The organism is Streptomyces sp. NPDC001700 (genome assembly GCF_053596435.1).
The window spans coordinates 170,492-228,162 of sequence record NZ_JBSFGE010000010.1; the positions used below are offsets into that span (position 1 = coordinate 170,492).

The 57,671-nt window shown below is 70.2% G+C and carries 22 protein-coding genes and 2 pseudogenes (2 of these 24 running past the window's edge); 14 read left to right on the forward strand and 10 right to left on the reverse strand.

What is annotated here, in order from left to right:
- On the forward strand, window positions 1–2,093 hold the 3' portion of the coding sequence (locus ACWC5C_RS20780; RefSeq protein WP_450877244.1) for an MMPL family transporter. The gene continues 58 nt to the left of window position 1, outside the view; 2,093 of the gene's 2,151 nt are visible here — the last part of the coding sequence; the start codon falls outside the window, past its left edge; it ends in the stop codon at window positions 2,091–2,093.
- 108 nt (window positions 2,094–2,201) lie between these two features.
- Here ACWC5C_RS20780 and ACWC5C_RS20785 read toward each other — a convergent pair whose 3' ends face one another.
- From ACWC5C_RS20785 to ACWC5C_RS20815, 7 genes and pseudogenes are all read right to left on the reverse strand, one after another.
- Window positions 2,202–3,653 (reverse strand): ATP-binding protein, encoded by a 1,452-nt coding sequence (locus tag ACWC5C_RS20785; RefSeq protein WP_450877246.1) that lies wholly within the window; start codon window positions 3,651–3,653, stop codon window positions 2,202–2,204.
- Window positions 3,650–4,342, reverse strand: coding sequence for a response regulator transcription factor (locus ACWC5C_RS20790; RefSeq protein WP_385441194.1), 693 nt, complete (start codon window positions 4,340–4,342; stop codon window positions 3,650–3,652). The genes ACWC5C_RS20785 and ACWC5C_RS20790 overlap by 4 nt, the downstream gene beginning before the upstream one ends.
- A gap of 127 nt (window positions 4,343–4,469) precedes the next feature.
- Window positions 4,470–4,706, reverse strand: a pseudogene (locus ACWC5C_RS20795) (IS630 family transposase); the annotation flags it as partial.
- 209 nt (window positions 4,707–4,915) lie between these two features.
- Entirely contained in the window at window positions 4,916–5,152 is a 237-nt protein-coding gene (locus ACWC5C_RS20800) for a hypothetical protein (protein ID WP_450877248.1), read from the reverse strand.
- Window positions 5,073–5,633 carry a hypothetical protein gene (locus ACWC5C_RS20805; RefSeq protein WP_450877382.1) on the reverse strand — a complete coding sequence of 187 codons (561 nt, stop codon included), beginning with the start codon at window positions 5,631–5,633 and terminating at the stop codon, window positions 5,073–5,075. Before ACWC5C_RS20805 ends, ACWC5C_RS20800 begins: the two co-directional genes overlap by 80 nt.
- 97 nt (window positions 5,634–5,730) lie before the next feature.
- Window positions 5,731–5,844 (reverse strand): annotated as a pseudogene (locus ACWC5C_RS20810) (sulfite oxidase-like oxidoreductase); the annotation flags it as partial.
- Window positions 5,845–6,480: 636 nt separating this feature from the next.
- The gene (locus ACWC5C_RS20815; protein ID WP_450877250.1) at window positions 6,481–6,588 is read right to left on the reverse strand and encodes a DUF6924 domain-containing protein; all 108 of its coding nucleotides are present in this window, start codon (window positions 6,586–6,588) and stop codon (window positions 6,481–6,483) included.
- A gap of 576 nt (window positions 6,589–7,164) precedes the next feature.
- Between ACWC5C_RS20815 and ACWC5C_RS20820 the strand changes: the two genes are divergently transcribed.
- On the forward strand, window positions 7,165–7,398 hold the full coding sequence (locus ACWC5C_RS20820; protein ID WP_450877252.1) for a hypothetical protein: 234 nt from the start codon (window positions 7,165–7,167) through the stop codon (window positions 7,396–7,398).
- Between the two features lie 191 nt (window positions 7,399–7,589).
- Here the strand turns inward: ACWC5C_RS20820 and ACWC5C_RS20825 are convergent, their stop codons facing one another.
- Entirely contained in the window at window positions 7,590–8,444 is an 855-nt protein-coding gene (locus ACWC5C_RS20825) for a transposase family protein (RefSeq protein ID WP_450877254.1), read from the reverse strand.
- A 690-nt stretch (window positions 8,445–9,134) separates the two neighbouring features.
- On the opposite strand from ACWC5C_RS20825, the gene ACWC5C_RS20830 reads away from it, so the two are divergent.
- A complete protein-coding gene (locus ACWC5C_RS20830; protein WP_450877256.1) occupies window positions 9,135–9,497 on the forward strand; it encodes a hypothetical protein in 363 nt (120 codons plus the stop codon).
- 259 nt (window positions 9,498–9,756) lie between these two features.
- Entirely contained in the window at window positions 9,757–10,530 is a 774-nt protein-coding gene (locus ACWC5C_RS20835; protein ID WP_450877258.1) for a YkgJ family cysteine cluster protein, read from the forward strand.
- Between the two features lie 12 nt (window positions 10,531–10,542).
- Here the strand turns inward: ACWC5C_RS20835 and ACWC5C_RS20840 are convergent, their stop codons facing one another.
- On the reverse strand, window positions 10,543–13,854 hold the full coding sequence (locus ACWC5C_RS20840; RefSeq protein WP_450877260.1) for a right-handed parallel beta-helix repeat-containing protein: 3,312 nt from the start codon (window positions 13,852–13,854) through the stop codon (window positions 10,543–10,545).
- 245 nt (window positions 13,855–14,099) lie between these two features.
- Here ACWC5C_RS20840 and ACWC5C_RS20845 point away from each other — a divergent pair, with 245 nt between their 5' ends.
- Window positions 14,100–15,308 (forward strand): S8 family serine peptidase, encoded by a 1,209-nt coding sequence (locus ACWC5C_RS20845; protein WP_450877262.1) that lies wholly within the window; start codon window positions 14,100–14,102, stop codon window positions 15,306–15,308.
- Window positions 15,309–15,530: 222 nt separating this feature from the next.
- Here the strand turns inward: ACWC5C_RS20845 and eccCa are convergent, their stop codons facing one another.
- Window positions 15,531–19,517 carry a type VII secretion protein EccCa gene (gene eccCa, locus ACWC5C_RS20850; RefSeq protein ID WP_450877372.1) on the reverse strand — a complete coding sequence of 1,329 codons (3,987 nt, stop codon included), beginning with the start codon at window positions 19,515–19,517 and terminating at the stop codon, window positions 15,531–15,533.
- A gap of 219 nt (window positions 19,518–19,736) precedes the next feature.
- Between eccCa and eccD the strand changes: the two genes are divergently transcribed.
- From eccD to ACWC5C_RS20895, 9 genes are all read left to right on the forward strand, one after another.
- Complete coding sequence (eccD, locus tag ACWC5C_RS20855) at window positions 19,737–21,137, forward strand: type VII secretion integral membrane protein EccD (RefSeq protein WP_450877264.1); 1,401 nt, start codon at window positions 19,737–19,739, stop codon at window positions 21,135–21,137.
- A 25-nt stretch (window positions 21,138–21,162) separates the two neighbouring features.
- Entirely contained in the window at window positions 21,163–22,632 is a 1,470-nt protein-coding gene (gene eccB / locus ACWC5C_RS20860; protein ID WP_450877266.1) for a type VII secretion protein EccB, read from the forward strand.
- 271 nt (window positions 22,633–22,903) lie between these two features.
- Window positions 22,904–23,275, forward strand: coding sequence for a hypothetical protein (locus ACWC5C_RS20865; RefSeq protein WP_450877268.1), 372 nt, complete (start codon window positions 22,904–22,906; stop codon window positions 23,273–23,275).
- Window positions 23,276–23,376: 101 nt separating this feature from the next.
- Complete coding sequence (locus ACWC5C_RS20870; RefSeq protein ID WP_450877270.1) at window positions 23,377–23,697, forward strand: WXG100 family type VII secretion target; 321 nt, start codon at window positions 23,377–23,379, stop codon at window positions 23,695–23,697.
- 98 nt (window positions 23,698–23,795) lie between these two features.
- On the forward strand, window positions 23,796–24,287 hold the full coding sequence (locus ACWC5C_RS20875) for a type VII secretion system-associated protein (RefSeq protein WP_450877272.1): 492 nt from the start codon (window positions 23,796–23,798) through the stop codon (window positions 24,285–24,287).
- 58 nt (window positions 24,288–24,345) lie between these two features.
- Window positions 24,346–27,675: an AAWKG family protein gene (locus ACWC5C_RS20880; protein ID WP_450877274.1), complete on the forward strand. Its 3,330-nt coding sequence runs from the start codon at window positions 24,346–24,348 to the stop codon at window positions 27,673–27,675.
- A gap of 72 nt (window positions 27,676–27,747) precedes the next feature.
- Window positions 27,748–28,191: a YbaB/EbfC family nucleoid-associated protein gene (locus tag ACWC5C_RS20885; protein ID WP_450877276.1), complete on the forward strand. Its 444-nt coding sequence runs from the start codon at window positions 27,748–27,750 to the stop codon at window positions 28,189–28,191.
- Window positions 28,192–28,212: 21 nt separating this feature from the next.
- On the forward strand, window positions 28,213–28,587 hold the full coding sequence (locus ACWC5C_RS20890; protein WP_450877278.1) for a hypothetical protein: 375 nt from the start codon (window positions 28,213–28,215) through the stop codon (window positions 28,585–28,587).
- Window positions 28,588–57,671, forward strand: partial view of a lonely Cys domain-containing protein gene (locus ACWC5C_RS20895; RefSeq protein WP_450877280.1) — the beginning only. It continues 47,152 nt past the right edge of the window; only the first 29,084 of its 76,236 coding nucleotides appear in the window; the start codon lies at window positions 28,588–28,590; its stop codon lies off the right edge, out of view.

The window sequence follows — 57,671 nt, forward strand, 5'->3', positions numbered from 1 at the left end:
GGGTGCCGTGGTTAGTGATTGGCTTATGGCTGGTGCTGGCGGCGGGCATGGTGCCGCTGAGCGGAAAGTTGAGCTCGGTCACCACCGACAGCGCCGTAGACACCCTGCCGGCCAGTGCCGAGTCCACCAAGGTGGCGGTGCTGGACGACAGTCTCCCCGGCGGTGAGAACAACACGTTCGTCTTCGTGTACCACCGCGCCGGCGGCATGACCGACGCCGACCGAGCGACGGTCGAGCGCCACTACAACACCCTTGCCAAGCGGTACCCGCCGAAGGCGACGGCGGCGGCCGGCGAGGACGACGAGGGCTCACCGACGAGCCCCTCCACCGACCGCGAGGCGATGATGTTCACCCTTGAGGTGAGCACGGCCTACGGCGCACCGGAGGACATCGTCGGCCCGTTGCGTGACGCCGCGAAGGACCGCCCCTCCGGCCTGGAACTCGACGTGACCGGCCCGGGCGCGATCGACGGCGACATGGACGCCGTCTTCGACGGCATCGACGTGCAGGTCCTCCTCACCACCATCGTCGTTGTCACGCTCCTGCTCATCCTCACCTACCGCAGCCCGGTGTTGTGGATCATCCCGCTGGTGGCCGTTGGCGCGGCCGCACTGACCTCGATGGGGACCGTCTACCTGCTCGTCAAGGGCTTCGGCATCGTGGTCAACGACCAGAACTCGGCGCTGCTGACGATCCTGGTATTCGGCGTCGGCACGGACTACGCGCTGTTGCTCATCGCTCGATATCGGGAGGCACTGCACCACCATGAGAACGTCCGGGTCGCGATGGTCCACGCGCTCCGTGGCGCGGCGCCGGCCATCGTCGCGTCCGCGGCCACCGTGGTCGCCGGCCTGCTCTGCCTGCTCGTCGCGGACCTGAACAGCACCAGCGGGTTGGGCCCGATCGGTGCGGCCGGCATCCTGTGCGCGCTGGTGGCCATGCTGACGCTGTTCCCGGCGGTGCTCGTGGTGCTCGGCAGGCGGATCTTCTGGCCGGCCATTCCGCGGTTCAGCACGGCCGTGGAGGAGAAGCCGGGGCTGTGGGGACGGCTCGGCACCGCCATCAGCCGCCGCCGGTGGGTGGCGACGCTCGGCTCGCTCGGAGTCCTCGGCGTGCTCGCCCTCGGGCTGGCGGGCAACACCGGCGCCCTGCGGGAGCAGGACCAGTTCCTGTCCGCGCCGGAGTCGGTCACCGGCTTCACCGTTCTCCGCCAGCACTTCCCGGAGCTCGGCGGCCAGCCGATGACGATCTTCACGCGGCCGGCGCACCAAGAGCGGGTGCTCGACATCGTCAAGGACACCCGCGGTGTGGCCCTGGCCATCCCGGAGCAGACCAGCGGTGGCTGGGCCAACATCTCCGTGTTCCCGAAGGATGCGCCGGACACCGTCGCAGAGTACGACACGATCAAGCGGGTGCGCACCGCCGTGCACGCGGTGAGCGGGGCGGAGGCGATCGTCGGCGGGCCGAGTGCGGAGAACCTCGACACCGAGGTGACCACCAGCCGCGACGAGAAGCTGGTGATCCCGCTGGTGCTCGCCGTCGTCCTGATCGTCCTCGGGCTGCTGCTGCGCGCGATCCTGGCCCCGCTGGTCCTGATGGCCACCGTGATCGTCTCATTCGCCGCAGCCTTCGGCGGCAGCGTGTTCGTCTTCGACACGATCCTCGGGTTCAAGGGTGTCGACTATTCGGTGCCGCTGCTGGCATTCCTGTTCCTGGTGGCGCTCGGCGTCGACTACAACATCTTCCTGGCCAGCCGGGCCCGGGAGGAGACCGTGCGTCTCGGCACCAGAGAGGGCATGCTCAAAGCCCTCTCGGCCACCGGTGGCGTCATCACCTCGGCAGGCCTGGTCCTGGCGGCCACGTTCGCGGTCCTCGCCACACTTCCGCTGGTGATGCTGATCGAGGTCGGGTTCCTGGTGGCCTTCGGCGTGCTGCTCGACGCCCTGCTGGTGCGGTCGGTCCTGGTGCCCGCCCTCACCTTGCTGATCGGCCGGCGGATGTGGTGGCCGAGCCGGCTGTCCCGTCCAGCGGCGGAGCTGCCGGACGGTCAACAGTCGCTCGCCGACGACGAGGAGCCCGCGCTGCAACGGTGAGCGCGACGGCACGGACGAGATCCGGGACAGGACCCCAGGCCCGTCCCGGATTTTTCATGGGCCCGACGGTCGCCGCCCTTTGGTCCTGCGCCGCGCCGCCGGGGCGGGTCAGCGCATCGCGGTGTCCTCCCCGGCGGTGAGCCGCGCGATCGGGGCGGGCGGGGCCGCGGCCGGAAGGTCGACCCGAAGCAGCGCGCCACCGCGTGCGGAGCGGGCGACGGTGGCCCGGCCGCCGTGGGCGTCGACGACCCGCTGCACGATCGACAGCCCCAGACCGGATCCCGGCAACGCCCGGGCGCTGTCGGCACGGTAGAACCGGTCGAACACCCGCGGTACGTCGGCGGCGTCGATGCCCGGCCCGGCGTCGTCGACCTCGAGCACCGCCGACGCGCCCTCGGCACGGAGCCGGACCTGGACCGGCTGGTCCGCGGGGGACCACTTGCTGGCGTTGTCGATGAGGTTGAGCACCGCCCGCTCGAGCGCGGCGGGACGCCCGCTCACCCACACGGAGGTCACGTCGAGTGCGACCTCGATGTCGGGCACGCGGGAACGCGCCCGGGTCGCGGCGGCCACCACCACGTCGGCGAGGTCGAGCAGCTCGGTGCTCTCGTCGCTGATGTCACCGCGCGCCAGGTCGGTCAGCTCGGCGACAAGGGTGCTCAACTCGGCCACCTGGGCGCCGAGATCGTTGAGCAGCCGGGTCCGGCTCTCCGACGGCAGTGCGCTGTCCAGGGTGCCGCGCTGATCGAGCCGGATCAGCAGCTCGACGTTGAGGCGCAGGCTGGTGAGCGGGGTCTTGAGCTCGTGGGCGGCGTCCTCGGCGAGCAGCCGCTGGGCCCGCCGGGAGTCCCGGAGCGCGGCGAGCATGTCGTTGATCGACTGGATCAGCCGCCGGATCTCCCCACCGCCCTCATCCGGGATGCCGGCGTCGAGATCCCGGGTGTGCGCGACACGTACCGCGGCGGCGGTCAGCCGGTCGATCGGTGCCAGCCCGGTCCGCGCCACGGTCCGTCCGACAAGGGCGCCGCCGACCACGCAGAGCAGCCCGATCAGCAGCATGCCCAACCCGAACTGGTTGATCGGGCTGTCGTCGGCGACGTGGGCCACCTGGACCGCGCCGTCGCCCGCCCGCAGCGTGTAGATGAGGTAGCCGTCCTCGTCGCTGTCGTTCGACTCCATCAGGTCGGCCGACGCGCCCTGCGCCACGCGCCCGGCGTGCTCGCTGACCGGGGGCAGCGCGGGTTGGCCGGCCGGCGTCCGGGTCGAGCCGTCGGGCAGGATGACCCGCACCAGCCGACCGGATCCGGGATACGGCGGTAGCTGGACCTGCGCCAGACCGGCGCGCTCCGCGTTCGTCGCCAGGACGCGGGAGTCGGCGCGCAGCTGATTCTCGGCGGTGTCCCGCAGCTCCCAGCCCAGTAGCTCACTGGCCACCTGGAAGGCCACGAACACGCTGACCGCGATGGCCGTCGCCGCGATCACCGTCAGCCTGGTCCGCAGGGACCGCCGGCGCCACCATCGGGTCAGCCGGCGCGGTTCCCGGCCGGCGGGCCCGCTCACAGAGGAGTCTCCCGCAACGTGTATCCCAGGCCGCGCAGCGTGTAGATCAATCGCGGCTCACCCTCGGCCTCCATCTTGCGGCGCAGGTAGCTCACGTATACCTGGAGGTTGTTGGCGGTGGAGCTCATGCCGAAGCCCCAGATCGCCTCGAACAGCGCGTCGCGGGTCAAGACCCGGGTCGCGTTGCACATGAGGACCTGCAGGAGGGAGAACTCGGTCCGGGTCAGGTGCAGCGGCCGCCCGCCCCGCCATGCCTCGAACCTGTCGGGATCGAGCCGGACGTCGGCGAACGACAGGATCTGCGACTCCTCGTCGGTCGGCGTGCGCCGGCGCAGCAGGGCCCGCACCCGGGCCAGTAACTCCTCGGTGGCGAACGGCTTGGGCAGGTAGTCGTCGGCGCCCGCGTCCAGCCCCGTGACCCGGTCGGAGACCTGGTCACGGGCGGTCAGCATCAGCACCGGCAGATCCCGACCCGCGGCCCGCAACCGCCTGCAGGTCTCCAACCCGCCGAGGCGGGGCATCATCACGTCGAGGAGCAGCAGATCCAGCGTGTCACCGCTGGCCCCACCGACCCCGTCGAGCACGGCGAGACCGTTGGCGACCGTGCTGGTGTCGTAACCCTCGACCTGGAGCACCCGCTCCAGCGACTCACGGATGGCCACGTCATCATCCGCGATCATGATCCGCACGCCGGCCCGCCCCCTTCCAGTCGATGTTTTTCCGCTCATTGTCCCCGATCAACCTGAGGCCAGGATTAGAGCGTCGCTGGGGACCGCGCTCTTACGGATACCTACTGACCTTGAATGCGTGGTGTCGTCATGGTGGCTCGCGCTGGAGGCCCGTGCCGGTGAGGCAGCCGTCGAGGACGTCGGGGCGGTACTGGAGGGTGCGTAGTCCACGGCGGACAGCGGTGAGCCAGTCACGGTCGGCGATATACCGGCGCATCCCTGCTGTGAGGTGGGTGTTGAGGTTGTCCCAGACCAGCACGATGGGGCCGCCGAGCTGCTGGTGGGTGGTCTGGATCAGATCGCGGTAGTCCTTCCAGGGGAAGCTCAGGGGGTGCGAGGTGGAGAACTGCGGAATCGGAGCGCTCTCACGGTCCTGGCACAGCACCGGGGTGGCCACCTCGACGAAGCCGACCTCGTGCAGCCATCCGCGCACGGCGCGGAGCAGTCCGGCTTTGGTCAGGAGCAGCTCCCGCTCGGCCGGGTTGTCCTTCAGCAAGGTGCCGTACAGCCGCCGCGCCTCGGGACTGGCGGCCGTCATCGCGCGCCCCCAGGAGGTGTCGCGGTCCATGGCGAGGTGATGGTCAGGCTGTGTTCGGCGCCGGAGTCGAGCCGGGCCTCGGCGCCGATCGGCAGCGTGTACTTCAAGGGGGTGTGACCGAACGGCAGGCCGAAGGCGATGGGGAAGCCGTACTCACCGCACAGGTCCATGACCATCTCGGTCGCCCCGAGGCCGCCCGAGGGTTCGCAGCCGAGCAGCTCGCCGACGACCATTCCGGAGATCTTGTCCAGGACTCCGGTGTCGCGGAAGCTTGGTGATGCGCTCCAGGATCGCCACCCCCTTCAGCGCGGCCACCGGGGCGTCCATCGCCAGGTCTGACAGCTGCTCCTCCACCTGGGTCAGAAGCATTTCCAGCGCTGCCGGCAGGGGCACCGACCGCCCCCGGGCCTCCTCGACGTGCCGCTTCCAGTCATCGCGAGGGCCCGAGACCTCGATGTCGAGCCGGGCATCGACCACCTCGTCCCAGTCGATCGGATACAGGCTCTCGCCACGCCAGCCGCACGCGCACGAGCCGCGCAGATGCGGCGCCTTGGGCGCGCCCAGCGTGCCGTCGTATATCCACCATTCGCTCAGGGGCGGAACGGAACCGGAGCTGCCGACGTCGTAGTACACCGGCTTGGGCTCGCTGCCGTCAGCCAGAACTGCTGAGGGCTTGCCCTCATGAGACGAGCCGAACTCGGTGGTCTGCCACATGGTGCTTCCCTTACCACTACTTGGGAATGAATAGCCTGGGCTAATGCTGCTTTAGGACCGTATTCCGCCTCAGACGAGTATGCCGGACTGCGTTCGGCTAGGAGGTCACCGGTGTCGGCTCGTCGCCCTCCTGCTGACGATGGGAGTAGCGCTGTTCTTTCCAGGGGCCACCGATGTTGTGGTAGCCGCGTTCCTCCCAGAAGCCGCGCCGGAGATCGAACGCCGCCGCACCCACCACTGGCAAGGCCGAGACGAAGACCGTCTACGCGATCACCAGCCTGCCGCCCGAACAGGCCGACCCGGTACAACGGGCCGAACTCATCCAGAATCACTGGTCAGTTGAGGCCCTGCACCACATCCCCGAAGACGTAACCTATGGCGAGGACGCCTCACGCATACGCACCGGCACCGCACCCCGTGCCATGGCAACCCTGCGCAATCTCGCCATCGGACTGATGCGCCAAGCAGGCTGGACCAACATTGCTGCCGCGGCCGATCACGCCATGCTCCGTATCACAGCCTGAGAACGCATCACCCCTGCTCTCCTGCCGGGTCCGCGGTACCAGAACCAGGCCGAGGCCATCCGAGCCGGGGTGAACTCCCGTGTCTCCTGACAACGCCCCCGAAACCACCGAGGTCACGTCCGAGATGGCCCGTCGCTGCCCGGTCTGCGAGACCTGTGGGGCTCGAAAAGTCATCGTTGCTGGTCAAGCGGCATAGCGATACTCGTTGATGACGCCGAAGTCTGCGTGCGTCGTGGAACGCCGCGAACGCGCCCGTATCCGCAGCGAGAAGGGCATTCGCTGGGGAGGACGCCCCGTTGCAGCGGCGTGTGACGGGCCGAGGCTCAAAAGCCTCGGAGAACCCCGTCGTCCTCGACGGCAGAGGCGAACTCCTCGAAGTCCATGTTCGATATCGCCAGGTTGTTCTCGACGCTCCACAGCCACTCCGCCACGCGTCCTCGGGCATCAGGTCCGCGAATCGCCTGTCGTCGACGAGTTCGACGTTCGCTAGGAAGTCGTCCTCGTTCGGGGTGGACAACGCCGTCCGGAGGGCATCCTACGCGGCGTCACTGGAGAAGTCGGTACGTACCACCAGCGCGTTCACGCTGAAAGGAAGCTGAGTCATGCACAGACGGTACCGCTGCTGAGCAGGTGAACCTTCCCGATCAGGGCACTAGCTCAATGCCACCGCGATCCCCTGGTCCGCGCGCAGCACCTGACGGCGCCGAGTGAATTTAGATTGCAAAAAGCCAGAATTTCTTTGCTTTTTTCTTGTTTTTTCGCTGTCAGGCTGGTGTAGGGGGCTGATAAGGGTGGGTGTAATTCGGTCAATAATGCACTCTTCGGGTGCAAAATTCCAGGCCGGTCAATGACTATGCGCTGATACTGTCCTTTGCGTCGCCTCTGTCGCCCAGAATGCAGGCAGCGGAATTCTGCTGCAAAGAGATGAGCGAAGGGCAGCTGCCGTGCGGTCGTCAACGGGGGCGCATTAATGGACCATGCACGACCAAAGTCGACTGGAGAATCTTATGAAGAAGGCCATACGCAGGAAGGTGCTCGCCGTAGCCGCGGTTGCCACGGCCGCCGTTGCTCTGCCCCTCGTGACGGCAGGCCCGGCCTCTGCCGAGACCCATCTCGCCCCGCACGTCACCTACTCCTTCCTGGAATGCCAGACGCTCGGCAACCGGGCGGCGCAGGCGGGTCTCCTGACCGGCTTCAACTGCGTGCAGGAAGGTAACGCAGTCATTATGTACCCCTGGTAATCAGCCCTTCCGGCGGCCCTTTCGGGCCCTGGGCTGAATGCCTCGGCGGAGCATCGCGGTTCCGGGTGCTCCGCCGTTTCCCTTTCCTGGAATGCGCCGGGAAAATTGCCGAGTCCGTCCCGAGAACCGCTCCTAACGAGCTCGTGCACGGTTGGCGGTGAGACGTCGAGAGCTTCGGCGGGGCTCAGTGTTTACGTCCGCCGTGCCGGGATCAGGTCTGCGGTCTGCTGGTGGGACAGCAGAGCGGCGACCGCTTGGACGGTGTCACTCGTGTGCTCGCGGCGGCCGAGGTGGCGGGCGAGGGCCCGCCAGTTCTTCAGGTGGGCGATGCTGTGCTCGACCCGGATACGTCGAGAGGAGTGTGCCTTGCGCTGTCGCTCGTGCATCTCCTCGTACCAGGCGGGTGCGTTCTTCTTGAACTTGCGGTGCGGTGGCGTCACCACCCGTCCGCCGGTCTGCGCGCCCAACCCCTGGTAGCCGGCATCCGCGAGGATTTCGACCACGGGCCTGTCGGCCAGGAGCTTGACCAGCCCCGACTGGCGGGCGTGGGTGATGTCCGCGCAGCTTCCCGGTCGGGTCGGGCTGCAGAACAGGAGGCGGCCGTCCGCGTCGGTGACGACCATGGCCTTGACGGCGTTCTGCTTACTCTTGCCGGAGATGAACGTGTCCCGGTCCTTGCGTCCGGCTGCCGGGCGACGGACCCGGATCTCGGTGCCATCGACGATTCCCGTCTTCCCGCCCGTACCAAGGTGGTCGACGACATCCGCCAGGGTCCGCAGCCGGACGCCGGGGCTGATGGTGCACCCGCGCTCGGCGAGCAGGGGCCGCACCTCACCCACGGCCCGGGTGATGGTGGAACGGTCCACGCCGAACCAGCAGGCCAGCACGTCATGCGTGGCCCCGTGGCGGAGATGAACGAGCGTGACCAGGAGCCGGTCGACGAATACCAGCCGGTGCTTCGCTCCGGCGCCCCCGGCCCGCTTCCGCGGCCTGGACGCCAGCCTGGCCTGGTGCCGTTCATGCCACAACGGGCCTACCTCGGCCACGAGTTCAGTGATCACCTCGGCCGACAGGCCCGTGATCCTTCGGTCATTGATGATCGCTGCACGAATCGCGTTCCCCACCACACGACCGTGATCAACGATCACGAGCCCGACGTCTCACTGCCAACCGTGCACGAGCTCGTTAGGCCTGCAGGCTCCGATGAGGAGAGGGCGGTGGTCGCCCGAGAGTTGCGGGTGGCCGCCATTGTGCAAGTGGCGGTGGCTGACGAGCCCTGGCCAGGGCGACTGTCCACCATCGGTGTTGATCAGGTGGAGGCGGTCGTGGTCGCCACACGCGTAGGAAGCAAGAATCCGCATGTCGTTAAGGACTCGCATGATGTTAAGAAACAGATCGCTGAACACACTGGCCCTCCTCGCTGCGGCCACGCTGGTGGGTATCACGGGTGCCACAGCGAACGCCACGACTTCCGCCGACACCTTCCCCACGCAGGACCCCGCGCAGTGCACGGACTTTGGCACGACTGAGGACGCGAAGAGCGCGGCCGCTCATGGCAAGGGGGTCATCAGCCTGTGGACCAGCCTCTGGAGCATGCCGGAGGCCAAGAAGCTCTACGACGCCTACCTCACCCCGGGCAAGCCATCGCTGACGCGGACTCAGCTCAGCGGCGAGGCGGCTCGCACCACGTTCCGGCGGGCCGGCGAGACGAGCGCTGCTGTTCAAGGGATCGCGGGGTGGAGTTCCCCGACGGGACCTTCGTTCCGGACAGCCGGAAGATCGCCGGGAAGTACTCGCTGACGAAGACCACGTCGGACAGCGACACCAAGGTCGCCCTGAACATGCATGCCCTGAACCTGACCGTGCTCGACTCGATCGACTTTTTCCCTGGCAACCTAGGAACCGGCACGATCCGTGACGTATCGCCCGGCCTGAGCCGTCTCGAACGGACCCCGTACGTCGACGAGAAGACGTGCGTTGCCACCGCGGAATGCACCTACGCACGGCCGGTGCTGTTCCAGGTCGACGTGCCGCTCAACGACGTGTCCGTCGACGTGACGGACCTGTTCTCCGGCACGACTCCTGACGTCACGCCCTGAAGCCCGCGGTTGTACCACAACCGTGAGGTCGGCCCATCACCGGCGACCTTGCCGTCGTCTCTCACAGGCTGCTTTCCTGAACGGCCGCTTTGCTCCTGCTTCCTGCCGCACAACCGTGATCCGGTCTGCCGTCGGCGTGGGATCGGGTTCGTGGCCGAGGAATCAGCCGTCAGGTATGCCTAGAGCGCGGCCGGGTCGATTCCGCCGACTGTTGTCCCACCGCCCCCGGCGATCCTGCTCGGGTGGCTATCCGGTGTGTATGTCCGGCCCGACGGCCAGGAAGTGCGCGACCGCGCAGGAGCTGAACGCCAACGCGGGCGCGCGGGCCGGATACCGGCTCGACGAGGAGGAGCTGGCGGAGGCGGAGCGTCAGTGGACCGCGGACCGGGACCACTGGTTCGAGCTGGTGGCCCGCTGGAACACACTGGCCGGGGAGGCCGAAACCCCGACCTGGCGGGCTGCGCCGACTGCGGGGGCAGGTGCCTGCCGGGAGTACAACGTCCACGTGACCATCGCGGACGTCCGCAGGCTGGCGTCCGGAATGGCCGTCCACCCCAGGGAGTTCGTCTACCTCAAGGAGGGCAAGGAGGAGGACAGCAGCGACTTCCGCTTCCGGCCCGGCGGTCCGCTGTACGACCTCCACCTCCTGCACCGGCCGGATACGAAGGGGTGCGTGTTCCTGATGGAGATCGCCCCCGGCAAGGCCCGTTGCGGCGCGTACGTCCACCGCCCGATGGGGTGCGCCACCTTCCCGGCCGCACTCGACCAGGGCTCGGTGGGCATCCGTAGGAACACGCTGTGCGGCGGCCCGGACTCCTGGAACCTCGCCACCATGGACCTGGCCACCTACCGGCGCGACATCATGCGCAACCGAGCGGCCTGGCGCGAGCACCTGGACCTGGTGGAGCAGTGGAACGCCAGGATCGACGCCGCTGCCCGGGGGATGACGCACGAGGACCTGTACGAGTTCATCCTGGCCACTGACCTCGTGCGGGACACGGAGGCCGTCTCCGCGGAGACGGCCTCCCCGTAGCGGCGGCGCCGATCAGCCGGCGGGTTGCGCGGAGCCCACCGGCAGATCGTCGGGCAGCAGCAGCCGCAGATCCTCCAGACCGGGCGCCGCCATGGCGCCGATGCGCCGGGCCTGCCGTGTCATCATCGCCTCCAGCAGCTGGCGGGCGGTGCGCGCGTTGCCGAAGGAACGGTCGCGCGGGATGAGGTCCACGTATGCGCGCAGCGCCGTCAGAGTCTCCTCGGAACAGTCGTAGCCGGAGTTGGCCGCGTAGCTGCTCATGATGGTGACCAGCTCCTCCGAGTTGTAGTGCTCGAACTCGACGGTGCGGCTGAAGCGCGAGGCCAGACCGGGGTTGGAGGCCAGGAAGCGGCGCATCTCCTCGGTGTATCCGGCGGCGATGACCACGACCTCGTCACGGTGGTCCTCCATGAGCTTCAGCAGGGTGTCGACGGCTTCCTGGCCGAAGTCGGAACCCGCGCCCTCGGGGGTGAGGGTGTACGCCTCGTCGATGAACAGCACCCCGCCGAAGGCGCGCTCGAACACCTCCTTGGTGAGCTGCGCGGTGTGTCCCACGTAGCGGCCGACCAGATCGGCGCGGGCCACCTCCACCAGCTGACCGGTGTTCAGCACGCCGAGGGAGTGCAGCAGGTCCGCGTAGAGCCGGGCCACGGTGGTCTTACCGGTGCCGGGCGGGCCGGAGAAGATCAGGTGGTGGCTGATCTTCGGGGTGGGCAGGCCCGCGGCCTGTCGCTGCCGGGTGGCCTGCAACAGGTTGACCAGGTCGGTCACCTCGTGCTTGACCGCGCCCAGGCCGACCATCGCGTCCAGCTCGGCCAGCAGGTCCTTGGAGTTGCGGGGGCCGTCCGCGCCGCTGACGGCCGCGTCGTCGGCGACGTCGTCGGGCAGCAGCAGCGTGAGGTCCGCCTCGGCCGGGTTGGCCATCGACCCGAGGCGGAACGCCTGCCGGTCCACCATCTCCTCGAACACCCGGCGCGCCGCACGGCCGTTGCCGAACGTGGAGTCGCGCGGCATCCGCTCGTAGAGGCGGCCGAGGGCGTCCAGGGTGCTCGGGTCGAGTTCGTACCGGTGGCTCCCGCACATGGACTCGGTGATGGTGACCAGCTCGTCCACCGAGTAGTTGGCGAACTCGATGGTGCGGGTGAACCGGGAGGCCAGACCGGGGTTGGAGCCGAGGAAGCCGGCCATCTGGTCGGTGTATCCGGCGGCGATGACGACCACGTCGTCGCGGTGGTCCTCCATGAGCTTCAGCAGGGTGTCGATGGCCTCCTGGCCGAAGTCGGCACCGGAGCCCTTGCCGTCGGAGAGCAGGGTGTACGCCTCGTCGATGAACAGCACACCGCCCAGCGCCTCGTTGAACGCCTCGGTGGTCTTGATGGCCGTACCGCCGATGATCTGGGCGACGAGGTCGGCCCGGGAGACCTCCACCAGATGGCCGGAGCGCAGGACGCCGAGGTCGGCGAGGATGCCGCCGTAGAGCCGGGCGACGGTGGTCTTGCCGGTGCCGGGCGGGCCGGAGAACACCAGGTGGCGGCTCATCGGCGGGGCGGGCATGCCGAGGCTGGCGCGGCGCTGGGCGAGCTGGTTGAGGTTGATCAGGGTGCGGACCTGGTGTTTGACGTCGGCCAGGCCGATGAGCGACTCCAGCTCCTCCAGCGGGCCCTCCGGCTTCTTCGCCCCGCCGCCGGGGGCCGTCTCGGCGCCGGTTCCGCCGACGCTCTCGCCCCAGGCGTCCTCGGCGGCGTTGCCGCTGCTGTCCAGCCCCTCGACGGTGAGACGGTCGCTGGCGCGGGACTGCTTGAGTCCCGCGCCGCGGTTGTCCCGGGTGGTACAGCCGGTGACCGCGACCTTCTCGGCGCTGTCGACCCGGATGCCGTCGCCGGTGCTGCCGGTGACCTGGCAGGCCTCCAGCGTGGCCCGGGCGCCCTCGGCGATCAGGACGCCGTGCGCGCCCGACTCGGCCAGGTGGAGGCGGTGCGCGGTCAACTCGCCGCCGCCCTCGACGTGGAGGGCCGAGGTGGCGCTGGAGCGGACCTCGCAGTCGCTGATGGTACCGCGGCCCCCGGAGCCGACCGCGATCCCGGCCTGGGTCGTGCGGCGCACCGCGCAGTCGCGGATGTCGGGGGCGCCGCCGTCGGATATGCGGATGCCGGCGCCCTCCGCGTTCTCGACGGTGCACACCTCCAGCCGCCCGCGGCCGTCCTCGGCCACCTCCAGGCCGTGGCCGCGGGCGTCGGCCACCCGCGCCCGGCTCAGCAGCGGATTGGCGTTGGTGCGGATGGAGATGCCGACCCCGGCGGCGTCGGCCACCTCCAGCCGGTCGAACTCCGCCGAGGATCCCTCGGCCAGCAGCACGGACGCGGTCTTGTCGGCGCAGTCCCGCACGGTGGTCCCGGTGAGCAGCGGCGCGCTGGAGCCGATGACCCGGATCGCGGGGGCGGTCGCGGAGTCGAACTCACAGTCCTGGAACGTGCCCCGGGAGCGCTCGGTGACGGCGAGTCCGTTGCCCTTGGTGCGGGAGGTGATACAGCGCAGCAGCTCCGGATCGGCACCGGAGGAGAGGACGATGCCGGGGCCGGTGGTGTCGGTGACCGTGACCTCTTCGAGGGTGGGCCGGGAGCTGCTGGTGACGTAGACGCCGACCGAGGTGTCGTGCACACGGGCGCGCAGCACATGGGTGGAGCACTTGCCTTCGAGGGCGATGGAGGGCTTCTCGGTGCCGGACACGTCGCAGTCCTCCACCCGGCCCTGCGCCTCGCCGTTGGCGAGGATGCCGTTGCCCTGGGCGTCACGCACCCGGCAGCCGCGGACGGTGGTGCGGGCCTGCTCGCCGAGGACGATGGCGGAGGTGCCGAGGTGCTCGAAGACGGAGTCGGCGACCACGCTGCCGGTGGGCGCGGTGTCCACGACCCCGGCGCCCTCGGGGTTGGAGATCCGGCAGTCCCGGATGGCCACCGAGCCGTTCTCGCGGGCGAGGACGGCCGTCCAGCCCGAACCCACCACGGTGCAGCCGTCCATGGCCACCTGACCCCGGGGCGCGTCCACCACGGGCAGGTCCTCGTTGCCACCACGCAGGGTCAGGTCGGTGAGCATCACCGCGTCCGCGACGAGCACCACGGCGGTGCCACGGGGCGGGCAGATCTCCACGCTGCCGCGCTCCCCGTCACCGGCGATGGTGATGCGCGTGCGGACCGTCAGGTTCTCGCGGTAACGGCCGGGCCGGACGCGTATCACCGCTCCCGCGCGCGCCTTCTCCAGGGCCTCGCCGATCGTCCGGAAGCCCTCCGGCTGGTCCGGACCGACCGTGAGCAACTGCCGTGACACGCTGGGACCTCCTCGATGTGGTGCCGCCGCCGACCCTCGGTGCCCGAACCCCGGGGCCTGCCGGAAGCTGGGGGAGAGGGTCGAGCACGCGACGGAAAGGCTACGGGAACCGCGACACCCTCATCCAGGTGTCTCCGGCGCCGGTCCGGACGACCGGCCGCGGACCCAAGGTCCGGGGCAAGCACGGCAGTTCCTACCCGAGGCACGTTACCCCGTGGTGATGTCCTGCGCGTATTGTGCGCGCCATGCGACGTGATCGTTCTCATCGCCGTACGGTGGCGCGGGCGGTGGCCGCCGCCCTCATGACCACGGCGCCCGTGGCCGCCCAGGCTCCCCCCGCCGCCGCGGACTCCATCGAACTGCCTGTCATCCCGTCCGTCCTGGCGCCCGACACGCCGTGCACCAAGGCGTCCGGCGAGACGGCCCGTGACGAGCCGTGGACGCGGCAGGCGCTGGGCCTGAGCCGCAGCTGGCGGCTGGCGGACGGCCAGGGCGTGACCGTGGGGGTGGTGGACACCGGTGTCGGTACGGACATCCCCGCCCTGACCGGCCGGGTCACCGCGGTCGGCGGCGCGGGCACCGACTGCGTGGGGCACGGCAGCTTCGCCGCCGGCCTGATCGCCGCAGCGCCCGGCAAGGGCTCGGGCGTGGCGGGCGCGGCGCCCGCGGCTCGGATCCTCGCGGTGCGCGGTACGGACTCCCGCGGCAACCCCGCGGCGGAGCAGCTGGCGAGCGGGATCCGGGCCGCGGTCGACGGCGGCGCGAAGGTCGTCTACGTGGGGCGCGCGGTGCCCACCGGCAAGGACGTGCTGACCGCCGCGGTGGCGTACGCGACGCAGCACGACGCCCTGGTGGTCGCCCCGTTCGCCCCGGACGCGATGCCCGACGACCCGGAGACCAACCAGCCTGCCGAGCCCGCGCCCTGGTACTGGCCCGCGGCCGCGCCCGGGGTGCTGTCGGTCATGGACTACGGCCCGGACGGCACCCGCCCCAAGAACGCGCCGGATAAGCAGGGGGCCGACCTGGCGGCGCCGGGGGACGCGGCGGTCAGCGTCGGTCCGAGCGGCTCCGGCCTCTTCATCGGCTCCGGCTCCTCGCTGGCGGCGGCGAATGTTGCGGGGGCGGCGGCGCTGGTGCGTTCGCGGCACCCGCAAATGAGCGCTGCCCAGGTGTCCCGCCAGCTGGTCGCGGCGGCCTACCCGGCGGTCCCGCCGCGGCTGGACCCGTACGCGGCGCTGACCACCGTTCTCACCGACCGGCAGGGCGCCACACCCCGTCCGGCGCCCGCGAAGATCCCCCCGGCCGCCTCCCCGCAGCCGCTCAACCGTGCGCTGCTGATCGCGGGCGCGGGCGGGGGAGTGGTGCTGCTGGTGGGGGCCGCGGCGGTGGTGATCCCGCAAGGCCGGGCCCGGGGATGGCGCCCGGCGGGCCAGGAGGACCGGCCGGTGGTCTGAGAACACCCGGCCCGCGCACGATCTCCCCCGCGCATTTCTGGGGATTCCCCCAGATATCTTCTGGGGATTTCCCTAGATGTTCGCGGCCGGATATTCCGCCGATTTCCACCGGGCAGCCCGGACCCCGGCCGGCACTCCGACGGATATCCCGGCCGGAATGCCTCGCCGAGAACAGAAACCGCCCCCGGTGCCGTGCACCGGGGGCGGAGTCGTTGACGGGTTTTACTTCCCTTGCCCGGATTCCGTGGTCGACGTGTCCACGAGCGCCGTCTGGACCTGAGTGGTCTTGCGGCGGGCGACCCGGACGGCCCGCCCGGGGTTCAGGTTCCGGCCCTTGACGTTGCCCAGCAGATAGCCCTCCGACGGCGGGCAGGACATCAGCAGGGCGGGCGTGTTGACCTCCAGCAGCCGCCGCATGAGCATCTCGTTCAGCCCGCGCCCGGCGCCGGACGCGGAGCGGGTGACGATGATGTGCAGCCCGACCTCCCAGCCCAGGGCGAGGTGGTTGAGCAGCGGGTCGAACGGCGAGTTGCCGATGCCGGCGCCCAGCATGTCGTAGTCGTCGATCAGGATGAACAGCCGCGGCCCGGGCCACCAGTCGGCCTGCTTCATCCGGCCCGGGGCGATGTCCGGGCCCGGCACCCGGCTCTGTACGGCGCGGGCGGTCCCGTCGATCATGTCCTTCAGCGCGCCCATGGACACCGCGTGGCCCAGCCGGTACTCCTCCGGCACCGCTTCCACCAGGTCACGGCGGTAGTCCACGAGCACGATCTGCGCCTCGGCGGGGGTGTACCGGTCCATGATGGACTTGGCCATCAGCCGCAGCAGGTTGGTCTTGCCGCACTCGGTGTCGCCCACCACGACCATGTGCGGGCTCTCGCTGAAGTCGTGCCAGACGACCGACAGCCGCTCCTCCTCCACGCCGATCGGCACCCGGAAGTCGCCCCCGGCCGGGGGAAGCTGCTTGGCGGGCAGCTCCGTCGGCAGCATCCGCACCCGCGGGGCCGCCGGGCCCGGCCAGCTCTCCTTGATCGCCGACACCAGGCCGGAAACCCCGTCCGACAGGTCCTCGGCCGACTCCATGCCGTCGATGCGGGGGAGCGCGGTGAGGTAGTGCAGCTTGCCCTCCCGGGTGAGCCCGCGGCCCGGGATGCGCGGCACGGTGGCGGCGCGGCGGTTGTCGATCTCGGAGTCCATGGCGTCACCCATCCGCAGCTCCAGATGGGTACCGGCCTGGTCGCGCACCGCCGCGGTGAGCTCCACCCAGCGGGCGGTGGTCACGATGAGGTGGATGCCGTAGTTCAGGCCGCGGGCGGCGATAGATGCGAACGTCTGGATGTTGCGGTCGTAGTCCTGGCGCACCGTGGACCAGCCGTCGATCACCAGGAACACATCGCCGTGCGGCTGGTCCGCGAACTCGCCCGCGGCTCGGCGGCGGCGGTACGTGCCCATCGAGTCGATGCCGTGGGTCAGGAAGAACCGCTCGCGGTCCGCCAGCAGCGAGGTGACCTCGGAGATCGTACGGCCCACCCGCTCGGAGTCCAGCCGCGCCGCGACCCCGGCGGTGTGCGGCAGCTCGGCCAGCGGCGCCAGCGTGCCACCGCCGAAGTCCAGGCAGTAGAACTGCACTTCGCGCGGGGTGTGGGTGAGGGCCAGCGCGGTCAGGATGGTGCGCACCATGGTGCTCTTCCCACTCTGCGGACCGCCCGCGATGGCGAGGTGGCCGCCGACCCCCGACAGGTCGATGGTCAGCAGGTCGCGCAGCTGCTCGAAGGGCTTGTCGATGATGCCGATCGGCACCGTCAGGCGCCCGCGCATCGGCGAGCCGACCGTGGTCAGCCCCAGCTCCGGATCGGGCGTCAGCGGCGGCAGCACCTGGTCCAGCGTCGCGGGCAGGTCCAGCGGCGGCAGCCACACCTGGTGGGCGGGGGGCCCGGCGCCCAGCAGCCGGTCCACGGCGACCGACAGCAGCGTGTCGCTGGTCTCCTCCTCCGGCTCCGGCTCGGGCTCGGGTACGTCGGGGAGCTGGCGGGGCACCACGTACGCCGCCGTCCACGGCACCGTCTGGCTGGCCACCCGGGCCTGGTTGGCCCGGCTGCGCCGTTGCTGGTACGGGCCGGAGACGTACGCGGCGCGGAACCGGGTCAGCGCCTCCACACCCGACTTGAGGTAGCCGCTGCCAGGCTGCGGCGGCAGCTGGTAGGCGTCGGGCACACCGAGCACACCGCGGCTCTCCATGGCGGAGAAGGTGCGCAGCCCGACGCGGTACGACAGATGGCTCTCCAGCTGGTGCATCCGCCCCTCGTCCAGCCGCTGCGAGGCGAGCAGCAGATGGACGCCGAGGCTGCGCCCGAGCCGTCCGATCATCACGAACAGCTCCATGAACTCGCGGTGCGCGGCGAGCAGTTCGCTGAACTCGTCGACGATCACGAACAGGCTGGGCAGCGGCTCCAGCGGGGTGCCCGAGGCCCGCGCCTTCTCGTAGTCCAGGGCGGAGGTGTAGTTGCCGGCGGAGCGCAGCAGCTCCTGGCGGCGGATCAGCTCACCGTGCAGGGCGTCCTGCATGCGGCCCACCAGCGCGGCCTCCCCGGCGAGGTTGGTGATCACCGCGGAGGTGTGGGGCAGTTCGTCCAGGCCGAGGAAGGTGGCGCCACCCTTGAAGTCCACCAGGACGAAGTTGAGTGTTTCCGAGGAGTTGGTCAGCGCCAGCGCCAGCACCAGCGTGCGCAGCAGCTCGCTCTTGCCGGATCCGGTGGCTCCGATGAGCATGCCGTGCGGCCCGGTGCCGCCTTGCGCGGACTCCTTGATGTCCAGCTCCACCGGGGTGCCGTCCGGACCGACCGCGATCGGCACCTTGAGCCGGTTGGACCCGGTGGCCTGCTTCCACAGGGTGTCCGGGTCATGGTGGTGCAGGTCGGAGATGCCCAGCAGGGTGGTCAGTTCGACGTCCGAGGACAGCGGCTCCGCGGAGTCACCGCCGCCCATCCCCATCCGGTACGGGGCGATGCGCTTGGCCAGGGCCGTTGCGCCGACCGACCCGAAGTCGTCGGGGCGGCCGAGCCGGGTGGTCTGCTCCTTGCGCTCGCGGTCGGTGCGGACCAGCTCGAAGGAGTCCTCGTCGACGTCGAAGCGCAGGGTGACCCGTCCGGGCCGCCAGCTGAGCGCGCCGGTCAGGTCGAGCACGACGCAGTTGCGGAAGCCCGCCCCGTCCAGCCGGTGCCGACCGGGGACGGCGCCGCCGTCCACCACGATCACGGTCAACGGCTCGTCACGCCCGGTCGACGCGTCCGGGTCGAACGAGGGCCGTTCCAGGAACTCCGCGCCGAGCAGGTCCTCCAGCTCGTTGAGGGCCGAGACGAACATCCTCGCCGGGCCCGCGCCGTCGTTCTCCTGGGGGTGGAGGTTGTGGGGGAGCCACTTCACCCACTCCCAGTCCGCGCGCCGCTCGTCCGACACGCACACCGCCACCCACACGTCGTCCGGGGCGTGGAAGGTCGCCAGCTGGGCGACGATCGCTCGGGCCAGGGAACGTATCCGCTCCTCGTCACCCCGGAACAGTACCCGCGCCCAGGCCCGCAGATAGATGGCGATGGGCTGCTCGGGCACGGTGGAGTAGGCCCGCATGAAGCTGCGCAGCGCGTGCGCCGTCAGCGGCTCCAGATCCTCGACCGGGGTGGTCGCCGTGGGCGTCAGCCGCAGGCCCAGCTTCTGCTCCCCGACGGCCACCCGGATCTCGCCGAAGTCCTCGTCCTGCGGACGGCGTTCCCACAGCCGGGTGGTGCCCGCCAGCGACCACAGGGCCGAGGGCGGCGGGTGCCGCCACGCCAGCGCCTTCTGCTGATCGGTCACGGCGGCGCGGACCTTGCGCCGGATCTGGGTGAGATAGCGCAGGTAGTCGCGGCGCTCACCCTTCAGACGCTGTTTGCGCTCGCTCGTCTTGCGCATCATCTGGCCGAGCATCATGGCCGCCGAGGACAGCACCATCAGCCCCATCGCCAGGTACATGAAGTGGCTGCTGCCGCCGCCGCTCATGCCCGGTCTCATGAACATCAGCATCATGGACACCGACATGAGTGCCATGGGCAGATAGGTCCAGATGGCGGAACTGTCCGGAACCACTTCGGGCAGCGTGGGAGGTTCCTGCAGCTTCAGCTCGCCGTCGGGCATTTCAGGGCCGCGCCGACGCGCCGGGCGGCGGAACAGGACCACACTCAAGGAACGGTCTCCTCACGGGGAACAACGATGGGGCAAGGCTCTCGGCGTAATGTCGCGACCGCACAGACAACCGGAAGACGGTAACTGTGCGACCCGGTATACCAGTTCGTGGACGAGGGCAGCCCATCAGCAACACCCGTTCCACATCGATCCGTTCACCGCGGAAACCGGGGAACACCCTCGCAGCCCCCGGAAGAATCGTGAGCCAGCCCGATGACTGACAACCAGGTGGCCGGTCTGTGTCGCCTGACCGTACGTGCGCCCGCCAAGACCATCGACCTCGCGGTGCCCTCGGACGTCCCGGTGGCCGACCTGCTGCCCGCCGTCCTCGGCTACAGCGGCGACGATCTCGCGGAGACCGGCATCGACCACGGTGGCTGGGTGCTGCAACGCCTCGGCGGCGAACCGATGGACGAGGAGCGCACCCTCGACTCCTACGACCTGCGCGACGGTGAGACGATCTACCTCCGGCCGCGCATCGACGCACTCCCCGAGGTCCACCTCGACGACCTGGTGGACGGTATCTCCACCACCATGCAGGACCGGCCGCACGGCTGGTCCCCGCTCGCCAGCACCCGGCTGCTGCGCGGCTTCGCGGTGACCGCCCTGGCTGCGGGGCTCGCCGTGCTCGCCCTGCCCGGCGGCTCCCCCTGGCTGCGGGCCCTGTGCGCCGCGGCGGCCGGAGTGCTGCTGCTCGCCGGGGCGGGTTCGGCCAGCCGCGCGGTCGGCGACGCCGCAGCCGGCGCGGTCCTCGGTTTCATGATCGGCCCGTACCTCGCACTCGCCGGATGGCTGCTGCCCGGCGGTGACTTCGGCGGTCCGCACAGCCACGAGATCCTGGGCGCCCGGATGCTGGCAGCCTGCGCCGCGGGCGCGGGCGGCGCGATCGTCGCGCTCGCCGCCGTGGCCTCCTTCGCGGCGGTCTTCCTCGGCCTCGCCGTGGTCATGGTGTTCGGCGCCATCGCCGGGGCCCTGATGGTCATCACCGACCTGGGACCGGCCCATGTGGCCGGTTTTCTCGCCCTGGCGGCCGTCATCCTCGGCGCGTTCGTCCCCTCGCTGGCCTTCCGGATGTCCGGCATGCGCATGCCGCCGCTGCCGACCAACGCCCAGCAGCTCCAGGAGGGCATCGAGCCGCACGCCACCTCCGTGGTGGCCGCCCGCGCGGTGCTCGCCGACGGCTGGATGAGCTCGCTGTATGGAGCCGTGGGCGCCGCCTGCGCGGTCTGCCTGGCCGTGCTCACCCACGACGGCGGGCTGCCCGAGGTCATCATGTCCGTCGTGCTCTCGCTGCTGCTGTTGCTGCACGGACGCGGACTGGGGAACGTATGGCAGCGGCTTTCCCTCTTCCTCCCCGGGGCGGGAGGTTTCCTCCTCCTGACCCTCTTCGACACCCTGTCCTCCTCGCCGGACCGCCGGCTGCTGCTGGCCGCCGGCCTGCTCGCCGCCACCGCGGGCATCGCCATCGCCTCGTGGACCGTGCCCGGGCGACGGCTCGTGCCGTACTGGGGCCGGGCGGCGGAGATCCTGCACACCGCCGCCGCCATCGCCCTGCTGCCGCTGGCCCTGTGGGTGCTCGGGGTGTACAGCGCCCTGCGCGGCCTGAACGGCTGAACCGCCCGAACCGGAGGAACGCACAGTGCAGTCCAAGCGCGACCAGGTCCAGGCGCACATGTTCATCATGGGGCGGCTCACCTCGGGCATGCTGCGCGCCGACCCCGACGCCCCGGAGAGCCCCCAGGGCCGGACCAACCGGGGCGTGGCCATCAGCGTGATCATCGCGATCCTGATCGCCGCCGGATCCTTCGTCTTCGGCCTGATCAAGCCCGGCGCGAAGAACTCCTGGCGAGCCCAGGACACCCTGGTGGTCAACAAGGAGACCGGCGGCAGGTACCTCTACCTCGACGGACGGCTGCGCCCGGTGCGCAACTACACCTCGGCGCGGCTGCTCCTCGGCGCGAAGATGAAGACCGCCTCCGTCGGCAGTAAATCGCTCGGTGGCACCCCGCACGGCGCGCCGGTCGGCATCACCGGGGCCCCCGACGACCTGCCGGGTGGCGACAGCCTCACCACCGACCCGTGGCAGGTGTGCTCGGGCACCACCAGCGGCTCCACCGCCACCGCTCTGGCCGTCGGCAAGGACGTCGACGGCAGCGGACTCGGCGGCTCCGAGGGGCTGCTGGTCACCGGGCCCGACAAGGCCGACTATCTGGTGTGGCGGGGCAGCAAGCTCCGCATGGACGCCGACGGCCGCGTCCGCGCAGCCCTCGGCTACGCCTCCCGTACCTCGGTGAAGGTGTCCGCGGCGCTGCTCAACTCGCTGCCCACCGGCCCCGACCTGGCCGCCCCCGACATCCCGCTGCGCGGCGGCCAGGGGCCCTCGCTGGGCGGTGGCGGGACGAGGATCGGCCAGGTCTTCCAGGTCTCCGCGCCCGGTGGCGACGCCCGGTACTACGTGCTGCGCAAGGAGGGGCTGACCCCTGTGAACGCCACCGTCGCCGCGCTGCTCATGGGCAACCCCGAGACCAAGCAGAAGGCGTACGCGGGCGGGGCGGTGAGCGCCATCCCCCTGGGTGCCGACGCGGTGATCGGCCACTTGGCGCCCAGTGCCGAGGACGCCGACACCACCGAGGACTTGCCCCCGAGCCCGCCGAAGGCGGTGGACCTCGGCGAGGACGAGACCCCGTGCGTGGGCATCCAGTCCGGCGACGACGGTACGCGGGTGGGCGTGACCCTGGCCGCGAGCGGCCAACTCGGCCCCGCCGCGCAGGCGCCGCCGGACGGGCTGACCCCGGCCTGTGTGACGGTCAACCGGATCGTGACGCCCCCGGGCGGCGGCGCCCTGGTGCACACCCTCGGCGCGGGCGGCTCGAACGTCGGCAGCACGCTCTACCTGGTGACGGACAGCGGGGTGAAGTACCGGGTGCCGACGGCCAAGTCACTGGAGGCGCTGGGCTACACCCCGGGGCAGGCGCAGCGGCTTCCGTCGTCGCTGCTGTCCATGGTGCCGACGGGCCCGGATCTGACACCCGCGTCCGCGATCCTGGGCCGGGGCAAGGCGACTACACCGCCGTGTGGTGAAGACAATAAAAAGACAACGAACCAGTGAAATGATTAGCCGTCTTCACCAGCGGCATATCGACATTTGAGGATGGTATGAGGTTGCGTCAGGGCCGAGGCAACTTCCAGAAAACTAGGGAGACTTGCCGAAACGCATGTGTTAAGGCATTTCTTGCCGGTGAGCGTTGCTCATCGCTTACTCATTCTCTTGCCATCCTTGTCTGGACCAACTGGATGTCGGTGCATTCGCATCCGGTTACGCAAGCCACGCCAGCGCACCGGGCCTGGCGGCGGAAATCCTCCGGAAAGGGGCAGCGCCCATGGCAGGCACGCAGCGGTCAGAAGAGCAGGCCACACGGAACGGCATCCAGGCCCTCGAGATGGCCTTCTCGGGTGTCCAGAGCCGCCGACTGGACGTCGAGAACACCAAGCAGGGCATGATGCAGGCGCTTCAGGGCAGCGACGGTGGCGCGTTCCAGAAGCTGCTGGACTCCTGGGACGAGCACGCGGAAATCATCTCCAAGAACCTCCAGGACATGATCAACCAGCTCAATGACACGCTCCGCTCCAAGGGTATGACCCAGGGGTCGTCGAACGAGGCCGTCAACCAGGCGTACTCCCAGTCGCAGACCATCTTCGACGGCCTGATGGGCAGCACTGCCGGCACAACTTTCAGGGGTGAGGCCGTCTGACGACGGCCGCCAAGGGTCCCTGGACCCACAGACCCGGTACCGGCTGACGCAGGCCGAACGCCTACCCCGCATTCATACCCCACAGCGAGACGAGGTCACCGATGTCCGACAACCTCACTGACGGATATATCTACGTCAGCTACGCGCACGTCGACAACGCCGTTGACGACATGCGCCTGCAGACTCGCGAGATTGAGAAGATCATCAACAGTCTCAACGACGAACTCCAGGCGCTGCAGCAGTCTTGGGAAGGTGATGACCGCCAGGCATACCAGGAGAAGCAGAACGCCTGGAACCAGGCCGTCGCGAACATGAGCAAGTGGCTCGGCGACAACGCGCAGACCCTGAACTACATCCGCGATCTGTACACGCAGAACGAGAAGAGCCAGACGCAGGGCTGGCAGGACGTGAAGATTGGCTGATGGCGGCACTCTGCGGGCGGCTGTTCCACGCGCGGGAATACGTGGGGCGGTCGCCTGCTGTGCCATCCGGACCGTGAGGTAGAAGAAGGGGTGAAACCATGGCTGAAAGCAATCAGCCGGCCACTCAGCTCGACAAGGCGTGGATCGAGAACTTCCGTAAAGTTGATATCGCGGACTTCAAGAAGGCGCTCAAGGCGGTCTCCGAGAACAGCACGGGAGATCCGGTGATTCCCTCGATGAAGGCCCTGCAGGGGGACGACGACGGCGTTCCCAACCTTCCGTTCGGCACGCCCGTTCCGTTGGCGATCGGAAACCTGGCGTCGGATGTGGGCACGCACGGACAAGCGGTCAACACGGCCGTGGTGGATATGGTGAAGCTCCTCGACGGGATCCTCAAGAGCCATGTGACACTCTTCGATGACATCGACGATGCTCTCGAGGAAACCATTGATTCTCTTTTCAAGACGCAGGGAGAGAGTCTTGGTGCCGTCGACGGTCAGAAGTTGGTCGATATCTTCGAGGATGTCGAGGCCGATCTGACGACCCCGGCGGTGGAGAAAGAGGGCGAAGGGAAAGGCGACGAGGAGTAGTCGCCGACGCTGTTGCGTCCTTCCCCGCTTGTAGACCCCCTTCTGATGGAGCCTCGCCATGGCCGATAGCAAAGAGTACGACGACTACTGGTGGAAAGCGGTCCAGCTCTTCACCGGCTATGAAGCGCCGGCGAGGCACACGCTGTTCGACCAGATCGTCGGCAATGCCGGCATCAAGCAGATGAAGGTGGAGATCAATAAGCAGGGCAGTGTTAAAACCATCGACGCGGATGACCTCAACTGGATGGTGGAGAACGCCGGTTGGGACATCCAGAACACCGACTTCGTGATCCCGTTCTACACGAACGGCGATAGCGGCGTTCGTTATTACAAGGCTCGCTTCACGCTGCTCGGTGCCAAGATCGCGGATGGCAAGCCGGTGGGCGGCGAGGTCGTGGGTGGTGAAGGGAAAAGCAAGTACGGCAAGGAGTTGTCAGGTGGCCACTTCAAGCCGAGCGACAACGGGACGGTCTGGAACACCTTCGACCTGACCAGTTACTCGTACGGGACGGGCAAGGCGCTGAAAGCCCTTCTGGAGGACCCCAATGGAACCCTCGGGTTCTCCTGGGGCGGTAAGCCTCCCATTCCGCTCAACAAGGGCGTCCGTCTGGATTCCTTCGACATGGCCGCGGACGCCTTCGACCGCGTTGCCAAGTTCTTCTGGGACAGCAATGCCACCATGACCGAGTGGCAGAACAAGATGGGCCAGGACGAGAACGAGGCGTGGAAGGGACAGGCCGCCGGCGTCTTCTGGGACCTCATCCATGAACTCGGCAGGCGATACGGCCACTACGCCGACGACATGGAGCCGGTCGGCGGCATGTCCAAGCAGGGGAAGGCGCTCAGGCAGGCGGGGCAGGATCTTCGAACGCAGGCCGAGGCGATCTACAATAAATGGGATTTCTGGAATATGGCTATGGGCAACCCGCTGCGGTGGCTCGTCGACCTTTTGTCGGAAATCGCCTCGGAGACCTGGAATCGCAATCTGACGCAGATCAACGCCGACTACACGTACACCTACAGTGGTGGCGCCGGTCGCTGGCTCTACAGCCCGACGGGAGCCTTCACGCAGCACGCCTGGGACAGCGGGAATGCCAATCGCGCCCAGCGGACCTACGGCGACATGAAGGACCTGAGCACCTGGAAGAACGTCGGAGACCAGGCGATCGCCGACTGGGAGGCGTCTGTCAAGACCCATCTGATCGACCCCGCCGAGCAGGCGATGAAGGAACTGGCCACTGCCTGGGGAACGTCGCACTTCGATCTGGGGTCCATCCGGACCAAGGGCGACAAGGGCGTCGAAGAGCAGTACAACGAGGAGAAGGCGTACAAGGAGAAGAGGGACGCCGAGGCGAAGGCAGAAAAGGATAAGAAGGAGGCAGAGGACAAGTACGACAAGGACAAGAAGGACGCCGAGGCGAAGGCAGAAAGGGATAAGAAGGAGGCAGAGGACAAGTACGACAAGGATAAGAAGGACGCGGAAGAGAAGGCCGCGCAGCAGAAGGCTGAGCAGGAGAAGAAGGAGAAGGCGGCAGAGGAGAAGGCCGACCAGAAGGAGAAGGAGGCGGAGCGGAAGCAGGCGGAGCAGGAGGCCAAGCAGGAGCAGATCCGCCAGGACCAGGAGGCCAAGCAGGAGCAGAAGGAGAAGGAGGCCGAGCAGAAGCAGGCGGAGCAGGAGGCCAAGCAGGAGCAGATCCGCCAGGACCAGGAGGCCAAGCAGGAGCAGCAGCAGAAGCAGGCGGAGCAGAAGCAGGCCGAGCAGCAGGCCAAGCAGGACGAGGCGCAGAGGCAGGCGCAGGCGCTCCAGGTCCAGCAGGTGAGTCAGCAGAAGGCCGAGCAGGAGAAGCGGGACAAGGAACAGGCGAAGAAGCAGGCGGAGCAGGAGGCCAAGCAGGAGCAGATCCGTCAGGAGCAGGAGCAGAAGCAGGCCGAGCAGGAGAAGAAGCAGGAGGAGAAGGAGAAGGAGGCCGAGCAGAAGCAGGCGGAGCAGGAGGCCAAGCAGGAGCAGGTCCGCCAGGAGCAGGAGCAGAAGCAGGAGGAGAAGGAGAAGGAGGCCGAGCAGAAGCAGGCCGAGCAGGAGGCCAAGCAGGAGCAGGTCCGCCAGGAGCAGGAGCAGAAGCAGGAGCAGAAGGAGAAGGAGGCCGAGCAGAAGCAGGCCCAAGCGCAGGCCGAGCAGGAGCAGGTCCGCCAGGAGCAGGAGCAGAAGCAGGAGCAGAAGGAGAAGGAGGCCGAGCAGAAGCAGGCCGAGGCGCAGCAGAAGCAGGAAAAGCTCCAGGAGGAGCAGCAGAAGCGGCAGGAAGACCTTCAGCAGCAACAGCAGCAGAAGCAGGAGGAGTTCCAGAAGCAACAGCTCAAACTCAATGGTTCACTGAACAATGGCGATCTGGGCCAGCTGAACAACGGCGATCTGAGTCAGCTCTCGCCGGACATCTCCGGGCCGGTCAACGGCGACGACTCGCTGACCAACCCCGACGGCAGCCAGTCGCACCTGGATTCCCAGGGCCGTCTCGTGACGGACTTCCCGGACGGCAGCAAGTCCGAGATCGACCCGAACAGCCAGACGGCGACCATTACCAGGCCGGACGGCAGCCATTTCTCAGGACCGCTGAACGCGGGCGACTCGCTGACCAACCCCGACGGCAGCACCACCCACCTGGACCCGCAGGGTCAGGTCGTCACCGAGTACCCGGATGGCAGTACCTCCCGGGTGGATCCGGACACCGGTGCCACCTCGATCACCAGCCCGGACGGCACCACCACCACGGGCTATCTGAACGACCCCGACTACGCGCTCCCCGACTACCAGAACAGCGGCCCCGGAAGCGGATCCCATTCGGGTGCGCTGAACCCGCCCTCCTACGACTACGGCGACCCCTCGTACGAGGAGGAGCTGTACGACGACAAGCCGTACCAGGAGCCGTCGCTGGGCGGTACCGGCCAGTCCGCCGGCGGGTCCCCCGGTGCGGGCGGCGGCACTCCGCTGAACAGCGGGCCGATGCCCCCCGGCGTGAGCGGCATGAACGGCATGGGCGGGACGGGCGGCATGCCCATGGGTGGCATGCCGATGGGCGGCATGGGCGGTATGGGCGGAGGCAAGGGCGGCGAGGGCGGCCCCTCCGAACGCGTCCGCAACGTGATCGACAGCGGTGACGTGGTCAGCAACCGCCGCGGCGCTCCCGCCCCGCGCGGCGGCGGTACGTACGAGGACCGGCAGGCCGTCAGCACCAGCGGCGGCAACCCGTTCCTGCCAGGGATGGGCGGCGGTGCGGGCGGACCCGGACAGACGGAGACCGAGAGCAGCGACCGTGAGCGTGAGGTCTGGGAGCCGGAGGAGGACGACGTCTGGGGTACCGACGAGGGAGGCTCGCCAGCGGTGATCGGACGCTGACGAATCTCAAATTCCTTTTGTCGTCCCGATATTGCACAATGATCGATATCTGACCTTATGTAGGAGTATTCGTTGACCGAACCTCTGCAAGAGCGCATCGCCCAGGCCATGGCCGAGCTCCAGGCCACCCAGGCAGCTGTCGCGCGGGCGGAGGCGGATCTCCGCCAGGCTTCCGCGACGGTGCGCTCGAACGACCGCGTGGTGGAGGCGACCGTCGGCGCCCAGGGTGAGTTGACGGGGCTGAAGTTCCTCGACAACAAGCACCAGAACATGACGGGCCCCCAGCTCGCCTCCTCGATCCTCGAGGCCGTTCAGCAAGGACGTGCGCAGATGGCCCGCCGGGTGATGGACACTTTTGAGCCCTTCACCCAGGCCGGCCCGGAAGGATCGATTCGCCGGGGCATCGACCTCGACTGGAACCGGATTTTCGGATCCGCCCTCGACGGCGAAAGGGCCCGTTCCAGCCGGTCGAGCAGGGATCGGCTGCGCGACGAGATCGACGAAGACAGCGACTGAGCGCGGGGAAGGGGATCGGTGGTGAGCGGTTACAACAACTACGAGGCGCGTCCCGCTGATGTGAAGCGTGCCATTGACGGGATGCAAGGGCTGCAGGATGCGCTGAAGAAGATGGCGGCCGATTTTCAGCGCACGGAGCAGGGTGTCGAGGGCTGGAACGGAGAGGAAAGCGACAAAGACGATTTCTTCCGCCAGACCGATCCGCAGTACAGGCGGCAGAACGAGGGCTGCCGCAAGTTTCAGGACAGCCTGCGCGAGTTCGTCGCCGGACTGCAGTCGGCCACCACGGAGAGCCTGCGGAGTATCAACAAGGTCAGCAACGCGGTCCAGGACGAGATCGGCGCGGCCAAGGTGAACGCCGAGAAGTACCGCAGCGGTGGCCACGGGAAGCGCTAGATGTACGACATCGAGTATCCGGACGACGTCAGCACGATGCTGTTCGTCCTCTTCGGCTCCAAGCCCTTGAAGGCGAAGGCACGTCTGGCATGGGAAAGTCGTGACCTCTACACGGATCTCGGTACGTCCATTCTCGACCTGCGCCAGATGATGCTGGCGTCGATCGACGAGGTGAAGAGCGGTCTCCCGCCGAACGTGGCGGACGTCTATGAGCGCTCGTTGTCGCAGTTGGTGAACAGAAACGGCGGCGACGCCCTGCAGCAGTTCGCGACGCAGATGGATCAGTACGGCGCGAATCAGGGCAAATCATCCCTCAAGATCCAGCAATCGCACTTCGACATCATCATGGAAGTCCTCTCCCTGCTGATCGAGTTGGCGATCCTGGTGGCGGTGAGCTGGCTCACCGGTGGGGCGTCGGCTTCGGAGATGATCCTGGCCCGGATGAGGTCCAAGCTGGCGATCATGATGACGATCGATCGCCTCCTGCGGTACCTCGAGTTCTTCCCTTCGCTGTCCGAGGCGCTCGAGGAGGCAATCCAGAGCCTCGCTGCTCAGCTCTTGGTGATGACCATCAACCCCCCCGACCAGCAGCCCGACGGGATCGACTGGAAAGACGTCGGAATCAGTGCGGCGGTCGGCGGGCTGGCCGGTTTCTTCATCGGTCATTTCGGTGCGGTCTCGAACTACCTCAAGAACGCCCTGTCGAAAGTCTTCAAGAATAATTTCGCCAAGGACATCTTCGGCAAGTTCGAGATCCAGTACAGCAACCTGTTCACCAAGAAGAACGTGAACAACGCGGTGTTCGACGTGCCCTCGCACTTCGTGAGCGAGGGATTCGGCGAGACGATCGCCACGGCGATCGTGCTGGGCAAGTGGGACTGGACGTCCCTCGTCGGCTCCGGCCTCAGCGGGGTATCCACTATGTTCATGATGGAGCCCACGGCACAGGGCTCCATGGCCCTGCACGCCAAGACGTTCCCGGACGGGAACGTCTTCACCAAGTACAAGCAGAACACCCTTGACATCCTGAACAAGCGCCTCGGTGAAGAGGCCGGTACGGGCCCCTCGAACCTCGGTGAGAAGAAGAACGTCACGCCCGACCCCACGTCCAGTCCTTCGGCGACCCCGCCCCCTCCGTACAACTCGGAGGTCTCGCCCCCTCCGTACAACCCGGTCCCCGGAGCCGTCAGCACCACCACCGGCAGCAATCCGGAGTCGTCCTTCACGAACACACCGGTGGTCAGCCCGTCGAACATTCCGACCGGTCCGGGCGCCATGGGCGGCTATCCGAAGAGCCTGGACCTCATCAAGGACCCGAACTCCCTCAACACGTCTCCGGAGTTCCAGAACATCGCGTCCGTACTGGACATGCCGGACCCCATGACCACGCCCATCGGCCCGGACCCGCTGAAGACGCCGAACCTGCTGAACAACCCGAGCGCCTTCACCAGCCCGAGCAGCCTGAGCAACCCCGGTGGGCTCAACAACTCCGCCGCGCTGAACACTCCGCCGTCGAACATCCCGACCGTCTCGCGGCAGGACGGGGAGCTCAGCGACTACGGCAACCTCGACGTCAACGAGAACGCCGACGAGAACTCCACGCAAAGCCTCCCGGGCGCTCCGCACAACAACACCGGGTCCCAGAACGGGATGCCGGCCAAGACCCCGGCCCCGAACTCCCTCCAGCAGCACAACCCCACCGGGCAGCAGGACACGCAGGGCGGGCCGCGCGACGACACCACGCCGCGCGCCGACACCACCCCGGGCACCGATAAGAACGCACCGCACCTCGGCGACACCCCGCGCACCCCCGCAAGCGGTGCCCCGGGGGTCCAGCGCCAGGACGACATCGTCCGGGCCCGCACCACGTACGACGACGCGCTCACCACGTACGCCGACGCCCTGCGCACCGTCGATCAGCTCGCCGACGACGTGGCGCCCGGGGCCGCGGACACCACCGTCGCGCTCTCGGACGCCCAGGCCCGTGCCCAGCAGGCGCACGGCCAGCTGGTGGATGCCGCCACCCGGTTGCGCGACCTCGGGGTCCCCCCGCACGCCGCGCACCCGAACGAGCCCGGCCACACCCCGCCCCAGCCCCAGCGCACCGACGCCCAGCGTGAGTGGATCGCGAGCCGGCTCACGGCACAGGACCTGCCGGACGGCTCGGCGGAGGACCTGCTCCAGCTGCACGGCCCGGACGCCACCGTCACCCCGGCCGTGCTGCGCGCGGCGGGCGTCACACCGGGCCCCGAGCACGAAGTGGCGGCGGCGTTCCCCGGCGCGCGGATCCCCGTCAGCGCGCTGGACCCCGTCGACCAGGTACGCCTGCTGATGGCACAGCCCACCCCGTGGCCGACGGTGGTCGACGCCGCGGCGGCCAACGCGTCGCTGCGGATGTGGGACGGGGCGTACGCGGACTTCAAGGGCGCGGCGCCGAACGGCGATCCGCGTCCGGCGGCGACACCGCAGCCCACGACCGCACCGCAAGCCACGACCGCACCGCAGCCGACCGAGGCCGATGCCGACCGGGCCTGGGACAGGGCCGTCGCCCTGGTCCTGCCGTTGGCCTCGGCCCCTGTCCTGGCGGATTCCCGCCACGCCGAGGCCACGTACCGCGACGCGGTACGGCAGATCGCCGACCATCTGCTGAGGCACGGGCTGGACGCGCCGTCGGGCCTCGCGCTCGCCGACACGCTCCGGAAGGACCTCGGCCAGGCCCCCCTCGTCCGTGGTGGCGCCCCGACGGCCACCGAGTCGCAGGCCGTACCCGCCCCGGCCGCCCCGCTCCCGCCGACGCCGACCGCCACCACCTCCACCGACCTCCCGGCCGACCCGGCGCCCGCCCCGGCCGACACCGCCACCGAGACCTCGACAGCCGACCTCGATTCCTACCTGGACCTCGCCCCCGAGACCGCCTCGGTGGCCACGACGCCCGGCGACGACCCCGTGCGCACCGCGAACGGGGTGTGGGCCGGGCCGGGCTTCGACACGTTCGTCACCAACGCTCCGAAGAAGAAGCCGAAGGCCAAGGCCAAGGCGGCCGCGGCTCCGGCCGGGGAGGCCAGCAGCGCCGCCACCGCTCCCACCGCTGGGATGGCTTCGCTTTCGTTGTCGGAGCAGGCTGCTTCGGCGTCGAGTTGGGGTCCCGTCGAGTCGGTGCTGCCGGTGTCGAGCCGGACCAACTTCGCGGAGGGTGCCGAGAAGCTCAGCAACGGCCAGCGGGCCCGGGCCCGGGATTTCGTCGGGCGTTTGGTGACGGCGGGTGAGCGGAATCAGCTGGCGGGTCTTCAGGGTCCGCGTGTGGTGATGACCAGTTTTGACGACAACGGTCAGGTGTCCGCGTCGGGTGCTGCGGGGCGGCGTGCCGCGCTGGTGGCGGACCTGTACCGCAACGGGCTTCAGCGGGAGGGCGCGGCGGGCACGTTCACGGTCGAGCCGTCCGGTCGTGAGCCCGGGGACGACGCCGTGCAGGGCTCCGCCGGACAGGTGGTGGTGGAGTTCGAGCTGCCGTCGGGTACGGCGGCGGTGCAGCGGCTGGACGAGTTGCGCAAGGCGGTTCCGGGGCTGAGCGAGGGGCCGTTCGACCCGGTTCCGCTGGCGCGGAAGATCCTGCACCTGGGCCAGGACGCGCCCGTGGACGCGGCCACCCGCGGCGAGCTGTATGCGCTGGTGGACGAGGCGATGGCCGAGGGGCGGGACAAGAGCCTGGCGTCACTCGGTGCGTTCCACGCTGTCCGTCGGGGCGATGTGTTCTCCGAGCGGACGCTGCTGTTCAATCCCGAGGACGGTTCGGTGGTGGGCCGGACGTTCAAGGGGCAGCAGACGCCGCCGCCCACAGTGAAGGGCCCCGACCAGGCCGGCAGCACCCGTCCGTACATCGTGGAGGCGGACGGTGGACGGGACCACATCATGGTGTCGTGGCCGGACGGTTCGACGCGCCGGATTCCGGGTGACGAGGTCACCGAGCTGCTGGCCATGGACCCGGAACTGGCCCGCCGGGACCCGCAGGCTCTGCTGACGCTGGTGGTGCCGCACGCGGGTGACGGTGGTCTGGAGATGCCGCGGGACATCTCCGCCGGACTCGGGCGGAGGCTGCTGGCGCACAGCGGCATCCCCTTGCTGTCCTACGACCCGAACACGAAGCGGTACCCCGCGCCGGCGGCGGACCTGCGGAAGCAGCAGGGGATACCGCTGGGCAAGTGGATCTCCGTACTCCCCGGCGACCTGGGTCCGGACGGCGCGTGGGCGAGGACGGGGAACGGGTTCATCGTCCTGGCCGACGATTCGAAGCTGATGGACGGGGACGTCAAGAGCGTCACCCTCACCAGGCCCGGGACCAACCGGCCGGGTGGTGGCCGCGCCCTCTTCACCGACGCCGATCTGATCGACCGGGAAGACCTCTTCAACGACTTCCAGGGCGCGCTGTACGTCGATTTCGACCCGGTCCCCGACTCCCATGGGAGCAAGCAGCCGATCAGTGCTCCGCGGGACGTTCCGTGGAAGGGGCGGGACGTCTACCACTTCGTCCTGCACGGTCTCCCGGGCTTCTTCCTCGCAGTGGACGCCACGGCCGACAAGGGGCACGGCGAGGCGAAGGGCACCTCCGGCGAGCAGATCGCCCGCTATCTGAAGCGCCGCCCGAGCGTGCGGGCGCTCCCCAAGGGCACCCCGATCGTGGCGGAGGCATGCTGGGCGAACGCCGCCTTGAGCGGCCCTCTCCTTGCCGTGCACCACGGCGCCGACGCTCCTTTCGTGGCCAACCGGTGGGCGGTCGTCTCTCAGGCGCAGAAGGCGGTCAACGAGCTCGGCGAAGACCACCCGTTGATCGTCCCCAACCGGGTGTACGGCATGATGAAGGTCAGTGCTACGGGCGAGGTCATGCACGGGATCGCTGCCACGTCCCGGGGTGAGCAGGGGGCGTGGTCGGAGCTGCGGGCGGAGCCCGGGCCGGAGGTGCTGGAGCGGCTCGCGCGGGTGGCGTTCGGCATGGCGGATTCCGATCCGGTTTCGGAGACCGAACGGGGCGACACCCTGACGCTGGTGCGCGGCCTGCGCGACGTCTTCGGGCACGAGATCGAGAACGACAGGGACGATCCGGCGGGGGAGTACCAGAAGCTCCTGCGCGGCTTCGGCGTGCTGGACACCATGCGTGGTGTCGATCCGGGGCTGGCCGAGGCGGGTCCGTTCAGCCCGGATCTGCTGGACTTCGTGGTGCGGGCCTACCTCGAACAGCAGGGCACGCCGAAACCGTGGCCGATCCCCTTCGCCGACGCCGCCGAACTCCGGAACACCGTCCGGCAGGTGCTGGACGCGGCACACAGCCGTCTCCAGGGCGCGTCCGGCCTGGTCACCCTGCACGACTTCGTTCCGCTCACCCACCTCGACATGACCGCGAACCTCATGGGGGTCCTCACTCCCAAGGCCGTTGGCGCCCTGGGGCTGCAGTCTCTTCCCGCCGCGGGCGACCCCCGCCGCCCGCTGGTGTTCTGGGCGCTGGCCAAGGCCACGCACGCACTGAAGACCCAACCGGATTCGGACGCCAGGGCCGCCCGGATCCTGCACCTGGACCGTACGCCGCCCGACCTGGGCGCGATGCGGCAAATGGCCCTGCTGGTGATGGCCGGGGCCGCGTTGACCGGCATCGACGTGTACGACCCGGTCGCCCTGGCCGCGTACCACCTCCGGCGCAACGGGCTGCTCTCCCCCGCCAGTGAGATCAAGTCGCCCGCCGACGAGAAGTCGCCCGACGGCAAGCTGGTGGGGCTCAATCTGACCGGCAGGCCCTTCAACGGCCCGCTGGCCACGGACGTGTACCGGGTGTCGCCCGACGGCACGACGACGGGCGGCGAGGACCGCGCCGGGGGTCCGATGTTCGTGCTGATGGTCGACGGCGATCAGGACCACGTCACGGTCCCCTGGCCCGGCGGTACCACCCGCAAGGCGCCGTACGAGGAGGTCGTCGCCTTCGTCGCGCAGGCCCTGCGTACCACCCCGCTCGATGTCCCCATCGCCCTGCTCGGACCGGTCACGGGTCCGGGAGGCGCCCGGATGGCGGACGCTCTGGCTGCCCGGGAGTGGACGGCCAGGAGTGTGCTGAGGCCCAAGCACCCCGCCACGGTGGTGGCGGACAGCAAGGCGAAGCAGAACGTGCTCGTGCTGAGGGGGGATCCGGCGCAGTCGAAGGCGGCGGACGACTGGGGACGTACCGTGCCTCCGGCGCTGACCACGGCACATCCGGCCATGTCGGTCATCTCGCAGGGCGCTCCTTCCGTCGCCGAGGCCACCGGTGCCGTGCGTACCGAGGCCGGGGTGTGGGCCGCGCCGCACTACGACACGTTCGTCACCAACGCCCCGAAGAAGAATCCTTCCGCGGGGGCGCAGAACAAGCATGCCGCGGGCCCGTCCGGGTCGGCCTCTCTCCCGCCGGCGGAGCAGGGGAGGGCCGCGGTACGGCGCCTGGACCAGTTGCGTCAGATGGATCCGAAGCTGAAGGACGGGCCGTTCGACCCGGTTCCGCTGGCGCGGAAGATCCTGCACCTGGCCCCGTCCGTGCCTGTGGACGCGGCGCTGCGTGACGAGCTGTACGCGCTCGTGGACGAGGCGGTGGCCGAGGGCCGGGACAAGAACCTGGCGGCTCTGGGGGCGTTCCACCTCGTAAGGCGCGGAGATGTGCTGTCCGAGCGGACTTTGCTGTTCTCTCCCGAGGACGGTTCGGTGGTGGGCCGGACGTTCAAGGGGCAGAAGACACCGCCGCCTGCCACGCCGGGACCTGACCAGTCCGGCAAGAACAATGCCTACATCGTGGAGGCGGACGGTGGGGCGGACCACATCGTGGTGCCGTGGCCGGACGGTTCGACGCGCCGGGTCCCGGGTGATGAGGTCACGGAACTGCTGGCCATGGACCAGGAGTTGGCCAAGCGGGGCCCGCTGGCCGAGGTGATGCTGGTGGTGCCGCGCGCGGGTGACGGTGGTCTGGAGATGCCGCGGACTATCTCCCGTGGTATCGGGCGGGGGCTGCTGGTGCACAGCGGCGTGCCCGTCATGGTCTACAACCCGAACACGAAGCGGCACGGCGTCATGCCGGTGGACTTGACGCGGACGCAACGGATACCGCTGGGCAAGTGGATCTCCATCAGCCCCGACGATCTGGGTCCGGACGGTGCGTGGGCCGAGACGGGGAACGGGTTCATCGTCCTGACCAACGGTTCGAAGCTGATGGACAGGGACGTCAAGAGCGTCACCCTCACCAGGCCCGGGACCAACCGGTCGGGTGGCCGCGCTCTGTTCACCGACGCAGACCTCATCCCCAGGGACGCAGACATCTCCAGGGAGGATCTGCTCAAGCAGGACCTCCAGAACGCGCGGCACGTTCACTTCGACCCGGTCAACACGGAGCCGTTCGGCCCCGAGTACGACGCGCCGTGGAAAGGACGGGACGCTTACCACGTCGTGCTGCATGGCATCCCGGGCTTCTTCGTCGTGGTGGACGCCAGGGACGACAAGGGGCACGGCGGGACCAAAGTCACCACAGGCGATCAGTTTGGTGGCTATCTGAAGCGCCGCCCGAGCGTGCGGGCGCTCCGCAAGGGAGCTCCGATCGTGCTGGAGGCGTGCTTTGCGAACGCCGCCTCCGACGGGCCTCCTCTCGCCCTGCACGACGGCAGCGAGGCGCCATTCGTGCCCAATCCGTTGACGACCATTTCCGAGGCGCAGAAGGTGGCCAACGCGCTCGGCGAGGACCACCCGCTGATCGTCCCCAACCGGGAGCACGTCTTCGGGTTCAGCGGCGGCCGCTTTATTCAAGGCATTTTGGCCACGACCCGAGGCGTGCCAGGGGCGTGGTCGGAGCTGCGGGCGGAGCCCGGGCCGGAGCGGCTGGAGCGGCTGGCGCGAGTGGCCTACGGCCTGTCGGATTCCGCCCCGGTGTCGGAGGCCGACCGGGACGACACCCTGTTGCTGGTGCGGGCGCTGCGCGAGATCTTCGGCCACGGGATCGAGGACAGCAGGGACGACAAGTCGGGGGAGTACCAGAAGCTCCTGCGCGGGATTGGCGCGCTGGAGACCATGCGCCGTGCCGATACGAAGCTGGCCGAGGCGGGCCCGTTCAGTCTGGATCTGCTGGATTTCGTGGTGCGGGCCCGGCTCGAACAGCAGGGGACGCCGAAGCGGAGGCCGATCCCCTTCACCGACGCCGCCGAGCTCCGGGACGCAGTCCGGAGGGTACTGGGAGACGCACACGGGAAGTTGCAGGGCGCGTCCGGACCCGTCACCCTGCACGACTTCGCGCCGCTCGACGTCCTCGACCGGGCCGTGTCCGTGATGGGGTCGCTCAACCCGCTAGCCCTCGGCATCTTGGATCTGAAGGCCCACCCCGCTCCGGGCGATCCCCTCCGGCACCGGGTGTTCTGGGCGGTCGTCAAGGCCGGGCCGGCCCTGATGGACCACCCGGACCCGAACGCCCTGGCTACCAGGATCCTGCATCTGGGGGCCGTACCGCCAGACACGAACGGGATGCGGGTGATGGCCCTGTGGGTGATGGTGGAGGCAGCGCTGACCGGAGTCGACGTGTACGACCCGGTCGCCGTGTCCGCGCACTACCTCAAGCGCATGGTGCTCCGCTCCCCGGCCGCTCAGATCTACTCGCCCGCCGGCGAGCTGGTGGGGCTCAATCTGACCGGCAGGCCCTTCAACGGCCCGCTGGCCACGGACGTGTACCGGGTGTCGCCCGACGGCACGACGACGGGCGGCGAGGACCGCGCCGGGGGTCCGATGTTCGTGCTGATGGTCGACGGCGATCAGGACCACGTCACGGTCCCCTGGCCCGGCGGTACCACCCGCAAGGCGCCGTACGAGGAGATCGTCGCGTTCCTCGCGGAGGTCCTGCGTACCACCAAACTCTCCACTCCCATCGTTCTGCTCGGACCGGTCACGGGTCCGGGAGGCGACCGGATGGCGGACGCTCTGGCCGCCCGGGAGGGGACGGCCAGGAGAGTGCTGACGCCCAAGCACCCCGCCACGGTGGTGGCGGACAGCAAGGCGAAGCAGAAGCGGCACGTGATCGTGCTGAGGGGGGATCCGGCGCAGTCGAAGCCGCTGGACGACTGGGCACCTACCGTGCCTCCGGCGCTGACCACGGCGCGTCCGGCCATGGCGGTCATCTCGCAGGGCGCTCCTTCCGTCGCCGGGGTGCTGTCGGACACTGACTCCGGCCACGACAGCACGTCGGACACCGAATCGGCCGACCGCGGCAGGCCGGCGCCGGGCGGCCCCCTCAGCCTGGCCAACTCCGCTCCCGGGGCACAGATGCCCGGTGTGGGACAGGAGTTCTCGCTGCCGGTGCACACCGCGCCGGTGACCGGTCCGGCGTCCGGTCCCACGCCCGCGCCGGTGACCACGATCCGGTTCGAGCCGGGTTCCACCAGCCTGTCCGAGGACGACCGGGACGAGATCTCGGAGCTGGCGTACGAGGTCGCCGCGGCCGGTATCCGGAACCAGCACGCGCGGCTGCCGATGCCCGCCGGTGTGATCACCGGCTACGGCGAGGGTTCGGCAGACCAGGCGACGGGGATGGGCGAGGACCGCGCCGAGACGGTGCTCGACGAGTTCATGCACCAGCTCAACCAGGCGCTGGACGAGCTCCAGGCGGGCGTGCCGGCGGCGAACCGGCTCACCGTCCAGCACTTCGACTTCGTGGACCGCGTCCGCGGCCGCGACGTCGGGCGTCACCCCGCGCCTGGCAACGCGAGCCGGGAGGAGCTGCGGCGGCAGACCACGATCGAGGTCGTCTCGCCCGCGGCACTGCTGGACACGCTGCGCCGCAAGGACCCCGCGCTGCGGAACGGCCCGTACGACGCGGACGCGCTGGCGCGGAAGATCTTGCACCTGCCGGAGAACACCCCGGTGGACGACGCGACGCGCGGGCAGCTGTACGGCCTGGTCGTCAAGGCCCACCGGCGCGGCCGGGCGACCAGCCTGGCGGCGCTGGGCGCGTACCACGCCGCCCGCCAGGGCCTGTTCGACGCGCGCCACCGCTTCGTGGCGCCCGGCTCCCAGGGACAGAATCCGCGGTTCACCGGCGTCGACTGGCTGGGGCTGGCCAACAAGGAGCTGTCCACCGCCCGGATCAGGACGACCAGGATCCCGGAGGACGGGGACCCGGTGCGGGACGCGGTGGACGCCCCGTGGCGGGGGAGCACCCCGTACGTCATCGCCGCGGCAGGTGCCCACGACAAGGTCACCGTGCCGTGGCCGGACGGCACGACCCGGGACCTGGACATCGACGAGTTCGTCGAGTTGATGGCGTACGACCCGGAGCTGGCGAAGCTCCCGGAGGACACGCCGGTCGTGTTCGCCATCCCGCACGCCGGCGACCGGGACGTGGCTGCGCCGCGCAAGTTCGCCGCGCGCTTCGACCACCTCGTGGCGGCCCACAGCGGTGCGGTGACGGTCGAGCCGGGCGACGACGGGCGGCCCGCCATCGCCCTGACCTTCCGGGAGGGGCTCCCGGAGGGCGACTGGAGCGTCACCGACACCGACATGGCGCCCGAGCCGGACGAGAACGTTCCGGACTGGTACCGCAAGGTGGTGTCCTCGCCCGCGATCGACCACCGCAGCGGCAAGCAGACCGGGCGTTCCTCGTTCTCGCCCAGCGACCTGGCCACCCGTGAAGAGGCCATCCGGCGTGCCCACCGGATCAACAAGTTCGTCCACCACAACCTCGTCACGGGGGCCACCTCCGAGAAGATCCGCGCACAGCGGAAGGTCAAGCCGGGCGCGAAGATCCGCTCGTTCGTCATGCACGGAGGCCCCGGCTACGTCACCTTCCAGCTGGAAGACGGGGAAACGCACCGCGCCGAGGGACGGGAGGGGCCGCGCTGGCTCAAGCGGCGCAAGAGCTTCGCGGACCTGGGCAAGGACGACTGGCTGAACCTGCCGATCTGCTGGAGCGGCAGCGGCGCGGACCGCGCTCTGCCGTCCCTGGGCCACCACTCGTCGGCCGCCCCCGACGCCTTCGTACCCGATCCGCTCGACAACCCTCCCGTCGGACAGCTCTTCTCGAACGAGCTCGGCGTCAAGGTGAGCGCCTCCACCCGCCTGGCAGGGCTGGGGCATTACGCCGCCGAATGGGTCCGGATGCTGTTCAGCGACGCACAGGGGAACCTGTCGTCGGAGGTGGACTTCTTCCCGGAGCCCGACGACGGGGAAATGGCGCTCCGGGCGCGGGCGGCCGGATTCCACAACGAGCCGGGGGAGCCGTCCCCGGCCGCGCTGAAGCGCACGCTGCGCCTGGTACGGGCGCTGAAGCTCAGGCTCGGCAACGAGGTCGACGACGACGCCCACGTGGCGGACGACCCCGAGTACGCCACGCTGCTGCGCGGCGCGGCGGCGCTGGACCACATGTGGCGCGCCGATCCGCGGGCCGCCGGCACGAAGCTCTTCACCCTCGACCTGTTCGACCGGATCGTCGCGGCCCGGCCGGAAGGCGGGCCGGACCCGGACGAGGCGGCGTACCACGTGGTGCTCACCGCGGCGGCGGCCGTCACTCCGGGCACGCCGCTGAGCGACTTCGTGACGCTGCCCGCGTCGGTGGACCGGGCCGCCGACGGAGCCACCCGGCGGAACATGGCGGACGCCGCAGTGGAGGCGGGGCTGTCCGGGCGGGACCAGGTGGGGGAGGCCGAGCTCGCGCGGATGTTCTGGGCGCGGGTCAAGGCCCAGGAGGCGCTGCCCGAGCCCGGCCCGGAGTTCGACGCGCTGACGGCCCGCGCGCTGCACCTGGCTCCGGCCGAGGTGGACGACGAGTGGCGCGACAGCCTCCGGTCCCTGGCCATCGTCGCGTACGCCGTGGGCCGTGACGCGTCCGACCCCGTGGCACTGGCCGCGTACGACCTGGAGAACGAGGGCTCCTTCTCGGCCGACACCGAGATACGTCTCCGGGACGGCGCGAAGATGACGGCGGGCCGGGACTACTCGCCCAGGCACAAGACCGCGCTCATCGACCCGACCCGGGTCGTGACTCCCGACGGGTTCGTGACACCGGAGTGGGAGACCGCGAAGACCACGCCGTACGTGGTGCGCGCGGCACTGGACCCCAAGGACCCGGCCCACTACATCTGGCTGTACTACGACGGGCTGAAGCGGCGCGTCCCGGTCGAGGACTTCATCGAAACCCTGGCCAACGACCGGGCGTTGCTCAGGCTCGGGCTGGACACTCCGGTCGTGCTGGCCATCTCGGAGCTCGACCGGCTGGCCCCCGACCTGGCGGAGAGGGCCGCCAAGCGGATCGGCAGGGTCGTCTACTCGACCACGCACCCCCTCGGGCTGTCCCAGCCCGATCCGCAGCGGCCGCCGCTCCTCCGGCTGAAGCCCGTGCCGTACCTCGAGGCAGCGCCGACGGCCAGGAGCTTCACGGCCAAGTACCCGGCCGGCGAGGCGCCACCGGCGAGTCCCATATCGCCGATGCCCGCGGCGGCCGGCAGTGCGGAGGCCCTTCCGCGGCCGGACGCCATGCCGCCCGCACCCGACGCCGACTCCGACTCCGTCGCCGACACGGACAGCGTCACCGGCAGCGACACGGCCCGCGATACCGACATCGAGTCCGTCTTCGACTCGGCCGAGGGCCTCGACTCCGATACCGACAGCGTCACCGACATCGAGTCCGTCTTCGACTCGGCCCACGGCCTCGACTCCGAGACCGCGTCGTTCTTCGGCCTCGACGAGGTGCCGCCGGCCAAGCCGGAACCTCAGCGGCGGACCCTGAAGCGGTCGGTGACCCGGTCGTCGTCCAGGCAGGCGATGCCCGGACTGGGCGGCCAGATCACCCTGCCGATCCACACCGCGCCGGTCACGAGCCAGGTCGTCGCTCCCGTCACCACCGCGCCGCGGACGACGCCGGTGCCCTTCGCGCCGAAGTCCGCGGCGGTGTCCCAGAGCGCCGGGAGGACGCTCGAACGGCTGGCCCACCAGGTGGCCCAGGACGCCCTGGCCAACCGCGACCTGAGGATCCCGCCGGCCTCCGTCATCCTCACCGGGTACGGCGAGGGCACGGAGGTGCAGGCGAACGCGGAAGCCGACGCGCGCGCGGAAGCCGCGCTCGACGAGTTCACGGAGGCCCTGGACCTCGCGCTCCGGCGCCTTCAGGCCAACGCCCCCGCGGGAACGACCCTCCTGAAGGCCGACGACTTCCGCGTCGAATGGCGCGGCCACGGCCGCTACGTCGGACAGCCCGCCCCGACGGGCACGAACCTGGCGGCGCTGCGCCGCCAGGTGACGGTCGACGTCGTCCCGCCGCAGACGCTGCTCAACGACCTGCGCCAGGCCGACCCCGACCTGCGGCACGGGCCGCTGAACGTGGACGACATGGCCCGCAGCCTCCTCCACCTCCCCGCGGACGCCACCGTGGACGCCGATGTCCGCGACCAGCTCTTTGACCTGGTGACCTCCGCGTACCTGGACGACTGGGCGGACAGCCTGGGCGCGCTCGGCGCGTACCACGTCGCCCAGCAGGGTGTGCTCTCCCACCGGCGGGACCGCTACTTCGAGGTGGGCGGCCAGCGCCTCCCGGGGCTCAACTGGGGTGCGGAGAAGGTCCGTTCGCTGCGCACCAGCAAGGTCTCGGTGCAGCGGAGGCGTTCGAACGGCAGCCTCACGGTGATCGATTGGCTGGACGCCCCCTGGAAGGGCACGTCACGGCCCTACATCGTGGAGGCCAAGGGCGGCCACGACCGCGTGACCGTGCCGTGGCCGGACGGTACGACCCGGGACCTGACCATCGACGAGTTCGTCGAACTGGTCGCGCGCGACCTGGAACGGACCGGCTTGGCCCCGGACGCTCCGATCGTGCTGGCCATTCCCCGCGCCGGTGACCGCGGGCTGGACCTGCCGCGGCTGCTGGCGGAGCGGACAGGCCGGACAGTGTGGGCGCACAGCGCCAACGCCGCGCTCGCCGAAATCGGTTCGGGCCTGTACGCCGTCGGCGCGATCCACGAGAAGGGCGCCATCAAGGGGGACTGGATCCCCAGCGAACCCGGTCTGGCCCCCGACCGGACCGCGGACGCCCCGTCCTGGTGGCGCAAGGTCGTCACCCGGACCCTCATGGGCGCGCGGACGCAGCGGCAGACCGGCCGTTCCGCCCTGCCGGAACGTGACGTCCTTCATGAGGACACGGAGGACATTCAGCGTCATCTCGACATGGTGACGCACTACATCCAGGTGAACGAGATCACGGGCAAGCCCGTGTCGGGGAAGATTCCGCTGCCGTCCTCGGGCATGTCCTACAACTGGGACGGACACGCCTACCCGGGCTCCATGGGCTTCCCGCTGGCGGACAGCGGAATGCACATTCTCCCCGGCCAGGAGGGGGCGCGATACCTCGCGCACCGCAAGAGCGTGCGGAATCTCGCCAAGGACGCCTGGATCCGGCTGCTCTCCTGCTGGAGCGGCTCCCCCCTCGACCGCGCAGTTCCGGGCACCGCCTACGCCCGCGACGGCTTCCCCGGGGCACTGCACTCGCTGTCCGGCGTCTATGTTCCCGATCCGCTCGAGGATGTGGCCGTCGGGCAGCATGTCGCGAACGAGACCCGGCACAAGGTCAGCGCCTTCCTCGGGGCGGCCTCGGTGGCCTTCTACGATGGCGAGTACGTCCTGTTCTCGTACGCCGACCCCCAGGGGCGGCCGCGGCCCGTCGTGGAGTTCTTCCCGGAGCCGGACGCGGCGGAGCTGGACCGGCGGGCGCGGGCGATCGGGTACCACACGGGTCCGGAGCCGGTGTCGGAGGAGGCCGGTGAGGCGACGCTGCGGCTGGTGCGGGCGCTGCGGCTGACGCTCGGGAACGAGATCGACGACGACGTACGGATCGACCAGGACCCGGAGTACGCGGAGCTGCTGCGCGGGGCCGCCGCGCTGGACCGGATGTGGCAGGCCGACCCGCGGTTCCAGGGCGCGGGCCGGTTCACGCTGGACTTCTTCCAGCGGGTCGTCGCGGCGACGCTTCCCGATGGCGCGGAGGCGCGCCAGGACGACTACCGGAACGTGCTGATCGCGGCGGCGGGCAACCCTCCGGGGACGAAGCTGGACGACTTCGTGACGCTGCACACGTCGCTGGACCGTGCCGCCCGCTGGCTCACGACCGAGGACGTCGTCGACGCCGCCGTCGAGACGCTCCTCCTCGACGGGCCCGACGAGGTGGGCGACGCCGAGCGGTCCCGGATGTTCTGGGCGCGGGTCAAGATGCTGGAGGCGTGGAGCGAGTCCGGTATCGACCGGCTCGCCGCTCAGCTCCTGGCACTGCCCTCCACCGCCGACGTGAGGACACCGCACCGCAACTTCACCCGCGAGCTGATCATGGCGGCGTACGCGGTCGGGATCGACGGATCCGACCCGGACGCGATGGTCGCGTATTACCTCGACCTCAAGGGCGCCCTGTCGGACGCCACCGCCCTGCACCTGCTCAACGCTCCGGACGTGGTGTCCGGGCGCCACCTCCGGGCCGGGGCCGGGGACCCGTTCCCGATCCTGTCGAAGATCTGGACCTCCACGGGGCTGAAGGACTCGCCGTGGACGGGGACGGACGCGCTGGGCCGCATCCAGGGGCGTCCCCATGTGGTGCGGGCCTCGCTGGACCCGAAGACCCCCGGCCGGGTGCTTGTCACCTTCAGGTCCGTCACCAGGAGCCTGACGCCGGAGCAGTTCATCGAGCTGCTGGCCCGGGACGAAGCGCTGCTCAGCCAGAAGCTCACGGTTCCGGTCCTGCTGGACATCCCGGAACTCGACCGCCACCTTCCCGGGCTGGCGCCGGCACTGGCCCAGCGGCTCGGTCGGCGGATCTGGTCGACGGCCGCCGTCCCGAGCCAGATCAGGGGCAAGGGCGCCGTGCACACGATACTGACCCTGAGCCCGCCCGCCGGGGACACCACGGGCCGGACCGCCCTGGAATGGCGCGCCACGGACCCCGTCGATCCGCAGAACCCGGAGACCTCACCCCTCCCGGTGCCGTCCCCCGTCCGCCGGTCCACCGCGCAGGCGACATCGGCGGCGGGTCGGTCGTTCGCGGTGCGGTTCGATCCGGGTTCGGCCATGTTGTCCGAGGACGATGTGGCGGACCTCGAGGATCTGGCGGGTGAGGTGGCGCCGTCGGTGCTGGCGGAGTTGCGGGCCGGGCGGGTGCCGTCGTTCGTGGTGACCGGGTTCGGTGAGGGTCCGGCGGATCAGGCGCGGGGGTTGAGGCAGGAGCGGGCCGAGACGGTTCTGGAGTGGTTCCAGGAGCACTTGGGCGACGCGCTGATGCGGCTCCAGACGGATGACCCGCAGGTGGACCGGTACAGGCTGGACGGGGTCCGGTTCACCGCCCGCAGCCGTGGCGCGGGCCTGGGGTCCGGCGACTTGAACGCGCTGCCGCCGACGACCATCGAACTCGCCACGCCGGTGGAGACGTTGACGGCTGCGAAGCTGTTCGACGAGCCGGATCTGTTCGACTCCGACCCCGACTCCGACCCCGACTCCGACTCCGTCTTCGACTCGGTCCCCGACCCCGGATCCGACACCGAGCCCGACAGCGACACCGAGTCGACCGCCGACTCCGACGCCGGTACCGATGCCGACTCCGTCTTCGACTCGGTTTCGGAATCCGGCTCCGACACCGAGCCAGACTCCGACTCCGACTCCGAGTCGTCCGTCGACCCCGCCGACGTGCCGGTCGCCAAGCCGCAAACAGAGATACAACCGCAGCCCGAGCGCGGGCCGGTGGCCCGGTCCGCGGCCGGGCAGTCGATGCCCGGACTGGGCAGCCAGGCATGGCAGTCGGTGCATACCGCGCCGGTCTCGAATCAGCCCAGCCCGTCCGGCTCCTCCCCGATACGGCGGATATCGGTGTCCTTCGCCCCGAAGGCCACCGACCTGTCCCAGGACGCCGAGAAGAGCCTGGAGCAGCTGGCCTCCACGGTGGCCCAGGACGGCCTGGACAACCGTGACCGCGGCCTTCCGCCGTCCTTCGTGGTCCTCACCGGATACGGCGAGGGCCCGGACGCGGACGCCGAGGGCGAGGCGCGTGCGAGGAACGCGTATGTCCAGTTCCTGACGAGCCTGGACAACGAACTGGCCGGTCTCCAGCAGCACCTTGCCCCGGACGATCGGCTCACGGCCCAGGACTTCATTATCCAATGGGATGGTCTCGGCCAGGATGTCGGGCACGCCACGGGCCCGGATGCGGAGGCGATGCGTCGCCAGGTGACGGTCGAGGTCGTGTCGCCGCTGAAGCTGCTGACGGACCTGGGCAAGGCCGATCCCCAAGTGCGGGATGGGCTGCGGCACGGGCTGCTGAACGAGGACGATCTGGTCCGCCGTATCCTCCACCGCGACCTCCTCACATTTGTGGACCTGGGCGAACGTGAACGTGCCGCCGCTCTGATCTCCGACGCGTATCAGGACGGCTGGGCGGGCAGTCTGGGGTCGCTGGGTGCGTACCACGCTTTCGTGAAGGGGCTGATCTCCAGCAAGCGGGACCGTTACTTCACGGTGGGTGGCCAGCGCGTCGGGGGTCTGAACTGGGGCCGGGAGAAGGTCGTCGCGCTGGAGACCACTGGGGTCGACATCCTGCGGGAGCGCCCCGGTGGCGGGTTCGACAAGGTCGGCGGGGGCGACGCCCCGTGGAGGAAGGGCCGGCCTCCGTATACCGTGGTGGCGGAGGGCGGCCACGACCACGTCACGGCGAGGTGGCCGGACGGTAGCGAACGCGAACTGACTGTCGACGAGTTCGTCGAGTTGGTCGCGGTCGACCTGGAGCGGACCGGAGCGCCCGCGGACACTGAGATCGTGCTGGCCATTCCCCATGGCGGTGACCGGGGGCTCGACCTGCCGCAGAAGCTGGCGGACCGGACCGGCATGACGGTGTGGTCGCACAGCGGACGCGCCACGATTCACAAGACCGGGCCGCAGACGTACGGCATCGGCGTGGTCCACCGGGACGGGGCCATCGAGGGCGACTGGATCCCGAGCCGGCCCGGTAAGGCTCCCAACGGGGCCGCGGACGTTCCGAGCTGGTGGCGCAGGGTGGTCAACCGGACCCTGGTCAGTGCGAAGACGGGGCGGCGGATCGGCCGCACCGCGCTTCGCCCCGAGGAGGTCGCCGAGAAGGAGCTGGAAGAGCACCAGCGTCATCTCGACGCGATGACGCACTACGTCCACGAAAACATCGCTGTGGGGCACTTCGTCTCCGGGAAGCTCCCGCTGCCGGAGCGGGGTAAGCCGGGAACGAGGAGGTACTTCTTCGACGCACACGGCCTGCCCGGCTACATCGTGTTCACGCTGGACGACGGCGAGACGCGCAAGGTCCCGAACGGAGAGGCGGCGCGGTACATCGCGCGCCGCAGGAGCGTGCAGGAGCTCGGCAAGGACGACTGGATCGAGCTGGTGCTCTGTTACGCCGGTTCGCCCAGGGACGGTGGGGGCGAGTTCTTCCCAGGCTCCTTCGTTTCCGACCCGCTCGCCGATGTCGCCATCGGGCAGCATGTCGCGAACGAGAGTCGGCACAAGGTCAACGGCACCGTCCTCGAAGACGCCACGACGTTCCACGACGGCGAATACATGCGGTCCATGAGGACCGACCCCCAGGGGCGGCGGGGGTCGTATGAGCAGTTCTTCCCGGAGCCGGATGTCGAGGAGCTGGACCGGAGGGCGCGGGAGATCGGGTACCTCACGGGCCCGGGGCCGGTCTCCGATGAGGCAGATGAGGCAAGGGTGGCGACGCTGCGGCTGGTGCGGGCGCTGCGGCTGACGCTGGGCAAGGAGATCGACGACGACGTCCGGATCGAGCAGAACTCGGACTACGCGGAGCTGCTGCGGGGGGCCGCCGCGCTGGACCGGATGTGGCGACTCGACTCGCGGTTCGTGGACGCGGGCCGGTTCACGTTGGACTTCTTCGAGCGGGTCGTCGCGGCGACGCTGCCCGCGGGCACACAGACGCGGCAGGGCGACTACCGGGACGTGCTCAAGCGGGCGGCTGCTGCCCCCGTCGGTACGAGGCTCGTCGACTTCGTGACGCTGCCCTCGTCACTGGACGACGCGGCCAACTGGTTCAACGCCGTGGACATCGACCAAGAGGCCGTCGACGCACTGCTCCTGGACCGCCCCGCTGACGTGCTTCTGCGCGACTGGTCCCGGATGTTCTGGGCGCGGGTCAAGACGCTGGAGGCGTGGCCCGCGCCCGCCCTCGACAGGCTCACGGCTCACCTGCTCGACCTGCCCTCGGCCGCGCAGGTGACCGACGCTCAGCGGGACGACATCCGGAAGCTCGTCACGACGGCGTTCGCCCGCGGACTCGACGGAACCGACGAGGACGTGCTGACCGCGTTCTTCGCCGTGACAGACGGTGCTCTGTCGGGCACCACCGCCCTGCACCTGTCCGGCGCTTCGACGTTGGTGGTCGGACGGGACCTCGGGAAGTCGTACAACGGCACGGTCCCGGACCTGTCGAAGGTCCAGAGCCCCTCGGGGCCGGTGGACGCTCCGTGGGCGGGGAAGGACGCGAAGAACAAGGTCAAGCCGACTCCATACACGGTGCACGCCAAGGTGGACCCGAACGCCCCGGGCCGGGTGCTCGTCACCTACGAATCCGCCGACGGCTCCACCGTCACCAGGAGCATGTCGGCCGAGGAGTTCGCCGAACTGCTGGCCCACGACGAGGACGTGCTACCCGCGAACCTGAGGGTTCCGATCCTGCTGGACATCCAGGGACTCGTCGCTCATGCCCCCGACCTGGCCGGGGTCGTGGCCCAGCGGCTCGGCCGGCGGATGTGGGTGGTCGGGGAGCCGGACCCCACGGACCCCGTCGACCCGCAGAACCCGGAACCCGCCCCCCTCCCGGTGCACCCCCGGGTCCCGCGTTCCGCCTCGAAGGAGGTGTCGGCTCCGGCGGCGGGGCCGGGGCTCACGGTGCGGTTCGAGTCGGGTTCGGCCATGTTGTCCGAGGATGATGTGGCGGATCTTGAGGACCTGGCGGGTGAGTTGGCGCCGTCGTTGCTGGCGGATTGGCGTGCGGGGCGGCCGTTGCGGTCGTTTGTGGTCACCGGGTTCGGGGAGGGGCCTCAGGCGCGGGAGTTGGGGCGGGAGCGGGCCGAGGCGGTTCTGGAGTGGTTCCAGGACCACTTGGACGATGCGCTGATGCGGCTCCAGACGGATTACCCGTGGGTGGACCGGCTCACCGCGGAGGCGTTCCGGTTCACCGCCCGCAGCCGTGGTGGGGGCGTGGAGTCCGGCACGGATCCGGAGGCGCTGCTGCGGGCGACCATCGAACTCACCACGCCGATCGAGCCGGAGCCGGAGCCGGAGACCGAGTCGGGCCTCTTCGACTCCGGGAGCGATTCCGACACCGACGTCAGCTCCATCTTCGACCCCGCATCCGACTCCGGCTCCGACACCGAGCCCGACAGCGACAGCGACACCGAGTCGGCCGGCAAGCCAGAACCGGAACCCTCGGCCCCGTCGGCCGACACCCCGGTGAAGCGCCCGGCGCCCCGCGGCGCCACGCTCCCCGCCCCGGTCCTGTCCCCGGTCCTGTCCGCGGACCAGATCGAGGAGTTCGCCGCCCGGCTCGACTCGGACCAGGTGCACAAGGTGCCGGTCGGCGATTGGCCGTCCGTCCCCGCCCTCTCGGCGCCGTCCGCCGCCCCGGCATCATCCGCCGCCCCGTCCGTGCTGCCGCCGTCAACCGGGGTGGCGTTCAACGGGCAGTCCGCCGCACTACCCCCGGCGGAGGCGGCGGCCGTCGAGCGGCTGGCGTTCGACACGGCGGCGGTCGCTCTGCGGCACCAGCGCGCCGGGCTGCCCAAGCCCTCCGTCACCATCGTCGGCGACGGAGTGGGCCTACAGCTCGCCAAGGCGCGGACCGACGCCGTCGCCGCGCTGTTCCGGCACCACCTCGACCGCGCGCTGACCATGCTCGGCGCGCCCGCCGAGGGCGTGTCCGCGGACGACATCGGCCTCACCGTCGTCCCGGGCGGCCAGACGTCCCAGGGGGCGGTCTCCGCCTCGGTGACGATCGAGATCAGCACTCACCAGCTGTCGGCGGCGGTGCTGCGCCTGGACGAGCTGCGGGAGGCCGACCCCGCCCTGAACGGCACCCCGTTCAACGCGGAGGCCCTGGCCGAGCGGGTGACGGGCCTGGCCGCCGGCACGCCGCTCACCAGGCAGCAGCGCGAGGCCATGTACGGGGTGGTCGACGCGGCGGTGGAGGACGGCCGGGCCGGCAGCCTGGCGGAGTTGGCCGCGTACTACGCCGAGAAGGAGGCCGCCCTCTACACCGCCCGCCGCTTCACGACGACCGACGGCACCCTGCTCCCAGGCCTGAACTGGACGAACCTGCCGGACAAGCCGCTGCACACCGAGGCCATCGGTGTCGTGGAGGAGCAGTCGGACGGGTCCCCCAAGGTCGTCGGCTTGCAGACCCCGCCGTGGGCGGCGGGCTCCGGCCTGTATCTGCTGGCCGTCAAGGGTGGCTCGCGGGTGACGTCCCCGTGGCCGGACGGCGCGTACCGGCGCAAGGACGTCGAGCGGTTCGTGGAGCGGGTGCTGAAGGACCCGGCGCTGGCCGCGCTCCCGCCGGACGCGCCGATCGTGCTGGCCGTCCCGTACGCGGGCGACGGCGAGCAGTACCTGGCGCGGCTGCTGGCGGAGTGGACGGGCCGCGTCGTCTGGGCGCACAGCGGTGACCTGCGGCTGGCGGCCACGCCGGACGGCACCGGCCTGGCCCTCGCGCTCTTCCGGGAGGCCGGACTCCCGGTGGGCGCCTGGTTCCCCGTTCCGCCCGGCCTGCTGCCCGACACCGACACCGACGGCGAGCCGGACTGGTACGAGAACGTGATCTCCTCGCCCCTGGCCAGCATGGTGACGGGCCTCCAGTTCGGCCGCGCCTCCTTCCATCCCGATGAGATGGCCTCGCGGGAGGAGGCGTACCGCAATCTCGACCAGGTGACGAAGTACGTGCACCTGAACTTCGCCGCCGGTGTCCACTCCGAGACGTTCACTCTGGAACCGGCCGCGCGGGGACAGCTGAAGGCGTTCTTCGCCGCCCACGGCGGGGCGGGCATCACCTCCTTCGCCACCAAGGACGGGGACTTCCACCGGGCGCGGGAGGACGAGGGCGCCAAGTGGCTGAAGAGGCGCAAGAGCTTCAGCCGTCTGCTGCGGACGAAGGACGACTGGCTGGCCCTGCTGACATGCCGGGCGGCCTCCCCACGGGACAGCGCGCTGCCGCCCCGTGGCGGTTACGGGCGGAACAACCCGGGCGCCTTCGTGCCCAACCCGCTCCGGGACATCCCCCAGGGCCAGCACTACGCCAACGAGATGCGGCACAAGGTCAGCGCCGCCTCCGTCAGGTCCGGTGTCGTGCTCCTGAACGGCGAGTACGTCCGCGCCCTGGTGACCGACCCGCAGGGGCGCTGGGGGTCGTACGCGGAGTTCTTCCCGGAGCCGGAGACCGACGAGCTGGATCGCCGGGCCCGCGCCATCGGGCTGCACAGCGGCCCGGACCCGGTGTCCCCGGAGGCGCGGCTGCGCACGCTGGATTTGGTGCGCGCGCTGAAGCTGACGCTCGGCAACGAGATCGATGACGACGTCCGTATCGAGCGGAACCCGGCCTACGCGGAACTGCTGCGCGGGGCCGCCGCGCTGGACCGGATGTGGCGGGAGGACCCCCGGTTCGCGCAGGCGGGCCCGTTCACCCTGGATCTCTTCCGGCGGATCGTCTCCGCGAAGCTGCCCGCGGGGCAGCTCGCGCCGCGCCGGCGCGACTACCTTGCGGTGCTCGACGAGGCGCTCGGCAGCGTCCCGGGGACGAAGCTGAGCGACTTCGTGACCCTCCCGGCCGCCCTGGACCACGCCGCCACCTGGCTGTCCGGCGCCGGCGCGGCCCAGGAGACCGCCGCTCTCCTCCAGCTGTCCGGCCCGGACGAGGTGGGCGAGGACGAGCGGTCGCGGATGTTCTGGGCGCGGGTCAAGGCGCACCAGGCGCTGGAGACGTTCAACGCCGCAGACCTGGACGCGTACACCGTCCGGGTGCTGCACCTGGACCCGTCCGAGGTGGACGACGCGCGGCGGGACGAGGCGTGGACCCTGACCGCCCACGCCTACGCTGTCGGCCGCGACGGGGGCGTCACGGACGAGGTGGCCGCCTACCACCTGGAGATCGACCCGGCCATGCCCCAGGCCACCCGGATCCCGCCGGACAAGCCCGGCGGCCTGGCCGCCGGACGGAACGTGCTGGGCCCCTCGGCGGGCACCCTCCTGGATCTGTCGAGGATCCAGACCCCCGCCTTCGAGGTGCTCCCGAAGTGGGCCGGGCGGAACCAGCGCGGTGTGGAGAAGCCGCGGCCGTACGTGATCCGCGCCGAAGTGGACCGCAACGACCCGAGCCACTTCTTCGTCACCTACGCCGGGGTGACACGGCGCGTGCCGGCCGGGGAGCTCGTCGAACTGGTCGCCCACGACCCGGAGCTGCTGGCCCACGACTCGGGCGTCCCGGTCTTCCTGGGCATCTCCGAGCTGGACCGCTACGCCCCCGATCTGGCCCCCGACCTGGCACAGCGCATCGGCCGGCACGTGTACTCCACGGAGTTCCCCATCGGGGAGCACACGCCCCACGGGGCGTCGCGCGCGAGGTATTCGCTGCACCCCTCGCCCGAGACCGGGGAGATCCCCACGGCGGACTCCCTGCGGCTGTCCACCCCCCGCGCGCTGGACTCCGTCAGCATGCCAGCGCCGGTGCCGCTCCCGCCGGTCGACGCCGACACCCCCGGCTCCTCCCGCCCCACCGGCACGACCGTCCTGGACGCGCCGGTGTCGGGCCTGGACGACCCGCTGCCCGACCTCGGCGGGCGGGTGCCGGGCCTCGACGACCCGCTGCCCGACCTCACCGACACCCTCACCGAGGTGCCGCCGCCCACGCCGCCGCCCCCGCCTCCGCCGCCCTCGCCCCTCGGGCCCACCCCGCCGCCCGGCCAGAACCCCCGGCCGAAGCCGGCCGGGGTGCAGATCGACGACGAGCTGGAGGAGCGCCGCAGGCCGCGCGTCGACACCGAGATGCTGCCGCCGCCCCAGGTGCACCGGCCCAGCAGGTTCACCGACGACAGCCAGATGCCGGGCTATGTCGACGGCTTCCTGGCGTTCCCCGGCGACGAGTCCGACGACACCGCCATGCCCATCGCCTTCGGGCAGAGCGACGTCTACATCCGCGACTGGGAGCGGATCGCGGAGCACATCGACACCGAGATGGCCGGGCACGGCCCGGACACGGCCTCGGGCGAGGAGCCGTCGATGCGCCACCGGGTGCGCGGTGGCGGTATCGACGAGTCCGTCTTCCGCCGGATGCAGCGCGCGATGCGGGAACGCCCGCAGACCTTCTCCGGGGACGGCCGCGAGTTCGTGTACCGCACCGAGTCGGGGCGGCTGCGCAAGCTGCACATCAGGGTGCGCAACTACGGTGAGTGGACCAAGTTCACCGACGGCGCCGCACCGACCAAGGTGGACAACGCCTACCGCGCCCAGGCCAGCATCGGCGGTTCCAAGACGGTCGGCCAGACCCGCCAGCTGGCGCCGACGGCGCCGCTGGGGCCGCAGTCGACCATCGTCTCCGCGTTCGGCCGGGTCGGCATCCGGCTGGGCCGCATCCGCGAGGTCACCTACTCCACCCAGGACCAGATCCTGAGCGTGGGCGAGACCCGCCAGTGGGACCCCTCGCACCCGTACCTGGACGACGCGTACATCGAGGTGCGCATCACCGACGCCGAGCAGCCGCGCCCGGCCAAGCGGGGCGTCCTCGGCAGCCGCTGGCGGGCCCGGCCGGCCCTCGAGGCGGCGCCGGACGTGGAGTTCGCCTTCGGAGTGCACCACGGGCTCAAGGCGCGGCTCCCCGAGGGCGTGACCACGAACTCCACGCTCCGCCGGACCCCCACGACGCTGCGGCTGGGGCCCGAGTCCGACTACCGGCTCGTCATCACCGAGGACTTCGGCCCCGTCGCGCCGATCCGCGACTGGGCGGTGGACCGGATCGGCGCCGAACCCGACTCCTCGGCCTACCGGGAGCTGGACCGGTTCCTCTCCTCCCGGAACTTCCACCAGCTCGCCGGGCGGCTGTCCCGGTCCTCGGTGCCGGGCAAGCCGCTGTTCGCCGACGACAAGAAGCGCACCCCGCTGGGCGCCTTCGTCATCGAGCGGGTGGTCCCGGGGCGGGCCGTGCTGGCCTCGGAGACCGACAAGGCGGAGCTGCGGGACTCGGTCTTCCTGACGGTGCAGAACACCCGCAAGCAGACCAAGGCGATCGCCAAGGACTTCTCCCTGGTCGTCGGGCCCACGTTCAACCTGCCGACGTTCGGCCTCCAGAACGTCATCTCCGACTGGATGAACCGGATCAAGCCCCGGATCCAGATCGGCCCCAGCGTGCGCGCCGGGCACACCCGGGGCCGCTCGGCGATGACCGGCGGCTCGGGGGCGGTCCGCTCGGTCGGCCGGGCCAAGAACGTCACCTCCGACCTGTACCGGGTCGAGAAGACCGTCTGGATCCGCAAGACCGGGGACGCGCACGCGACGCCGTTCACCACCTGGAGCCTGGACCGGATGACGCGCACCGAGGCGCGCCGCCTGGCCGGGATGGAGGACGAGAACACCTTCGGCGCCACCGAGCCGTACGCCCCCGCCTACCTCACCGAGGACCGCCCGCCGACCCTCGGCATGGCCCGGCCGGTGCAGTTCCTCTACGCCAACGGCCGGTACAGCCGCAGGTTCGCGGCGGGCACCGAGGGCGAGGACACCTCCGCCGAGACCGCCCTCGGGCCCGTCGCCGAAGACAGCGACACCGGCAGCGGTACCGCTGCCGCGGAGAGCCCTCGGGTCACCTTCGCCGAGCGCAACCGGCTCGACTCGTTCACCCGGCAGGTGCTGACCGCCGTCGCCCGCAGGTACCCCACGATGGTCGCCCGGCTGGAGGACCTCGGAGACCCGGACGACCCGAGGTGGCGCGACCACGCGCACTACCAGATGGTCCTGCACAACACGCTGACCGTGATCAACGCGCTCTCGCACCACAGCATGGCCGGCAACCTGGAGGCGATGAGCCGGACCGGCATCCGGATCGGCCTGGTCAACCCCGGCCGGTTCACCCGCGGTTACTACCACATCTGGATCGACGCGGAGCTGACCAACCGCACCTATGTGTCCCCCACGGACACCATCCTGCGCCACAGCGCGCCCGGCGCCATGACCCTGGACGAGAGCCGGTACGGGGCCCAGGGGATCGAGCTCGGCTTCGAGGCGGTGGCGTCGCTGCGGGACACCGCCGTCGACGACATCGGGTTCCCCACCCACGCCCTGACCGGGCAGTTCGGCTACCAGGCGGGCTGGCAGACGCGGGACGAGTCCGGCTACGGCGCGACCGCCACGTTCGACCAGATGGCGGTCAGCACCAAGCCGGGCAACCTCTACTCCTACGACCTGTCCCTCACCGTGAGCACCGGCGGCTACTGGCGGCCCCGGAGCCTGCTGCGCGGCCTGGTCAGCTTCGGCATCCTCGGCACGTCCCTCTTCGTCCGCGGCCCCAAGGGCCGGGGCGACATCATCGGCGGCGACGCCGAGGTCCCGGCCGTCCGGGGCAAGGTGCTGCTGAGCGTCCCGTCCGAGCATTCCCCGAAGACCGACCCGCACGCGCCGGGTGCCGACAACCCGTACCTGGACCCGAACCCGGTCACCCGCGCCGCGATGACCCGCGACGAGGCAAGGCAGCTGATCGACGCCTCGCCCGAGGACGGCCGGGACCCCGGACCGCTGGACGGGCTGCCCCACCAGACCCTGTCGGTGGTGGCCGACACGGCCTCCCCGGGAATCGTGGACCGGGTCCTGGCCAAGGCGTCCCACAACAAGTGGCAGCTGACCCGGGTCGGCGCCCCCGCGCACGACGCCGCCGTACGCCCGCAGCAGCCGCAGTTCCTGACGGCCAACGTCGACCAGAACGCGAGCGCCACCGGATCGCACACCACGGGCCTGTTCGGCAAGGGGCCCTACCTCGACTGGCTGGCCACCGTCGCGCACCGGATGCGGGTCACCAACCTGCGCGCGCTCAACCGGCCGCAGCCGATGGAGACCGAGCTGACAGTCGGCGGCAGCACCAAGGCGGCGGGGGTGCAGAGCAAGTCCTTCACCCAGTCGGCCGGGTTCACCGCCGTCTACGGTCACTCCCACCAGCAGGGCCCGGGCGTGACCGGCGGTTACGGCCTGGTCTGGCGGCCGTGGTGGCGCAGCCGGGGCTCCAGCGGAACCATCACCCGCACGGTCACCTCGGACATCAACCGGGTCGACATGGGCCACCAGGTGCTCACCACCGGCGACGCCGAGCACGAGGTGGCCGCCGAGACGCGCTCCTCCGGTGTGCTCTCGCCGCTGGGCACGGTGGTGCGCACACTGCGCGACTGGGCGGGGGAGCGGCAGGTCGTCAAGGGCGGCTGGCTGGGCCACCTGCCCGAGCGGGTCGCCCACCGGCTCGGCCTCATCCGCGGTGACGACCTCGGCGGCGGCCCGTCGTACACCCGCCGCGGCTGGCTCCAGCCCCGGTGGTTCCGCAAGGCCCCGTTCGCCACGTACCCGGTCAACTCCCTGGACACCTCAAAGGTCGTGGAGGAGTTCGAGCGGCGACTGAACGACCTGGCCATCGACGACCAGAGCCGGGAGGCCATCTACCGCCTGACCTCGGCCCGGGTCACCCGCGCGCTGCGCCGGGAGATGATGGGCAGGGGCTCCGGGGTGACCGCCCGGATCGGCGGCCCCGGCTGGAAGCGGGTCCGGATCGGCGGGCGGAACGTACGCATCCGTGCCCAGCTCGAACCCGTGGGCGAGCAGCGGTTCGTCCAGCTGTGGCCGCGCACCGAACTGGAGGACCACCGCTGGGCGACGGAGAGCCACAGCGACGCCTTCCCCACCGGGCGGGGCAGCGACGCCGGAACCCAGATCAACGAGGGCGTCCACACCGGCGACACCCACGTGCCGATGGCGGGCCCGTCGATGGCCGAGACCGGCTCCAACCGGCAGAACGTCTCCGGGGCCGACGCCCGCCTCCGGGGCCGGCTGTGGACCACGTACACCAGCGAGCCGCACGCCGAGTACGCCACCCGCTACCGGCTGCGCATCACCCTGGAGATGGGCCGGAAGAGGGGGGACGAGCCCCGGCACCCGGAGACCCGGCGGATCGAGCACAGCGGGGACGTCGGCATCCAGCGGGAGATCGTCCCGCTCAGCCTGATGCGGCCGGACGCCGCCCCGGGCGCCCCGGCGGACGGGCCCGATCCGCTGGCCCCGCCGGAGATCGCCGACGAGCCGGCCGCGGTGAGCGTCCTCAGCGGGGACGACTCCCCGCTGAAGACGGACAGCGACATCACCGGGGCCCTCGACTCCTGGCGCGCCATCACCCTGCCCGACGGGACACAGGGTCCGTTCATCCCGCCCCAGAACGGCTTCCACGTCCGCAACATCATCGGCGCCGAGAACATCCTGGCGGCGAGCACCATCGCGCTGGGCAAGGCGTACGACAACCGGCTCTCCACCGCCTCGGGACGGCTGACCGGGGACGTGCTGGAGCGGGCCCTGCGCATCGCCCGGATCACCCCGCTGACCGCCGAGGGCACCGGCTCCGCGCAGGTGCTGGAGGACTCCCACGGCTCCGGTGCGCTCTCCGCCTTCTTCGAACATGCCTCGGGCAACGACGGCTACGAGACCGCCGGCCTGGTCGAGAACGCCGTCGCGGACCGCTCCGAGGGAGCGCTGCGGGTGTTCTCCCGGCCGGACTTCGCCGGCGCGCAGCTGCTGGCGGTGGCCGACGGCGCCCGGATGGAGTCCTCCGTCCGGGTCACCCAGAGCCACAACGAGACCGCCTCCCAGGGCGGCGACCACAACACCGTGTTCGGCGGCGCCCCCGCCCTGAAGTCGGACACCGTCGGCGCGGCGAACCCGGGCGCCTCCGGCACCGGCGCCGACACCTCCGACAGCGACGGGCGGGTGATCGCGGGCGAACAGGCCCGCCAGGTGAACGTCAAGCCCAGCACGGGCCGGGTGTT

Coding starts and splice junctions, on each gene's coding strand:
- ACWC5C_RS20800 (WP_450877248.1), bottom strand. CDS start 5,152: ATGGTCGTCGGCGAGCTGCTCGGCTGCGAACCCTCGGGCGGCCTCGGG.
- ACWC5C_RS20805 (WP_450877382.1), bottom strand. CDS start 5,633: ATGTGGCAGACCACCGAGTTCGGCTCGTCTCATGAGGGCAAGCCCTCA.
- ACWC5C_RS20820 (WP_450877252.1), top strand. CDS start 7,165: ATGAAGAAGGCCATACGCAGGAAGGTGCTCGCCGTAGCCGCGGTTGCC.
- ACWC5C_RS20835 (WP_450877258.1), top strand. CDS start 9,757: ATGTCCGGCCCGACGGCCAGGAAGTGCGCGACCGCGCAGGAGCTGAAC.
- ACWC5C_RS20845 (WP_450877262.1), top strand. CDS start 14,100: ATGCGACGTGATCGTTCTCATCGCCGTACGGTGGCGCGGGCGGTGGCC.
- eccD (WP_450877264.1), top strand. CDS start 19,737: ATGACTGACAACCAGGTGGCCGGTCTGTGTCGCCTGACCGTACGTGCG.
- ACWC5C_RS20865 (WP_450877268.1), top strand. CDS start 22,904: ATGGCAGGCACGCAGCGGTCAGAAGAGCAGGCCACACGGAACGGCATC.
- ACWC5C_RS20870 (WP_450877270.1), top strand. CDS start 23,377: ATGTCCGACAACCTCACTGACGGATATATCTACGTCAGCTACGCGCAC.
- ACWC5C_RS20875 (WP_450877272.1), top strand. CDS start 23,796: ATGGCTGAAAGCAATCAGCCGGCCACTCAGCTCGACAAGGCGTGGATC.
- ACWC5C_RS20880 (WP_450877274.1), top strand. CDS start 24,346: ATGGCCGATAGCAAAGAGTACGACGACTACTGGTGGAAAGCGGTCCAG.